Origin of the sequence: Iodobacter sp. CM08 (assembly GCF_033446605.1) — a bacterium.
GTDB lineage: Bacteria > Pseudomonadota > Gammaproteobacteria > Burkholderiales > Chitinibacteraceae > Iodobacter.
Genome location: NZ_JAWQUO010000005.1, coordinates 57,672 through 115,342, shown reverse-complemented (window position 1 = coordinate 115,342; position 57,671 = coordinate 57,672). Strand labels below are relative to the sequence as shown.

Below are 57,671 nucleotides of genomic sequence, written 5' to 3'. Positions count from 1 at the left end.
ATGATCGCGGTACCTTATGCGTATCTAGCCAAGTAGGCTGTGCGCTGGATTGTGGCTTTTGCTCTACGGCGCGCCAAGGGTTTAACCGTAATTTAAGCACGGCAGAGATTATTGGCCAGCTATGGTGGGCCAATCGCCGGATGTCACTGGATGCTTCGCGGCTGGGTGATGCAGGCTTGGTGGATAATCGAAATGGCGATACCCGCATCGTATCTAATGTGGTGATGATGGGCATGGGCGAGCCGCTAGCTAACTACGATAACGTGGTGGCGGCGATGAAACTGATGCTAGATGACAATGCTTACGGCTTGTCCCGTCGCCGTGTTACGCTGTCTACGTCAGGTATTGTGCCCGCTATCGACAGATTGCGTGAAGATTGCCCAGTGGCATTAGCCGTGTCCTTACACGCGCCTAATGATAGAATCCGTGATGATATTGTGCCTATTAATAAAAAATACCCGCTGCATCAGTTATTGGCAGCGTGTACGCGTTACTTAGAAAAAGCCCCGCGTGATTTCATTACCTTTGAATATGTGATGCTCGATGGTATTAATGACTCAGTAGAAAACGCGCGTGAATTGGTGGCTTTGGTGCGTGATGTGCCATGTAAATTTAATTTAATTCCGTTTAATCCATTCCCCAATGCGGGCTTTAAGCGCTCAACAAGGGATGCAATTTTACGCTTCCGTGATATTTTAATTAATGCAGGCTACGTTGCCACAGTGCGTAAAACACGCGGTGATGATATCGATGCAGCTTGTGGTCAATTAGCTGGGCAGGTATTGGATAAAACTCGCCGCGTTGAAAAACGCTTGGCGGGTGATGCTCAAGCCATTATTTTTCATCCACAGAGTGGCGACAATCCATGAAATTACGCGCGTTAGCAATGACAATAGCTTTATTTTGCTCATCAATGGCCTTGGCTGTAGAGGGGGAAGAGAATAGAGCGTCGTTGCGAACGCAGTTGGGGGCAGAGTATTTAAAGCGCGGGCAATATGCCGTTGCTATTGAAGAAGTCAACAAGGCTTTGGCGGTTAATTCATCCTATGCCCCCGCGCATAATGTTATGGCGCTGATTCATGCAGAATTGGGTGAAGATGACTCTGCCGTACAATCATTTTTACGTGCAGTTCAGTTGTCCCCAAATGACGCAGATATTAATCATAATTTTGGTTGGTATTTATGCCAAAAGGGCCAGCATAAAGAAGGGATTCAATACCTGCTGGCTACGCAAAAAAATGCGTTATATAGTACGCCAGATAAATCATTGCTAGCCGCAGGACAATGCGCATTAAAAAGTGGAGATGAAGAGGGCGCGCGCACCTATTTTGAGCGCGCTTTACGGATTCGCCCAGATAGCTTAGCGGCCAGAGCTAAGTTGGTTGAATTTGGCATGCGTAATAAAGATGCTGTACTGGCTAGGCGCTACTATTTAGAATTACAAAGATTAACGCCAGCCACTCCTGAATTGCTTTGGTTAGGGGTGCAGCTAGAACATCAATTTGCTAATAAAGACGCTGAAAATAAACTAGCAGAGCAATTACGCAAGAAATTCCCCGATTCGCAAGAAATGGCCCGCCTCTTAAGCGGTTCGTATGATTGATTAACGGATGTGTATGACCGAGATAATTGATTCTTCTTCTGCACCGCAAAGCGCCGCTATCTCTGCGGGTGCCACATTAAAAGCACGCCGTATTGAGCTGGGTTATAGCCTCGATAAGGTGGCGGGACAGCTAAAGCTGACACATCGTCAGATAGATGCCATTGAAAATGAGCGTTTTGATGAGTTGCCAGGTAATACATTTGTGCGTGGTTTTGTGCGCAATTACGCTAGGCTGTTAGATTTGCCATGGGCTCCCTTACAAGCTTATTTAGAAGCGTGTCTGCCAGTAGAGCGCCAACAGGCGGCCTTGCCTCGGGTGAACGAGGAAACCGCTGTGCCATTTATGGGCGGCGGCAAGGCAAATTCTTGGCTACTGGGCTTGGTGGTGCTAATTGGTTTGGCGGGCGGCGTGGGTGGGGTCATGTGGTATTTGCAGCAGCCCGCACAGCCAGAGCTTTTAGCCTCTGCTCCCGTTGTTGTTTTGCCGCAGTTGGTGGTGGTTGATACGGCCAGTGAGGTAGCTGCAGCAAGCGCCGTTATTGGGCAAGCTATTGCTGCTAGCCAAGTGGCAAGTGCCGCTGAGGTAAAAACACCAGCATTGGCAAGTGAGCCAGCAGCCAAAGTGGGTGCAAGTGCGGTGATTGTTCCTGCGCCAGCAACCACTGGCGAGCTAAACATTACCGTGCAGAAAGATTCTTGGGTACAAGTGCAAGACGCTGCTGGGACTAAATTGGTCAGTGAACTGCTCAAACCCGGCGTGGCTAAAAGCGTTTCTGGTGTGCCACCTTACCGTTTGAAAATTGGTAATGCACCACATACCCAACTTATTTATCGTAATCAAGCCGTGGATTTAACTTCTTATACTCGCGGCGATGTCGCTACTTTTGAGCTGAAATAAACCAATGACAACGATTTCAATCCCCCGCCGCAAAACGCGCCAAGTTCAGATTGGCAATGTCTGGGTGGGGTCAGACCATCCGGTTGTGGTGCAGTCCATGACCAATACCGATACTGCTGATGCCGCTGCTACAACCAAGCAGGTGTATGAACTATGGAAAGCGGGCTCTGAAGTGGTACGCATTACGGTAAATAGCCCAGAAGCGGCGGCTCAGGTGGCCACGATCCGTGCTAATTTAGACGCGATGGGTTGTGATGTGCCACTAGTGGGAGATTTTCACTTTAATGGCGATCGCTTGCTGCGAGATTACCCAGATTGTGCGCAAGCTTTGGCTAAGTATCGAATTAACCCTGGTAATGTTGGCAAAGGCAGTAAGCGCGATGAAAAATACGCGTTTATGATTGAGCAGGCGATTAAGTATAAAAAACCAGTTCGCATTGGTGTGAACTGGGGTTCTTTAGATCAAAGCGTTGTCGTTAAATTAATGGATGCCAATGCAAAGCTGGCTCAGCCTTTGTCTGCGGATGCGGTGATGCGTGAGGCCTTGATTGTTTCGGCGCTGGAATCCGCAGATCAGGCGATTGGCTGGGGGCTGGACCCCAATCAAATTTTATTGTCGTGCAAAGTATCGCATGTGCAAGATTTGATCTCGGTTTATCGCTCTTTGGCCGCACGTTGTGATTATCCGCTGCATTTGGGCTTGACCGAAGCGGGCATGGGCTCAAAAGGCATTGTGGCATCCACTGCGGCCTTGTCCGTGCTGATGCAAGAAGGCATTGGCGATACCATTCGTATTTCCCTGACGCCAGAGCCGGGTGGGGATAGGCGTACTGAAATTATTGTGGCGCAAGAAATATTACAAACCATGGGTTTGCGCTCGTTTACGCCGCTTGTGACTGCATGCCCAGGCTGCGGCCGTACCTCTTCAACGGTGTTCCAAGAATTAGCATCCAGTATCCAAAGCTTTTTGCGCGAGCAAATGCCCATTTGGCGCTTGCAGTATCCAGGGGTCGCCGATATGACGGTGGCGGTGATGGGCTGTGTGGTGAATGGTCCTGGCGAATCCAAGCTGGCAGATATTGGCATTTCCTTGCCAGGAACGGGTGAAATCCCTGTATGCCCTGTCTACGTAGATGGTGAAAAAACCGTGACCTTAAAGGGCGATCAAATCAGTACCGAGTTTCAAGCCATTGTGCTTGATTATGTGCAGACCCGTTATGCTGAGGGCGGCGCTAAGCGTCAGGAAGTCAAGCCTAAGGTGATTGCGCTGAAGGTGGTTTAAGCAAAGGTGATATGTGGAGTGGGCAAGGTGTTTTTGCCCACTGCTATTAGATGTATATAATTTGCCGTGTGGGTATGAGTAAGCTGCCCATCATCCGAAACTGCGTGGGCATGTAAACATGTCCACCCTACATAGTAAATTCAATGTCAAATCAGATTCAAGGTATTCGCGGCATGAACGATGTTCTGCCGGATGCGTCACCTGCATGGCTTTATTTTGAACAGGTAACGCGTGATTGGCTGGCTGCGTATGGTTACAAAAATATTCGGATGCCGATTGTTGAATCGACGCATCTCTTTGTGCGTGGTGTTGGGGAGTATACCGATATCGTTGAAAAGGAAATGTATTCCTTTGAAGACAAGCTCAATGGTGAAAAACTAACGCTGCGCCCAGAAGGTACTGCGGGTTGTGTGCGTGCCTGTGTAGAGCACGGCCTGCTTTACAACCAAACGCAACGCCTTTGGTATATGGGCCCGATGTATCGCCATGAGCGCCCACAAAAGGGCCGCTATCGTCAGTTTCATCAAATTGGTGTTGAGGCCTTTGGCATGGCGACACCTGATGTTGATGCCGAAGTGATTTTGATGTTGGCGGATCTTTGGGCGCGCTTTGGCTTAAAAAACGTCAGTCTAGAAATCAATTCCTTGGGTGATAAGGAAGAGCGCGCCGCGCATCGCGAAGCGTTGATTGCCTACCTAGAAGAATTCACAGATATCTTGGATGAAGACGGTAAGCGCCGTCTGTACACCAATCCGCTAAGGGTTCTTGATACTAAAAACCCAGCCTTACAAGAAATGGCAGAAAACGCTCCTAAGCTAATCGATTTTCTGGGTGACGATTCACGTCAGCACTTCGAAGGTGTAAAAGCCTTGCTGGATGCTGCAGGGATTGCTTATAAGGTGAATGCGCGGCTAGTGCGTGGCCTTGATTACTACAATCGCACCGTGTTTGAGTGGGTGACTACAGATTTAGGCTCGCAAGGTACCATTGCTGCTGGTGGCCGCTACGACACCTTGGTTGAAATGCTGGGTGGCAAACCTTGCCCTGCGGTGGGTTTTGGGATGGGGATCGAGCGTATCTTACTGCTGCTTGAAGAACAAGCCGTGCCGGTTCCTGTGGTTGCTCCTGATGCTTATATTGTGCACTTAGGCGATGCCGCTGGGCGTTTGGCCTTTGTAACGGCTCAGCAGCTACGGGCTACTGGGCTTAATGTGCTTTTACACTGTGGTGGTGGTAGTTTTAAATCTCAGTTTAAAAAAGCGGATGCCAGCCAAGCACGGTTTGCGGTGGTGATTGGTGAGGCCGAGGCCGAGGCAAACACCGCCAATATAAAAACACTCAATGGCGAAGGCGCGGGCGAACAACGCACGGTGGCTTTGGCTGAACTTGCATTGATTATCTCAAGTGAAGGGAAGTAAAAAATGGCTTTCGATCTACAAGAACAAGAACAAATTGCCGAAATCAAAGCCTTCTGGGATGGTTGGGGTAAGTCTATTGCAGTGGGTTTGCTGATTGTTTTGGTGGGATATTCGGCTTGGAAGGGCTGGAACGCTTACGTAGAATCACAATCCGCTAAAGCGGGGGTGTTATATGCAGAGCTTGATAAACTGGCCGAGGCAAAAGACGTAGCTAAGCTTAAAACGGCGGTTGAGTCATTGAAAAAAGAGTACGCCAGCTCAGCGTATACACCACGTGCTGCGCTGTTGTTGGCAAAAACCAGCCTCAGCGCTGGCGATGCACCCACAGCAATCACTCAATTGCAGTGGGTGATTGCTAGTGCTAAAGAAGCGGGCTTACGCGATGCCGCACGTCTACGTTTAGCCGCTGTGCAATTAGATCAAAAAAAGTTTGACGATGCTTTGCTCACATTAAAATCGAATGAAGAAAATGGTTTTGCAGGTTTGTTCTTTGAGGCTAAAGGCGATGTATTGCTATTGAAGGGTGATAAAGTCGCTGCGCGTGAGTCTTACAAGCAAGCCGTAGCTAAATTGCCAAAAGATGCGCCAAACGTGAAATTCGTGGAAGTGAAACTGGAAGCTCTGGGGAATTCTTAATGCAAGCTCTTTATCGCATTGTTGTAGCGTCTTCTGTACTGGCTTTATCTGCTTGCGGCACGGTTAGCAATGCACCAGAGCCATCGCCTTTGCCCGTTGTGGCGCAAACATTGCCTGTGACGACCCAATGGCGTGCATCGGTTGGTGACAAAACATTGTTCCGCTTTGTACCGGCTGTCGATGCTGAGCTACTAGTGGTTGCTGGCGCACCTGATAAGCTGCAAGCTTTGGATGTTGTGACTGGGCAAAGCCGCTGGCAGATCAAAACTGAGCAAGCCATTGCCGGTGGTGTTGGTCTAGGTGCAGATGTCGTGGCGGTAGGCTCTATTAAGGGCGTAGTGCTTGCCTATGATCGTACTGGAAAATTCCTCTGGAAAACGCAAGCTTCTAGCGAAATTATGGCACCTCCTGCTGTAAGTAATGGCATTGTGGTGGTTAAAACCGGTGATGGTCGAATCAGTGCCTATGCGGGTGCAGATGGCAAACAGTTGTGGCAATACCAAAAGCAATTGCCTTCATTAATTTTACGAAACTATGCCGCCGTCACTATTTCTGGTGATGTGGTTTATGCTGGTATGTCGGGTGGGCGTTTAGTTGCCCTCTCATTGCAAGACGGTCGTGTAAAGTGGGATAGCCCTGTGGCAGTTCCGCGTGGCGCGACTGAGCTTGAACGTGTCACCGATGTGGTGGCACCTCCTGTAGTAGATGGCCGTATGGTTTGCGCCGTTGCCTATCAGGGGCGTGTTGCCTGCTTTGATGCAGCAAGTGGCAGTGCCGCTTGGACACGTGAATTATCGAGCTGGTCTGGTTTAGCGATGGATTATCGCTATGTCTATGCGGTAGATGCTGCGGGTAATGTCAACGCCTTTGAGCGTGACAGTGGCCGTAGTGTTTGGCGTCAAGATAAATTGGCTGCTCGCTCAGTCTCGGCTCCGGCCTTGCTGGGTAAATATTTGGTTGTGGCTGATTTTGAAGGCTATACCCATTATTTAAATACGGAAGACGGTAGTTTTGTCGCTCAACTGGCTACAGATGGCGCACGTATCGCTGTTTCTCCGCTTGTCGCTGGCGAGCATTTCATTATGCAAACGCTCGCTGGTAATGTTTTTTCAATAGGCCTAAAGCAGGGCGCTAAATAAATGAAACCTACAATTGCGCTGGTTGGTCGTCCCAACGTCGGAAAGTCCACGCTATTTAACCGACTGACCAAATCGCGCGACGCACTTGTTCACGATATTCCAGGCCTGACGCGTGACCGTCACTACGGGCACGGTCTGGTTGGCGAAAAGCCTTACCTTGTTGTTGATACGGGTGGTTTTGAACCCGTGGTTGATGAAGGCATCATGTTCGAAATGGCGCGGCAAACGCTGCAAGCCGTCGACGAAGCCGATTGCATTGTCTTTATTGTGGATGGTCGTAACGGCATTACCCCGCAAGATAAAATTATTGCTAATCGCTTACGCCAGTCCACCTGCCCAGTTTGGGTTGCGGTGAACAAGGTGGAGGGGATGAATGCCTCCGTGGTCTGTGCCGATTTCTTTGAATTGGGCTTAGGCCATCCCGTCGCGATCTCCGCATCGCACGGTGAAGGCGTACGTCTGCTATTCAATGAAATTCTGGAAGCCTTCCCTGAACCTGAGCCAGAAGAAGATATTGATCACCCCAAATTTGCCGTTATTGGTCGTCCTAATGTGGGTAAATCCACCTTGGTGAATGCCATTTTGGGTGAAGAGCGTGTGATTGCCTTCGATCAGCCGGGCACAACGCGGGATTCGATTTACATTGAATTTGATCGCAATGATCGCAACTACACCATTATTGATACTGCCGGTGTGCGTAAGCGCGGCAAAGTCACCGATGTAATCGAGAAATTCTCGGTTATCAAAACCATGCAAGCGGTTGAAGACGCTAACGTGGCGGTTTTGGTGTTAGACGCAACTCAAGAAGTCTCGGATCAAGACGCACGTATTGCTAGCTTTGTGCTGGAAACAGGCCGTGCCTTGGTGGTGGCGATCAATAAGTGGGAATCCACAGATCAGTTCCAAAAAGACATGATCAAGCGCGAAATTGATCGTAAATTGGGCTTTCTGGAATTCGCCAAATTCCATTATATTTCAGCGTTAAAAGGCCAAGGCGTGGGCGATTTATTTGCCTCAATTGACCAAGCTTATGCCGCTGCAATGATTAAAATTCCTACACCTAAGCTCACGCGTGGTTTGGAAATCGCTCTTGAGCGTCAACAACCACCGCTTGCTGGCAAAATTCGCCCTAAAATGCGTTATTGCCATCAGGGTGGTACTAATCCGCCTGTGGTGATTGTGCACGGTAATGCTTTGGAAAAAGTGCCAGACTCTTATTGGCGCTATCTTGAGCATCATTTTATGAAGATGTTCAATTTGCAAGGTACACCGTTGCGTGTGCAGTTTAAAAAGAACGTTAATCCTTACGAGCACAAAAAACCGACCGGTGCTAAAGCAATGCCAATGCTGCATCTGAAGGGTAGTAAACCTAAAAAATACGGTAAACGCTGATAAAGTCTGAAAGTATTTCGGAATTTTTGCACTTGGCATAGAATGCATTTTGTACTATAACAGTCCGTTGCAAAACGAAGCGTAAAAGCAAATAAGCAAGGAAGAGGGGGGTAATGCCGCTATTTATCGCTAATAAATAATGGTTTTCTCCTTTATTGATTGATCTTGTGTGCTTTTTGCTAAGTTTTCATCGGACTGACAAGCGTAAGACCCAACTGTCTCTATCAAGATATAACAAGAATTTGGAGAAAAAAATAATGAGCGCTAAGGGGCAAATGTTGCAAGACCCATTCTTGAATGTACTGCGTAAAGAGCATGTGCCTGTTTACATCTACTTGGTGAATGGGATTAAATTACAGGGGCAAATCGAGTCTTTTGACCAGTACGTTGTTTTGTTGCGTAATAACGTAACGCAAATGGTTTACAAGCACGCGATTTCAACTGTTGTGCCTTCTCGCCCTGTTTCTATTCCACATGAACATGCTGGGCAATTGCCTCCTGTTGATGTAGTGGTTGATGCTTGATAGATCTTGTCGATCCATTAGGTATAGACGGTAGTACAGTTTAAAAACCCCGATTGACTGGGTCTTTCGGGGTTTTTTGTGTTGAGCTAAACAGCTTGGCACGGTGTTTTTGATTAAAAGGTCATGCATGTTTGAGCGCCATAAGGGTGGAGACAGGGCTGTCTTGGTTTGCCTTGATTTTGGTGAGGTGGATTATCAAGATGGTGTTGAGGAATTCGTTCAACTGGTAGAAAGTGCGGGTGCAAATATTCTTGCAACCGTAGAGGGTAAGCGCAGTAGGCCAGATCGTGCTTATTTTGCAGGCACCGGTAAGGTTCAAGAAATTGCTGAAGTAGTGCGCGTTCACGAAGCGGAGTTGGTTATTTTTAACCATGCTCTTTCCCCTTCGCAAGAACGAAACTTAGAAAAAGTATTGCAATGTCGAGTTGTGGATCGTACTACGCTGATTTTAGATATTTTTGCTCAGCGTGCGCGTACTGCAGAAGGGAAATTGCAAGTTGAATTAGCGCAGTTGTCGCATATTTCTACTCGGCTTATCCGCGGTTGGACTCACCTTGAAAGACAAAAAGGTGGGATTGGCATGCGTGGGCCAGGTGAATCTCAGCTAGAAACCGATCGCCGTTTGCTTGGTACACGGGTTAAGCGCCTAAAAGATCAATTGATTACGGTGCAAAAGCAACGTGCTACCCAGCGCCGAGCGCGTGAGCGTAATCGGCAGTTTAGTGTGGCTATTGTTGGCTATACTAATGCGGGTAAATCGTCGCTATTTAATGCATTAACTAAATCAAAGATTTATGTTGCGGATCAATTGTTTGCAACATTAGATACAACATCTAGAAAGCTTTATCTTGATCCAGAGCATTCGATTGTATTGTCGGATACCGTGGGTTTTATTCGGCAATTGCCGCATACTTTAGTCGCAGCATTTCATGCTACTTTAGAAGAAACGATTCAAGCCGATTTACTGCTGCATGTGGTGGATGTGAATCATCCATTGCGTGATATGCAGATTATTGAGGTGAATAAAGTATTAAGTGAGATTGGTGCGGAACATATTCCACAATTGATGGTCAATAATAAGATTGATCTGCGCGACATGCCTCCGAGTGTTGATCATGACGAGTATGGTAGAATTTGCGCCGTGCGTTTGAGTGCTACCCAAGGGACAGGGCTCGATGCACTTCGCGCCGCGCTGCTTGAGGCTTTAAGCCATCCACTAAAAACAGCTGAGTTAACTAATGAGTCAAAATGACCCGCAATGGGGCGGTCGCCGTAATGGCCCGCCTGATCTGGATGAAATTATTCGAAATATCACCAGCAAAATCTCTCGCCTATTCGGCGGAGATGGCTCACCCCAGCCGCCTAGCGGTGGTAGTAGCCGCGCTGGTGCAGGTGCTGCCGTTGTCGTAGCGGTTGCTGTGGCCGTGCTTTGGGCCGCATCTGGGTTTTATGTGGTTGATGAGCGTGAAAATGCGGTGATCATGCGTTTTGGCCGTTATGTAGAAACGGTAGAAAAGCCAGGTTTGCATTGGCATCTGCCTTGGCCTATTGAATCACGTGAAATCGTGAACATGACTGAAATTCGTAGCCTTGAAGTCGGCACACCAGGTGGTGAAGGCCGTGCTGGAGACGAATCGATGATGCTAACGGGCGACCAAAATATTCTTGAAGTTCGGCTTGAAGTGCAATACAACCTCAAATCAGCGCATGACTTTGTGTTCTTTAACCGTACTACCGATCGTGATGCTAAAGATTTGGTCAAGCAAATTGCCCAAACAGCCATCCGTGAAGTGGTGGGTAAAAATAAAGTTGATTACGTGCTTAATGAAGGTCGCGGTAAAATCGGTGAAGATACCAAGGAAATCGTCCAAAACCTGCTGGATCGTTATGGCGTAGGTGTGGCTGTTTCACGAGTGAATATTTCTGATGTACAGCCGCCTGATCAAGTGCAAGCTGCGTTCTCTGATGCGGTTAAAGCGCGTCAAGACAAGGCGCGTTTGATTAATGAGGGTACGGCTTACGCAAATGATGTGATCCCTAAGGCCGGCGGTATGGCAGCACGTCTTTCTGAAGAGTCAGAAGGTTACCGCTCACGCGTAGTTTCGCAGGCAGAAGGTGATGCATCTCGCTTTAAGCAGGTAGCGACAGAATATGCAAAAGCGCCTCAAGTCACACGAGACCGGATGTATTTTGACACTATGCAGCAGGTGTTCCAGAACACCACTAAATTGCTAATTGATCAAAAATCAAATGGCAATCTGCTCTACTTGCCCTTGGATAAATTGATGCAAATGACCACACCAGCGGCGGCTCCTGCTTCGGCAGAAGCGGCTAAAGTGTCTGAGCCTGCTGCAGCGAATGATGCTGTTAATCGTAATGTTCGCGCTTCAACGCGCGACGGCCGCTAAGGGGAGAGCAGCATGAATCGAGTTCTTTCTACTTTAGCCTTGGTGTTATTGGCTTTGTTTGTATTCTCATTGTCATTCTTTACTGTTGATCAGCGCCAATATGCGGTGGTATTCCAGTTTTCTGAAGCGGTTCGGGTTATTAAAAACCCAGGGATTAACTTTAAAATCCCTTTATTGCAAGATGTTCGCTACTTTGATAAGCGCATTTTAACGATTGATGAAGAAACGCCTGCGCGTATCCAAACAATTGAAAAAATGAACGTTAAAGTGGATAGCTTTATTAAGTGGAAAATCGTCGATGTAGAGAAATACTACAAGGCAGTCGGTGTTGATCAACGTAAGGCAGTAGAGCGTTTACGTAATACAGTAAACAATATGCTGCGCGATGAGTTTGGTAAACGCACGGTGCAAGACGTGATTTCAGGTAAGCGTGATGAAGTTATGGATACAGTCCGCAAAGTGGCTGATTCTGATGCGGCCCGTATTGGCGTGCAAGTGATTGACGTGCGCATCAAGCGCGTTGAGCTAGAAGATGCCACGCTCAATTCTGTTTATGAGCGTATGCAGTCCGAGCGTAAAGCGGTTGCAAATCAAATGCGTGCTGAAGGCTCGGCTGAAGCTGAAAAAATCAAAGCCGATGCGGATCGTCAGCGCGAAGTCACACTGGCGAATGCTTATAACAAAGCCCAGCAAATCAAGGGTGAGGGCGATGCCAAAGCCGCTGCTATATATGGTGAGGCTTACGGGCGTAATCCAGAATTCTATGCTTTCTATAAGAGCATGGATGCTTATAAGCAAAGCTTTGCCAAGAAGAGCGATGTGATGGTGGTTGATCCTAGCTCAGAATTCTTTAAATATATGAAGAATCCTAAGGCGAAGTAAGTGGCTGCTGTTTGGTTTTTTGTGCTGAATTTGTAGTTTGCTCGCTCAGTGCAAAAACCACAGGCCTTAATGGTGGTAAAATAACTTTATGATTGCTCTTAGGTTTGGCCTTGTTGTTTGGCTAGACCTCTTTTAATAGATTGTTTGAATTGCTTCATGGGGCTCGAGTCATTAATCTAAAATGGCTTAGAGTAACTTTCAAATAGTCGATGCTTGTGCCCGCACCGTACACCAAGTACGGGCGGGCCTTTGTTTGAAGAAAACTAAATGCGTAATTGGATACTACCCGAGTATATTTCCGACGTTTTGCCTTCAGAAGCTCGGCAGATTGAGGCGTTGCGGCGCAAGGTGCTTGATCTATTTGCCTGCTATGGTTACGAGCAAGTTGCCCCGCCACTGATTGAGTATGTGGAGTCTTTGTTTACACAAGATGACAGTGCGCTTGATTTGAAAACATTTAAATTGGTTGATGAGTTAACTGGCCGGCAAATGGGTTTGCGCGCGGATATCACCCCGCAAGTGGCTAGAATTGATGCACATATTTTGAATCGCCAAGGCGTCGCTCGGCTTTGCTACGCAGGATCAGTGGTGAATACTCGGCCTGATGGCGTGTTGTCGACTCGTGAGCCTCGGCAGATCGGGGCGGAAATATATGGCTGTGTGGGTGTGGCTGCCGATGTAGAAGCGGTGGAGCTGATGTTTGCAAGTTTGGCTTTGGCTGGCTTAAGTGCACCACGTTTGGATATTGGCCATCTTGGTTTGTTTGATGCTTTAGCTGATGCTGCGGGTTTGCAGGGTAACCAGCGCGCGGAAGTGTTTGCTGCTCTGCAGCAAAAAGATGTCGCCACTATTCGTGAAACAACGGCAGGCATCCCCGCAGATTTACAGGCAGGCTTATTACTGCTTCCTTCTTTTTATGGCAGTAGCGAAGTGCTGGCTGCTGCACGGGCAAAGCTACCCCAGTTGCCAAAAATATTGGCGGCACTTGATAGCTTGGAGCAACTCACCGCCGCCTTGCAGTTGCGTGGCATTGCCGCGCACTTTGATTTGTCTGAATTACGCAGCAGTTATTACCATACCGGTTTAGTTTTTGCCGCGTATGCAAAAGGATTCACCAACGCGGTTGCCCGTGGTGGCCGCTATGATAGTGTGGGCGAAAAATTTGGTCGTTCACGGCCGGCAACCGGCTTTAGTATGGATTTGCGTGAGTTTTCTGCGCTGCCGTTTCCTTGTTTGCGCGCAGGAATATTGGCTCCGAGTGGGGATGATGCAGCTTTGCTGCTTGCGATTCGTGAATTGCGCAGCGCTGGCGAAATCGTCATGGTTGATTTGGGTGTGGTTTTATCTGAAGTGAGTGTTGATCGCGAGCTTAAATTGCTGGATGGGCAATGGCAGCTGGCTCCGCTTGCAAAAGCATAGGTCTATTTTAGTTTCTTGAGTGTGTTTGCCCCAGAAGTGGGGCGCGCCAGTTAGTGCATTGCGCGTTAATTATATAAGCGTGTTTTGCTTACTTTGGTTTTAATAGTGAGGTTTGGCATGAGCAGAAATGTGGTCGTGATTGGTACCCAGTGGGGTGACGAAGGTAAAGGCAAGATCGTTGACTGGTTGACTGATCATGCACAAGGCGTGGTTCGTTTTCAGGGCGGTCACAATGCCGGTCATACACTGTGGGTGGGCGGCAAGAAAACCGTCTTACGTCTAATTCCGTCTGGTATTTTACATGCGGGCAAAGCATGTTTTATTGGTAATGGCGTAGTTATTTCGCCAGAAGCATTACTGAAAGAAATTGATGAGCTAGAAGCTGCTGGCGTGGATGTTGCTAGCCGTTTGCGTATTTCAGAGGCTTGTCCTTTGATTTTACCGTATCACATTGCCATTGATCAGGCGCGTGAAGCAGCAAAAGGCGAGATGAAAATTGGTACAACAGGCCGTGGTATTGGCCCTGCGTACGAAGACAAAATTGCCCGTCGTTCTATCCGTTTGCAAGATTTGTATCATCCAGAGCGCTTTGCCGCCAAGTTGAAAGAAAACCTCGACTGGTACAACTTTGCGCTGAAAAATTATTTCAAAGCTGCAGAGATCGATTTTCAAACGGTTTATGACGAAGCCCTGGCCTATGCAGAACGCATCAAGCCGATGTTGGCTGATGTTTCACGCACGCTTTACGACATGAATAAAGCTGGCCAGCCACTGCTGTTTGAGGGTGCGCAGGGTACTTTGTTGGATATCGATCACGGTACCTATCCTTACGTAACATCGAGCAATTGCGTAGCGGGCGCAGCTTCGGCAGGGGCTGGTGTTGCCCCACAAATGCTGCAATATGTATTGGGTATTGTTAAGGCTTACACAACGCGCGTGGGCTCTGGCCCTTTCCCTACTGAATTGTTTGATGAAGTAGGTGCAGGCCTTGCTTCGCGCGGGCATGAGTTTGGTTCGGTAACCGGCCGCGCTCGTCGTTGTGGTTGGTTTGATGCGGCTGCGCTGAAACGCTCCATCCAAATTAATGGTGTGTCTGGCCTATGCGTTACAAAGTTAGATGTGATGGATAGCATCGAAACCATCAGTATTTGTACGGGTTATATGCTGGATGGCCAGCTGATCGATATCTTGCCAATTGGTGCAGAGCAAATTGCACGTTGCGAGCCAGTTTATGAGCAAATGCCCGGTTGGTCAGAATCAACAGTTGGCGTAACAACGTTAGAAGGTCTGCCGGCCAATGCGCGCGCTTATCTGAAGCGTATTGAAGAAATCTGCGAAGCGCCGGTGGATATCATTTCTACTGGCCCTGATCGCGATGAAACTATCGTATTGCGTCACCCATATAACGGATAAATACAATGTTTTAGCTTAAATAAAGGTTTGAGTTGATAGTTAAATAGTTTGGTTGTTTGACTTGATTGCTGCCTATAAAGGGCTGATTTCTGTGCTGCACAGAAATCAGCCCTTTTTTTGTTCTGAATTTATACTCATTCTTGTATCGGTGGCGCTGGGTTTAGTTGGGTGTAATGGGGGGGGCTTGCTCTGAGTTAAAAGGAGCGATTAAGTTCGTGTGGCCAAGATTTTTGGGTCTACTCTTTGGCTTTTTTGTTTTTATCGTGGGAGGAGTGCTTGCTTTGTACAAGCCATTTAGTTCAATTTATGGCCTCTTTTTGTCGTAATCCATAGTGAATATCTGGCTTTATTGTTGAGAATGAATATTTGTTACTTGAGATTGCGGTGGTTTCATGCTTTTTTTATTAATATTTGTGGCGTTATACGGTGATTACCTAGCTGTTTTGTGGTATTTTGTGTCTTGATTTTATTTTGTATTAGTGGTTATTTTTTTTTGTTGTAAAAAAGACTCACTGACTTGCTAGGGGTTTTTTGGTATTTTTTGTATGTTTTTTTGTGCAGTATGCTCGGGTAAATCTGATTGACGGCGGCTAAATAGCGCTTTTAAGTGTTGGATTTAAGTTTTACGGTAAAAGTTACTGGTTTGTTGGTGTGTTGTATATTTCTAGTTAAAGCATGTTTTCTTTTTTTGCGCACTCAAATGGTGCGTTATTGGGCGGTACATATTTCCGGTGCTTTTTTTGCCGGATATAGCTCTGCGTGAATATTTCCTTGCTGCTTTCGCTGGTTTGAGAGCAGTGGAAGGAGGCTGTCTTGTCAATCTAGATTTAATTTGCACCAAAATGGGGCGGTTTTTTGGTGTTGTATTTTAATGAGCTGAAAAGATACTTGATTGCAATAAGTGTTTTCATTTCAAATTTTATGAAAGCTATTGTGTAAGAAATGGGTGTCATGACCATGCTAGGCAGCCTATGGGAAAAAAGCATATCTTCTTAAGCACACAAGGCAGGTCTTGTTGACCTTTAGGAGAATTGAAAATGACTGTTAAGAAAATTTTGGCAATGGCCGTAGCTAGTTTATGCGTTGTTTCATATGCCCAAGCAGATGTAACACTTTACGGTATTGCGCAAAAATCACTTGATTACGGTAATGCTGTAAGTGGCACAGGTGAGGCAAATAAATTTTCCCTGCAAGATATTGGTAGCCGTGTTGGTTTTAAAGGTACTGATAAGCTGGATAACGGCTCTAACCTACTGTGGAAAATTGAATCTGGTTTAAGCACTTTCGGTAGCCGTGAAGCTTGGATCGGTATCGAAACGAAAGACTTAGGTACTGTTCGATTTGGTAAAAGCAAAGGTGCTTATGATTTACTGGTAGAAACTTTTGACTTGTTTGAAAGCAATACCACTCTGGCAAACACCTTTAACGACAACACTTACAATACTCGCCATGAAAACGCTGTGCATTACACAACGCCAACATGGGGTGGCTTTTCAGCAAGTGTGAATGCAGTTATTGATAGCACTTCAAAATTAGATAGCAGCCAGAAAGGCTATGATGCAACCGCTAGCTATACACATCCTAAATTTGCAATTTATGGTGGCACTAATAGTTTGAAAAACGTTGCACGTGAAGGTGTAACGGGTGGTGCGGTGGTTAAATCTGACTCTAAAATAACTTCGTACCTATTGGGCGCTAAAGTATTCCCAGTTGAAGGCCTGCAAATTGGTGCTCTGTACCAAAACACAAAGCAAGATGCTGCATTTGCTGGTGGCGAGTTCAAGCGTGACAGCGCTATCGTAATGGCTCAGTACGAAATCGGTAAATGGGTTCCACGTGTAGGTTATGTATACCAAGGCGAAGGTAAACAAGGTGGGAATAAAGTTGTAGCTAAGGCCAATCATTTTGAAATTGGTACTGATTACAACTTAACTAAATCTTCATTGTTATATGTTGAAGGTGCTGTCATTCAGAACAAAGATCAAAATGCGTTTGAAACTAGTGTCAGCGGTAAGCTAACAAAAACACCAAAAGTAATCAGTGCAGGTATGATTATTTTATTCTAAGTAGTCGTTTTATCTGATGTAACACGGGTTTAAGCCGTGTATCTTCATCTAAGCCACTTCTTTTAACCGAGGAAGTGGCTTATTTTAACCGCCACAAACGGGTATCGCCCTTTTAGGAGACACAATGAACTGGACCATGAAATCAGTCACATTCGCGCTTTCACTCGCATTAGGTGGCGCGGCATTCGCGGCTACTGTGCCTGCTGGCGTTAAGCTTAGCGATAAGCAAGAAATGATTCGTAATAATGGATCGGAAGTGGAAACACTTGATCCTCATTTGGCTGAGTCCGTTGGTGCAAATAATATTACCCGTGATTTGTTTGAAGGTTTAACCACTAGCGACAACGAAGGCCGTTTACAGCCTGGTGTGGCAACAAGTTGGAAGCAGACTGACCCAACCACTTGGGTATTCAATTTGCGTAAAGACGCAAAATTCTCTAATGGTGATCCTATAACTGCAGCTGATTTTGTTTACGGCTGGCAGCGTTTTCTTGACCCAAAAATTGCCTCAACCTATGGCACTGTATATGGCATCTTTGTTTTAAATGGCCTTGAAGTGGCTGAAGGTAAAAAAGCACCTTCAACCCTCGGCATTAAAGCAATTGATAAATATACCCTAGAAGTAAAAACCCCGAATCCCATTGCTTATTTGCCAAGCGTATTGGCTAATTCGCAATTTGCCCCTATTCATAAAGCAACGGTTGATAAGTTCGGTAAAGACTGGACTAAGCCCGGCAATATGGTAGGCAATGGCGCTTATTTATTAAAAGACTGGAAAGTAAACAGCAAGATTGTGGTTGAAAAAAATACCCAGTATTGGGATGCAAAAAATGCACAACTGACTCGCGTGACTTACTTGCCCGTTGAAGCGGGCAATGCGGAGCTGAAGCTTTATCAATCTGGCGATAATGACTTCGTTTATCAGCTGCCTGCTGGTCAGTACGAAAAATTGAAAAAAGATTTCCCGAAAGAAATCCAGAATGGCCCGATTCTTGGTCTGCGTTATTATTCATTAAATAACAAAGATCCAATGATGAAAGACATCCGCGTACGTAAAGCGCTGTCTATGGTATTAGATCGCGATATTCTGGCGCAAAAAGTAACCGTTGATGGCCAGATTCCAGCCTACGGCGTAACGATCAAGGGCCTTGAAGGTGCTGATGTAACGACTTATGACTGGGTTAAATGGCCTATGGCTAAGCGTGTGGAAGAAGCAAAAAAGTTACTTGCTGAAGCCGGTGTAAAGCCAGGATCAAAAATTAAATTTACCTACAATACCGATGATTACCATAAGAAAATGGCATTGTTTGCTTCTTCTGAATGGAAAACAAAACTAGGTCTGGACACAGAATTAGACAGCCTTGAATTTAAAGTGCTGCTAAAAAAACGCCACGATGGTGATTTCCAAATTGCACGTAATGGTTGGCTGGCGGATTACAATGATGCCACTACATTCCTGACTTTGGTTCAATGTGGCTCATCGCAAAATGACAATGCAAACTGCAATAAAAAAGCGGAAGAGTTAATTAAGCAGGGTAATGATCAGCAGGATGTGGCTAAACGTAAAGCGCTGCTGACCCAAGCTGCTAAATTGATTATGGATGATTACCCAATGATTCCATTGCTGCAATATACATTGCCGCGTTTGGTTAAATCTTATGTAGGTGGTTATTCAACTAAGAACCCAGTTGATCGCTATTTGTCTAAAGAGTTCTACATTATTAAGCATTAATCTCCTAAAGATTAAACTAAAGAGTGGCCGCTTTGGGTTTTTCACCCAAAGCGGCGTTGTTTTGTATAAGCAGGGCTGCCATAGAGTGGCCCGCCTATACGATGTTTGTTGCCTACGTAACAAACGAGAGGGGATGCATCATGTGGTCTTATACATTTCGCCGGATTCTGGCGACGATTCCTACTATGCTGGCGGTTATTACCGTTTGCTATTTACTACTCCATTTAACACCCGGTGGCCCATTTGATACAGAGCGTAAAGTATCAGAGGCGGTGCTCGCTAATCTGCAGGCCAAATATCATTTAGATTTACCGCTCTGGCAGCAGTATCTCTATTATTTAAAAGGTTTATTGCATGGTGATCTAGGTGCTTCTTTTCGCTATGCCGATTGGAGTGTCAATGACCTTGTTGCTGCTGCGCTGCCTGTTTCATTGACTATTGGTGGTGGAGCTATCTTGCTCTCCATTATTATTGGTGTCGGTTTAGGTATTACTGCGGCACTAAAGCAAAATAGTTTTGTTGATTATTTTGTGATGTTAATTGGCAATATTGGTAGCACTATTCCATCTTTTGTTTTAGGGCCGGTATTGATTCTGGTATTTGCTATTTGGATTCCCATTCTGCCAGCTGGTGGCTGGAATGAATTTAATTTACGCTTTATTATTTTGCCGCTTTCCTTGCTGACTTTTATTAATGTATCGACCATTGCGCGTGTGATGCGGGGTAGCTTGATTGAAGTAATGAGTAGCAATTTTATTCGTACCGCCCGTGCTAAAGGTTTGCCTTTAAAAACCATCGTATTTCGTCATGCCTTAAAGCCTGCGTTACTGCCTGTGGTTTCTGTTTTAGGCCCTTTGGCGATTTCATCGATTACCGCTGCGGTTGTGACTGAATCGGTATTCTCTTTGCCTGGAATTGGTAAATTGATTGTGAATGGCGCAAGTAATCGAGATTACACCTTGGTATTGGGTTTGGTTGTTTTGGTTACCGTGGTTGCGGTATTGCTTAATTTGTTGGTTGATTTAGCCTACGCGCTACTTGATCCAAAAATTCGTTATTAATAGGCGAGGTTGTCATGTTGTTTCGAAATAAAAAACTCGCCGCAGCTTTAGAAAGTCTGCCGGTGGAAGGGCGTAGCCCGTGGGCGGATGCGCGTCGTCGCTTCTTTAAGAATAAAGCCGCAGTAATCAGCGCGATTATCTTACTGATTATCACGGCAGCCTGTATTTTGGGGCCATTTGTATTGCCTAACTCTTATGAAGATACGGATTTTGGTGCCATGGGTTTGGCCCCAACACTTCAAAATTGGCATTTATTCGGTACCGATGAATTAGGGCGTGATTTATTGGTGCGCAGTTTAATTGGCGGGCGTATTTCGCTGATGATTGGCGTGCTGGCCACATTAACCTCCGTAGCTATTGGCGTAATATGGGGTGCTACGGCTGGCTTTTTGGGGGGTAAGGTTGATTCGGTGATGATGCGTATTGTCGATATGATGTACGCCATTCCTTATTTATTGATCGCTATTTTAATGGTGACATTATTAGGGCGTGAATTCTATTTGGTGGTTTTAACCATTACCGTATTTGGCTGGATGGATATGGCACGTGTGGTACGTGGCCAAACATTGGCGATTAAGTCCAAAGAATATATTGAAGCTGCGCATGCGATTGGCGTACCAACATGGAAAATTATTTTTCGTCATGTGGTGCCAAATTTGCTGGGTATTGTGGTGATTTACACTACGGTAACGGTGCCTGGCGTTATTCTTACTGAGTCTGTATTGTCATTCCTGGGTTTAGGTATTCAAGAGCCTATGACCAGCTGGGGCGTATTGATTCATGATGGTGCAAGTGTGATGGAAACCACCTCGTGGTTGCTGCTGTTCCCTGCGGCTTTGTTATCTACCACTTTGTATTGTGCCAATTATATCGGTGACGGCATGCGTGATGCGCTTGACCCGAAAGACCGCTAAGGAAGCCTCATCATGAGTTTGTTATCAGTATTAGTTGTGGCGAGGGGCGAGTCATGAGTTTGTTATCCGTAAAAGATTTAGGTGTGCAGTTTGCTACCAATGATGGTTCGGTAAGCGCAGTGAACGGCGTGTCGTTTGAGTTAAATCGTGGTGAAACGCTAGGTATTGTGGGCGAATCTGGCTCGGGTAAAAGCCAGACCGTTTTGGCCTTAATGGGTTTATTAGCCAAAAATGGTAAAACCCAAGGCAGCGCGGTGTTTGATGGGCAAGATTTGCTTAAGTTGCCAGCGCAGCAGCTTAATAAAATTCGTGGTAATCGGGTAGCGATGATTTTTCAAGACCCAATGACGTCTTTGAACCCTTACCTTACCGTTGAGCGTCAAATGACCGAAGTGCTGGAATTGCACAAGGGCATGAGCCGCCGTGATGCCAAAAAACGCTCGATTGAGTTGCTTGATGCAGTAAAAATCCCTGAAGCGGCTCGGCGCGTGATGATGTATCCACACGAGTTTTCGGGCGGGATGCGCCAGCGGGTGATGATTGCAATGGCACTATTGTGCGAGCCAGAGCTATTGATCGCGGACGAACCAACCACCGCCTTAGATGTAACCGTGCAAGCACAAATTATTGCACTATTAAAAGACCTGCAGCGTGATTTTGGCACCGGTATCGTGATGATTACCCATGATCTAGGCGTGGTTGCTGGCCTTTGCGAAAAAGTGCTGGTGATGTACGGTGGCCGAGTGATGGAGCAGGGCAATGCTAGCGATATTTTCTACCATGCTACGCACCCGTACACGATTGGTTTGCTGGGGGCATTGCCGCGCCTAGATCATGACGATAATGAAAGCTTGATCTCCATTCCGGGTAATCCACCGAATATGGCACATATGCCGCCGGGCTGTCCGTTTAGCGAGCGCTGCGTACATGCTTTTGCTCGTTGCCATACAGAATTGCCTTTGCTGCTGCCCGTTACTGCGGGGGGTGTATTGCGTGCTTGCCATAAGCCGGTGGCTGAAACAACGTTGGAGGCGGCTCATGTCTGAAACACGTCAACCTATCCTATCTATTCGTGATTTGAAAGTGCATTTCTCGGTGCGTCAGGGCGTGAAATGGCCTTGGCAAGCCAGCAAGCAGCTCAAGGCTGTGGATGGTGTATCGCTGGATTTATACGCAGGTGAAACCCTTGGTGTGGTGGGTGAGTCAGGCTGTGGTAAGTCAACCTTGGCCCGCGCAGTGCTTAACTTAATCCCTGCCACCAGCGGTAGTATTGTCTGGATGGGTAAGGAAATGAGTGGTGCCAGTAGTAGCGAGTGGTTAGAGGCGCGTAAAGATATCCAAATGATCTTTCAGGATCCGCTGGCGTCTTTAAACCCACGTATGACGGTAGCGCAAATTATTGCTGAGCCGCTAAAAACGCATTACCCAGATATCGCTGAAGCTGAAGTAATGGCCCAAGTAAAAGCGATTATGGTGCGTGTGGGTTTGCGTGAGCAGCAAATTAACCGCTATCCGCATGAGTTTTCAGGTGGGCAGTGCCAGCGTATCGGCATCGCCCGTGCGCTAATTATGAAGCCTAAGTTGATTGTGTGTGATGAGCCGGTTTCTGCGCTGGATGTATCGATTCAAGCGCAAATTGTAAATTTGCTTAAAGAATTGCAGCGTGAAATGGGCATGGCGCTGATCTTTATCGCTCACGATTTAGCCGTGGTGAAGCATATTAGCGATCGTATTTTGGTGATGTATTTGGGCCACGAAATGGAGCTGGCTAAAAAAGCCGCGCTGTACGCAAACCCTAGTCATCCTTACACCCAAGCGCTGCTATCAGCGATCCCTATTCCAGACCCTGAGCGCGAAAAAACCAAGGTGATTCAAATCTTGCAAGGTGATTTGCCTAGCCCGATTAATCCGCCATCAGGCTGCGTGTTTAGAACCCGCTGCCCCAAGGCTGAATCGCAGTGTGCGGATAAAGTACCAAAATTGCGTGAATTAAGCCCAGTCACACAGGCTGCATGCTTGTTGGCGTAGGTTTAAAAACGGCAACGTAGGGGCACGGCATGCCGTGCCCTTCTATTTTGTACCCCTAAGTTTATAAAGCCCCAGCAAAATCCATTTGTCGCCAAGCTTCAAACACGGTAATAGCCACCGCATTGGATAGGTTTAAGCTGCGGTTATCCGGCATCATCGGTAGGCGGATGCGGCGATCGGCGGCAAATTCTGCACGGATTTCTTCTGGTAGGCCGCGGGTTTCTGGGCCAAACACAAAAACGTCATCTTTTTCATACACAATGTGGTCGTGCCGTGTTGAGCCTTTGGTGGTCATGGCAAACAAGCGATGGCCCTCTAAGGCTTGCTTGCATTCTGCCCATGATTCATGAATCTTCATGGTAGAAAACTCGTGGTAATCCAAGCCTGCACGGCGCATGCGCTTATCTTCAAGCTCAAAGCCAAGGGGTTTAACTAAATGTAAGCAGCAGCCTGCATTTGCGGCAAGGCGGATTACATTGCCGGTATTAGGCGGGATTTCTGGCTGAAATAGTACGATATGGAACATAGAGTAAGCTGATCGGTGGCAGGCGAAACGCCTTGTATTAAACAAATAGAAACCCAGAATATAAGCACATGTTTTTTTTCTGGGGGAGCGATGGACTTGATTCACGAAGAGATTTTACTTGCTGCGGCGCGTATGGCTATTTTAGATGAGATGACCGCAGAAGAAACCATTGCCATTATCTTTAGGGCAATCGATCACGAGATGATGGGGCCAGATGGTCAATCTTTCAACCCCGCTCGTATTGCCGGCGTGGGTACGGCGATTTATGCCGCAATGTTTGACTATCCATTTTCACTGATAGAAGTCCCGAATGATGGTTTGTTTTGGCGGGCAAAAATACCTAAACATGGCTTTAGTGCCCCATTTGAGCAACTGCTAAATGCAGGAAAATCAAGAGCTGCGCTTTGCCGAGAAGAGCAAAAAAAGCGTTTAGCTATGTTTTAATTGATTTACATCGCCTCGCAATGGAACGGGGTGATGTTTTAAGGCGAGGGTTGCTGTTAGAATTAGTAATAGATTTTACTTGAGTCACTGAATGAATACCGCAACACTACTGATTAGTTGTCCAGATAGAAAAGGTTTATCCGCAGCAATCGCCAATTTTTTGTATACCTATAACGCCAATATTGTTCACGCTGATCAGCATCAAGATGAAACAGAAAGCCTGTTTCTGATGCGTGTAGAGTGGGATGTTACTGACTTTACTTTAGATATGAGCGCGTTTGAACCCGCATTTCAGCCTATTGCAGATCGCTTTCAAATGACCTGGTCGGTGGCTCTATCGGCTTGCCGCCCCAAAGTCGCCATTTTTGTGTCTAAATATGATCACTGCTTGGTTGATTTATTGCATAGGCATAAAGGCGGTGAGTTACGCTGTGATATTCCTTTGATTATTTCTAATCATGAAGATTGCCGAGGTTTGGCAGATTACTACGGCATTCCTTTTCATGTGATTAGTGTGAATAAAGATAATAAAGTTGAATCTGAACAAGCTCAGCGTGCCTTGCTGGAAGCCAATCAAATTGATTTAATTGTGCTTGCTCGCTATATGCAGGTATTAAGCCATGAATTTACTGCAGCATATCCGCAGCGGGTGATTAATATTCATCATTCATTCTTACCTGCATTTGAAGGTGCAAAGCCTTATCATCGTGCATTTGCTCGTGGGGTGAAGTTAATTGGGGCAACCAGTCATTATGTAACTGAAGTATTGGATGATGGGCCAATTATCGAGCAAGATGTGATGCGTATTTCGCATCGCGATGACGTTGATATGTTGATACGCAAAGGGCGTGATTTAGAAAGAATGGTGCTTTCCCGCGCGGTACGCGCTCATTTGGAAAATCGCATTCTGGTTTATTCTAAGAAAACAGTGATTTTTTCTTGATTAGACGGCGTTAAAGAAGGGCAGAATTAATGTGCTGGAAATAAGTTTAGTGCTTTGTTTCAATACATAAATTCTGCTTTTATCTATATGGTTTAATTTTCTATTTAGTGCCTTTCAAAATAACAATAAATGCTCACTCCAGTTCACTCAATTAGGTTTATAGGATTTTTGCTATGACGGCTTTTCGCTACCGTGCAGTGAACGAGAGCGGCAAGGCTGCGCGCGGTGTGGTTGAAGCTGAAACCTCCCGTTTGGCTAAGGGTATGCTGCGCCAACAGGGCTTGTGGGTTTCTGATCTAGAAGAGATTGCCTCTAATGGGGCAAAAGGCGAGCGTGGGCTGGGTACAGCTAAGCTCTCTTTGCTGACTCGCCAGCTAGCTACTTTGCTGGATGCGGGCTTGCCGATTGAGCAGGCGCTATCTGTGCTGATAGAGCAAAGCGAAGTCGAGCGCGAAAAGCAGCTAGTCGCCGCGCTGCGTAGCGAAATTTTAGCGGGCTCATCGCTATCGCAAGCTTTATCGCGCCACCCAAGAGTGTTTCCAGAACTGTATCGCACCATTGTGAGTGCAGGGGAGGAGTCCGGTAAGGCGGCTGCGGTGATGCAGCGTTTGGCCGATTATTTGGAATCGCGTGCGTCTTTGGCTTCCAAAGTAGGCTTGGCGTTTATTTACCCCGCCGTGGTGATGTTTGTTTCGGCACTGGTTATTGTGGGGCTGCTGACTTGGGTGGTGCCGCAGATGGTGACGGTATTTCAAAGCGCCAAGCAAACGCTGCCGTTGCTCACGCGCTTACTGCTGTGGGCTAGCTCCTTTGTGCGGGATTGGGGGCTGATATTCTTTACGCTTTTGGGTATAGCCAGTGCTGCTGGCTGGCACGCTTTAAAAAAACCAGCAGTGCGTCGGCAGTTTGATGCTTGGCGTTTAAAGCTACCGCTAATTGGGCGCTTTGAGCGCACCGCCAATACCGCACAATTGGCATCCACCTTAGCCATCTTGGTTGGCAGCGGCGTACCCCTATTGAACGCCATGCAGGCCGTAAGCGGTGTATTGGGCAGCTTGCCGCTGAGGGATGCCGTGGCTGAAGCGGCAAAGCAAGTGCGCGAAGGGATGACCTTATCTAGAGCACTAGCCGTCAGCAAAATGTTTCCGCCCGTGCTGATTCATTTGATTGGCAGTGGTGAGGCCACAGGGCGGCTAGAGCATATGCTAGAAAAAGCCGCCGCGCAGCAAACGCAAGAATTAGAAAACCGTGTTTCAACCTTTACCGGCTTGCTTGGCCCCTTAATGGTTTTATTAATGGGTGGCGTGGTCTTAGTGATTGTATTGGCGATTTTATTACCAGTATTTGAAATGAATCAATTGGTTAAATAATTTCTTTATCCACGGAAAACACGAACAAATTTGGTTGAAATGATGGGGTTTTTTGTTCGTGTACGTGGTGTTTTTCGTGGACAATCTGTTTTTTTAAAGGGGTGCATTTAAAAATGAAAAAAATACAAAGTGGTTTTACCTTAATTGAAATCTTAGTGGTGATTACTATTTTGGCTATTTTGGGGGCCTTGGTGGTGCCTAAGATTATGAATCGGCCCAATGAAGCACGAGTGGTGGCGGCTAAGCAAGATATTCGCTCGATTGTGCAGGCTTTAAAATTATATAAGCTGGATAACGGCCGTTATCCAAGCACCGAGCAGGGTTTAAAAGCTTTGGTAGAAAAACCAAGCGCAGCGCCTTTGCCTAATAATTGGAAAACCGGCGGTTATTTAGAAAAGCTGCCTAAAGACCCTTGGGGTGGGGATTATCTGTTCTTAAGCCCTGGCATTAAAGGCGAAATCGACGTGATGAGCTACGGTGCCGATGGCCAGCAAGGCGGCGAAGGCACGGATGCGGATATTGGCTCTTGGGACAACTAATGCGCCACCAAGGCTTTACCTTGATTGAAATCCTCGTGGTGCTCGCTATTATTGGCATCATCATGGGCTTGGCCGTGGTGCGTTTGGATTTATCCGATGGGCAAAGAGTGGAGCGTGAAGCCAGCCGCCTTGCTGCATTGTTTGAATCGGCACGGGATGAGGCGATTACGAGTGGGCAGGCCATTGCCTGGTCATCCGATGGCCAAGGCTATCAATTTTGGCTGCAAGATGCGCAAAACAATTGGCAATCCATTGCGGCACACGATTTGCTTAATCCTCGAGTGTTAGAAGAGGTCAGGGTGGATGGGTTTTCTGTTAACTTGCGCGAGCGGCGCTTAGGTGAGCGTTTAGTGTTTGAGCCTTCTGGTGTGAATGCGCCATTTACTTTGCAGCTGCGTTTAAATAATAGCCGCTTAGATTTAATTGGCGATGTAATGGGGCGGGTTGAAGTGCATCAAGCCGATGCTTCTGCGCCCGCTGCCGTGATGCCGCATGCGTAAGCGCCTAGGTTTTACTTTGATTGAAGTGCTGGTGGCGCTGGCCGTGATTGCCATTGCCATGGGCGCGGCGATGAAAGCCACTTTATCTAGCACCAATAACGCCATCGAGTTAAAAAGCCGCACCGCCGCGGGCTGGGTGGCACAAAACCGCTTAAACGAGCTGGCGGCACTGGGTGCATGGCCTGATATTGGCTCTACCGAGGGCAAAGAGTCGCAAGCGGGGATGGATTTTGTCTGGCGAGTAGAAACGGGCGGCTCGCCCAACCGCAGCTTTCGCCGTGTCGAAATAAAAGTATTTAGTAGCGATGATAATCAACACGCAGTAGCCACGCTGGTGAGCTATCTGGCCCATGTGCCGCATTGATAGCGTAGCTTGTAGGGGCCCGCTTGCTGCGTCCATGATGAATAGGACATGGCAAGCAGCACTCCTGCGGTATAGGCATTGCTTTCCTTCGTGAAACTGCCCGCTGCGTTCTCTGTGGTTCAAGATTCGGCTTGTGTAATACCTATGGATAAATGGTTTTTTCTTCTCGTATTTAAAGTGAGTGGTTAGTGTCAAACCCTAAGCAGCATGGCTTTACCCTGCTGGAAATCTTGATCGCTTTGGCGGTATTCAGTGTGGTGACGTTGATTTCCTATAAAGGGCTAGAGTCTGTGGCGCAAACACGTACTGCGCTGGACGCCGAGGCCAAACGCTGGCGGGATTTATCCCTCGTGTTTGATCGCATGGAAGAAGACATCAGCCAAGCGGTGGATAGACCGTGGCGAGATCAGGGCGGGGTAGAGCAGCCTGCTCTGCGTGGCACCAATAAGCCGGAGCGTAAGAGCGATCTACCTTTAGAGCTGATCCGCTTAGATCGTAATCGCGATGCGTTTCATGTGGCTTATCGTTTGCAAGATAGCCGCCTAGAGCTGCTGCTGTGGGATGCACTGGATTTAGGCCCAAGGACGGAGCCACAGGTGCATAGTTTGCTGGAAAATATTCGTGGCTTTGAGGTGTTTTTTTTAGACACCGCCAGCCAGTGGCAAGCCAGCTGGCCCCCCGCAGGCAATAATAAAACGCCACCACGCGGGGTAAAAATCAAGCTCATCCTCAGTGACAACAGCAGCGTTGAAAGGATTTATACCCTGCCATGATGCATAAACAACGTGGCGTTGCCATTATCACTGCGGTGCTCACCGCTGCACTTGTGACTACATTGGCGGTTGCTATTGCTTGGAGGCAGCAGCTTTGGTTTCGGCAATTAGAAAATCAATTTGATTTGGCCGAGGCACGTGGCATTGCCCGCGCCTCGATTAATCTTGCACGGCTTACTTTAAGAGATGACGCACGCAATAATCAAATTGATCATCAGCTAGAGCCTTGGAATATTCCTATTCCTGCGATTCCGGTTGAGGCAGGTAAGGTAGGTGGGCGCTTATTAGAGCAGCAAGGACGTTTTAATATCAATAATGTGGTGCAAAACGGCGTTATTAACGAGGTGGGTTTTGCCGCGTTTCAGCGCCTCTTGCAAAATCTAGGTTTACCGCTGGATGTGGCTAATGCCTTGGTGGATTGGCAAGACACAGATAGCCTAACGCGCTATCCCGGTGGGGCCGAAGATGTGGAATATCTGGCGATGCCAGAGGCGTATCGGGCTGCAAATCGCAGCTTGTTAGATATCCAAAGCCTATCGCGCATTCGTGGCTTTACCCCAGAGCTGATCGCTAAGTTAGAGCCAGTGATTAGCGTTTTACCGCAGGCAACGCCTATCAATGTTAACTTTGCGGGTGCTGAAGTGCTTTCAGCGATTATTCCAGGGCTGAGTGTTTCTGCTGCAGGTGGCGTGGTGGCACAGCGCTCGGGCAAGTATTTTAAAAGCATCGAAGAATTCAAGCTTGCCCTGCCGCAGCCCTTACAAGCCGGCATGTCCGCTGATGCAGTATCGGTGCAAAGCCGCTATTTTATCAGCGAAGTCGATGCCCACTTTGGGCGGGTCAATATGAGCTTTCAAGCGCTACTGGAGCGTAAGGCCGATCAAATCCCACGGATAGTATGGCTGAGAAGAAAGTGAACTTTTGATGCATCGCCTAGCCTAGGCCTTGTGTGTTTTGAATAAATGGCTAAACATTATAATTGCATTTTCTTGCGGCTCTGCTTGATATCCCTCGCTACAATCGGCATGAATATATCCGCCATATTGCATGCCAAGATAGGCAAAGGTTTCTTTAAATGCATTAAGGTAGGTTTCTGAAGCCTGCTTTTGGATTGAAGTACACGCGATATAGGCGGTTTTACCTTTTAGTTGGCGACCTTTGTCTAATAATTGCGGAAAACTGAGATAGTCTGAAATACGATCTAAAAAGCGTTTCATTTGAGGTGGCACGGCGTACCAATAAACCGGTGTAGCAAAAATTATAATTGGGTAGGCTAATATTTTTTCAAATAAAGGCGAAAAATCATCGTTTTTATTTTTATGCTCATAATCAAAGTCAGAGAAATGGTATTGCTCCAAATCGATGATATCTAGGGAAACATCTATCGTTTTTAGTTGTACGGCTATTTGGTTAATAAAATTGCGCGTATTGCCGTTTGGCCGTGAGCTAGAAAAAAGCACAATGATATTTGCCATGAAATGCTCTGCTTGAATGAAGTTTAGGTTTGAATTGGAAATATGGCGCAAGGTGGCTTAGGCTAGGTAACTTTTTTACTCATGAGCATGGATGCTCCGCGTGGGCAAAAAAGCTTGCCCATCCTACAGAAAAATTTAATTCACGGCCAGTGCTTCTGCAGAAGAATCAAGGCTATTTAGCCCTGCTTTAGCTAGCAAGCGCCATTTTTATTTTCTTATAGATCATTTCAGAAATAACTTTAAATCCTTCTGGCGTGGGGTGTATTTCATTGCGCCATTGGTTTTCTTTGAGTGTTCCCTGTGTTTGAACTACATAAAAATTCTGAGGGTATTTGGCCTCTAAAGCTAAGAGCATTTCTTGGAATTTAACCAGCATATATTTAGCAATGCTTTTTTGATCTTCATGCTGATTGATATCAAGTTGGCTTAGGTAGGGGAACATCCATGATTCAGACATGGGGAAGATATCAAATAGCTCAAAGCCTGTTTTGGATGGAATTGCATAATCGTAGCTGTGGCTAATAATTTTAATTTTTTTATTGCTAGAGAACTCTAATGCCCGCTCGATTAATTCTTCATAGCTTAAGCTGATTTGGTTGAGCTTTTTATTAAGCCGCTCATGGCGAATACAGCTTTGCCAATCATTGCCGGTCATTTTTTGCAGGAAAAAGCCAAAATCATAGCGGCCCACTAAATCATTTCCTCCGCCAGAGAAAAGAATAACATCAAAATCTGTATGTTTTATTCTTTTCATTAAGGCGAGTTTTTGCTCCCCGCATAGCATGGCCACCGCCTCGTCGCCATTCTCTGAGCTGCTATAAGCCACAATATCTGGCTTATCTCCTAGGCAATCAACAATATTAGAATTTTTGCCAAATAAGAAAAACTGCCGTGGATAAGCCAGCCAAGAATCACCCTCGGCTAAGATTTTAATGGCCTTGGGGTTGGCTTGAACCAAGGCGTCAAATTCACGGGAGTCTTTGGTAAAGGGCATTTTTTCTCTTTGTTTGAGGATGGGCGCTGGGTTTATGGGTGGGCGTTGTTGATTATTCCATCGCTGTGTTTCACCCTTGAGATGAGCGCCAGTAATTTTTCTTCCAACTGGCCCTCTTCGCGCTTGCCATCACGGTACATGATTACAGGGCTAAAGATGGGCATCTCGCCCATTGCCAGTTGGGCTACATTATCTGGGCTGATGGTGTAGCGGCCCAGTGTTTGGGCCAGCGGCCAATCAAGATCGGGGAAAACCACGTAGGCCAGCTCAGAGCAAACGATGCGCTCGTGCGTCATGACGTCAAAATTAAAGTCGTATTCTTTGCCCAGCTGCTGCACCGCCGTGATTGCGGCAGTGCGCTGATAGTCTTTGCTTAATATGCGTTGATCGCGCAGCACGAGCAGATCGTCAATATTCATAAAGTGCTCAAGCGTGCTTAGGGTAACGCCAGAGCGCAGCGCTTCTACGATGCGTTTGCCTTTACGTACTTGTTCTTGCCACTGGGTAGGGATGTCATCCCATGCGCCCATTTCTTTAAGCTCGGCTTCAGACCCTAGCCACAGCGCCATATGGCCGTAGTGGCCTGGAATCATTTTATCGGTAAGGCGGAAAGGGGTTTTTTCGAGCAGGATATCCAGCGGGCGCATTTCGCTTTCTAGTTGGCTTAGGGTGCTGGCATCGGGGCGATTTAACTTGCCATTTCGGGTTTGCACTAGGCCTACCATTTGGCCAAAGCCAAAACTCAGACCAAAGCTGAGGGTATTTTGGGCCACTTTTCGCTGCTGATTAAAGTCTTCAAGAATAAATTGTGTGACTTCTAACGGATTGCCCCGGGCGCTTTTGCGCTGATTTACATACCAAACCGTGCTTTGGCTTAGAGCATATAAATACTGCTCATTGGCGTCAGGTATTTGGCTGCTTTCGCTCTGCATTTTAAAATATTGATCGAGCAAATTGCTGGCCAGCAGTAGCTGAGCGTGCACCTCGCCCGAGCGATATTGGCGGATTAATTGATCCAGTTGTACGGTGTTTTTGACGTCGTAATTAAGCAGATAGCGCAGTTCTGCATTTTGCGCATAGGGCGCAATGGCAATTTCGTAGCTATCCATCAGCACCAGCGCTGCGGCTAAGCCGCGTTCAATATCAAGCAGTGTTTTTTTGCCTATCTCATCGTAGGGATTCAGCGAGGGTGCCCACATCCGGCTTTTGGCGGTGGCACACAGCTCTGGTAAACCATTTGTGCTGGGCTTTTGTATGTTTAGGCGGATGGGGGAGGTGAGGGCGAAGCAGGGGGCGATATGCTCTACTTCGGGCAGTAGGCGGGCGCGCACCGCAAAATACTGCTGAATAATGCCGCGTAACTGCTCGCTTTGCTGGCGATTTAACTTGGGGATGTCGCTATTGCCGATGATCTGATGCAGCTCGGCAAAGCGGTAAGCTTCGGTGCGGATGCTGATCAGCTCAGCAATATTGGCCTGAAACTCTTGCAGGCTACTTACCGCCTGAGCAGGGCTAGTCAGCGTGAGCAATAACAGCAGGCTGGCAAAACGGCGGAATAACAAGTCAGGCAGTTTCATGAGGGCTCGCAAATAAAATAAATAGGCAGGCAAGGCTGGCTAAAAGGTGTTTTAAAGTATGGCCGGATAAATACTGCTGCAGGGCGTTAAAGAGCATTAGATCCTGTAATTCGGCGGTTTTAGCCAAAATATAGCAAAAGCTAGCCGCCAGCATCAGCCAAAAAGGGCGCTGCCTGCCGCAAAGCTGCCACTGCCATAGCGGCAATAAAATCAGCGGTAAAGCCTGTAGTAATAAATAGGGCCGCAAATCTTGCGTGACGACCCAATAGCCCACAGACAAAACGGCCCAGCAGGCTAAGGGAAGAATAAACCACGTGCTCTTGAGCCTGCCATGCAGTTGGCTGGCCAGCGCTGATAAAAACCCCGCACAAGCAAGGGCAATCGGAATTCGATCCCAAATCAGCCGCGTATCATCAGGTGCAAGGTGATACCAAGCCGAGCCTGCTGCGGTAAGCAGTAGGCTGAAAAACCCAAACATCCAGCCCGCTTTAGCAAGGCCCTGCTGTGAGCTGCTGCGCTGCAAACCCCATAGCCCGATCAGGGCAAAGCCGAGGTTGGACAGCACATCATGCAGATTAGCAATGCCCAAGCCCGCACGCTGATCCGCAAAATCATGATAATGCGCCTGCTGAGCAATCGGGCCGTGCCACAACATGAGCAGGGCAAGGAAGATAAAAAGGTAGAGAGCGGGTTTGAGGGCGGGCCAGCCAGAGTGGGAGGTGTGAGTCATTCGGCTTCTTATGTGAATTAGATTAGGTCTTTGATTAAGTGAACTTGATGTCTAACTTTTGGGTTGTGCGGCGTTAAAAACGGCTTCTATTACTCGTGTTTCCTTGCGCTTTTTGCCTGCGTGAATCCCTAGGGATAAACAAAACTGCCCACTAGGGTTAAATCCCCTGTTTTACGCATGGGCACGTTGAATAGCTGCTGTTTTTCGTGCAGGGTATTTTCATTATTGATGATGCTCAGTTGGGCGATGGTCATGGCGGGGGGGGCGCTGTAGCCGCCGTAGTAGTTTACATAGACCAGATAGCGGCCTTTGGGCGGGCTGGGATTGGCGTAGATTTCTGGGCCGTAGCCAGAGGTAACATCCACATCCAGTGCGCCGCCATTTTTGCTGACGCGATGGCCATAGTAGGTGTGTTCGCCATCGGGGCTAATCACGTGCAGGTCTAAGTCAGTGCTATTGGTATTCCATGAAAGCACGACGCGCAGTTTGGTTTGGGCGCGCTCTTTATTGCTGTCGTAAAACTGGCTGGCGGCACGCTCTTTACCATCAGGGCTGCGTACTTCTACGCTGTTTGCACCTCGGCTAAAAGAATAGGGGCGGGAGAAGCTGCCGTCTTCGTCAATGCGTAGCGGCATGGGCACACCATTGACGATCAGCCGATAGGGTTTGTTTTCTTCGCCTTTGGCGGGGGTTTTGGGTGTTTTGCCGATATGGCCACGGATCAGCGCCAGCTTGCCTTGATTTTCGGGAGTATTCACCAGCGTGGCTGGATATTGCACGTTTTGGGTGTAGCGCTCGGCCTTGCCGGTGGTATTGCGCCAGCCACCAGCGGGGGAATCCAGCCGCAGGCCTTCAGCTTGGGCAAGGGGGATAAGCAGCAGTATCAGTAAGTATTTCATGGTGACTCCACCAGGCTAAGCGCCATGGTTTCAATAAAGGTTTCATTACGCCCGCGCGGGTGGTGGCTGAATGCCAGATGCAGGTATTCATGAGCAAGAGTGATTTCATCATTTACCCCCGCTAGATTACGGATGTAAATGCGTTGCAGCTGGTGGTCTGCGTAAGGTAAGCCGCTATGCAGCTGACAAACTGTAAATGCGGTAGGCGGTGCATAGCCCTCTTCATGGCTCAGCCTGCCGTGCCAGCCTTTGGCCAGCGTGGCCAATTTTTGCTGAATATCTGGCCTAGGCAAGCAAACTGGCTCACGCGCCAAGGCGCTGCTGATCAACAAGAGTAGGGTGGGCAGCTGTGCCCACGCGTGTAAGCGCATGCGCGGTGAGGGCATGGAAATATAGCTACTCATAGGACTTCTCTACGCGGGTACGCATGGCTGACGCGCGGGTACGCTCCGCTGACGCGTGGGCACAAGGGCGTGCCCACCCTACGATATTTTCCCCAAAAATAGCCATTCATTATCGAATCTCCACCACCCTTGCCGCGCCTTCTTCCTGCGCGCTTTCATCCGGCTGATACATGCGGAAATAGCGGGCTGGCGGCAGGGTGAAGCGTCCGGCTTGAGTGAAGCGCACAATTTGCCGCATCACTGTTTTGCCTTCTAGCTTGGGCACGGGCATGGCATAGCCGAGGGCTTTTTGCTGCATGGCTTGCACCGCTAGCGTGTTTTGTTCCTGGCCTTCTTCATCTTCGTATTTATCTTGGCCTGGCAGATTGTCGATTTTTAGGCCCCAATGCTGCTCTTCAACCACTGCGCCGGGTGGTAGGGCGGCCTCTAGTAAGCCATAGCGATAGGTTTTTTTAGCATCCAGCACAATTTCGTCCACATACAATTTATCCGTGGCGAGCTTGCTGCCCCACTCCACTGCCTTGGCGCTAAAGCCCGCGTCTGCGGTGGGGACTAAAACATACAGCTGGCGATGAATACTGACACCTAGTGTGCTGGCGGTTTTAACTACGCTTTCGTATTTAAGCGTAGCGGCCAACTCCTTAGGCGCTTTGGCGATTTGTAGCGGTAGTTTTTCACCCGCCTTGCCCTTGAGTAGCCATTCAATACCGCCGCTGCTGCCGGTTTGCTTACGCCAGCTGCCGTCTGGAGCCAGTGTGCTGGCTTTGGCGGTTTTCCATTCGTCCTGTAACCAAAGTAGCGCCAGCGATCTTTCCAGTGTGGGGCTGTTTTGGCTGAGCGCCGCTAAAAGGCGCGGCGTATTGGTTTTATCGCCGCTGCTCCATGCAGCTAAGGCTTGTAGCCAAGGCTCTGGCCTTTGTTGCAGAGTGGTGGTAGCGGCCTTGGCTGCGGCTTTGATGCCATCTGGTAGCGCTAGTTTTTGCTGGCTGGCCAGCTTGCTGACCAAGACCAGCGCGGCCTGTTGCCCCAGCGCCGAGTCTGGCTCATTCATGATATTAACGCTGGTCGCAGTCTGCTTTGCGGTTGTTTTACCGAGCTGATCCACAAGGCCAGAGAGCTGGGTTTTGGTGGCTTCCCCGCTGGCATCCGCCATCCATAGCGTGAGCGCCTGATGCAGTGGCGGCATCACGCTATTGGCGTAAAGCGCTTGGAATGATTTTGAATTGCTCAGCCTAGGGCTGAGGCCCAGTGCGCGGCTGGCGGTTTGTTCGGCAAGACGGGCGTAAGCAGATAGCAGCGGGTCGGCCGCCGTGCTGTCGCCCCACCAGCTAAATACTGCACCAGAATCGCTCATTTTTAGTAAGCGTAAGCGGGCCGTTTCGATGCGCTGGCGTAATACTTCGCGCATGGGTGCGGGTGCGTCGGCCAGCTTTTGGTAAGCCATAGCCAGTGGCAATAAGCGGCTGGCGGTTTGCTCTACGCAGCCGTAAGGGTAGGCAATTAAATCGTCGATCACGCTGCGAAAAGCCGCGTCACCACTATCCAGTAGCTGTAAGCGCACATTTTGTGCATCCACAGGTAGGCTGATCTCGGCCTTACCATCTTGCAGGCTAATGCTTTGGCTTACGGTTTGTAAATCTTGCGCGGGCCGTAGTGATAGATCGGTAATTAACCTATCAATCAGCTTGCCGCCTTGTTTTAGCTCCACAATCAACTGGCCGTTTTGCAGCGGGCCAGGTTCAATCGCTACATAGTTTGTGCCTTTGGCAAGATTGAGCGTCTGCTCTTTTTGCGTGGCATTGCCCGCGCGCACCACCAGTTGATACTGCGCTTTTTCTGCTTGCTGAGTGATGGCTACTTGTAAGCTTGGAGTGTCGCCCTCGCGGAAGATTCTGGCCGCTGCCCATTGCACATAGGCGGCTTTATTCGAGTTGATATAGTGAGTTTTTTGACCAACGATGCCGTCGTTATCGATGGCGCGGGCGGTGATGCGCCAGCGGCTAAGCGCATCGGGCATGCGGAACTGGATTTTGAGTTTGCCATTGGCGTCGGTTTTAAGTGCGCCATTCCAGTAAGCGGTATCCATATTGTCGCGGCGTGGGCGCACCAGCATTTTTTGCGAGCGGGAGCTGTAGCGCATTTCGTCGCTGCCAGCGGCGCGTGGCGACCAAGCCATATCGTAGCCATAGAAATTTAAGCTGGCACTGGTGCGCACGGCATTGCGGCGGGCGTGGTAGAAAAAGTCGTAGATATCTGGGGTGATTTCGGGCTGTAAGAGATAAACCATTTCATCGACCACACCAAGGCTAAGCTGCGCGCTTGCGCCTTTGCCCGCCACCGCGCTGCTTAGCTCCAAGGTCACCAGATCGCCAGGTTGGTATTCTTTTTTATCCGCCTTGATGCTGACATCAATCTTGGACTGAATCACCGCTAAGCCACGGTTCTGAAAGCTATGACTGCCGTGCTTTACGTACAGCACCGAGAAGGTCATATTTGGGCGGTAATCTTTTTCTATCGGCAGGCTGATTTTCCACTGGCGGGCGCTGATTTTAGCCAGCTTAAGCCAGCTAGCGCCCTTGGCCAGCGTAGCTTGCTCCTGCACGTTTTCTAGCTCAAGGGTGAGTAGCGCATCGCTGACGTCTTCTGGGAAAGTCAGCATGCCTGATGCGGTTTCGCCAAGCTGATAGTTTTCTTTATCAAACAATAGCGAGATCGAGCCAGGCGCGACATTTAAGCCCTTGCCACTGACAATAAAAGGCGTTTGTCCTAGCTCTTTGCCAGTGGCGTCGAGCAGGCGAATCTGATAATTACCTGCCTGCTTAAACTGAATCGCCAGCTCTGCGCTCGCCACCTTGCCCGTTTGGCTGCTGCGGTCTTCTAAGCGCTGGGCGCTCCAGCTGGCGGGTTTGTTGCTGCCTGGCCAATCGCTGATGATTTTAAAGCGGGCGGTTTCGCCTGCTGAGGCAAATTGCGTATCAGGGCTAAGGCGGTAGCGGCTGGCGGCGCTGTCGATCAGCACTTCGCGGCTGGCGGTGACGGGGTAAGCGCCAGATTGGCTGCCAATCACCCGCAAGACATAGCGGCTAGGATCGGTGGCGGCGGGTAGGCTAAAACGCGCATTACCGCTGGCATCCAGCTTAAGCGTGTCTTGTCTTAGCTTAAGTGGAAACAAGCCTTGGTATTGCACTTCGTCATTCACCATGGAAACGCGCTGGCTGCGTAGCACCAGCTCTACCGATGCACCGGCCACGGGGCGGCCGTCGGGGTAGCGCATGCTGACTTTGCCGCTGACTTCTTCGCCGGTTTTGAGTGCTGCTTTGTCTAAATCAATGCTGATGTCGTAATGTGGCTTGGTATATTCGGCCACGCGAAACGGCGCGGCGTAAGGCGTGTTTTGATAAACCAGCCGCAAATCATAGCCGCCTGCCACGGCATTATCGGGCAGGGTAAAGTGGGTGGTGGCCCCGTCGGCGCTGATTTTAATTTCTTGGCGGGATAGCTCGGTGCCCGCCGGATCGCGCAGCATCAGCTGCACGGTTTCGCTTTTAAGGTGGCTATGCTCGCGGGCGCTGGTGAATTCCCTGCCAACTAACGCAATATTCACCGTGTCGCCAGGGCGGTAGAGGGGGCGGTCGGTGGAGATATACAGTTTGCTGTTGTTGACCTCGGCAGGGTAATAAAAGCTTTCCGAGATCATGGCGCCACCCTGTGGGTCGATGCCGTAAACGTAGCTTTGCTCGGGCGAGGTTTTCTTGAAAATGGCGATGCCTTCTTTATCGCTATCACCCGATTTTAAGCTGCCGTTGCCATCGCTCCAGACCAGCTCGCTATCTGCGACGGCGGCCCCCGTTTGTTTGTGTGCCGTCCATGCCAGCATTTGTTCGGCGGAAACCTTGGTAAAAAGCGCGGTATCGGCCACGAACAGTAAGGTGGCAGCGCGGTAGCTGCCCATATAGCCTTCCACAATATAAAGGCCCGGTTTGAGTTTGCCCAGTGGCACTCGCACATTACCAGGTGTCACACCGCGCTCGCTGCTGCTGCCTTCTAGTCTTGCATTGGGGGCTTCGGGCTTGGCGTTTTGTAGCGGGTAGCGAAACTCATCCACCAGCTCAAAGCCTTTTAAGGGTTGGTACTGGCGGGCTGCGGTATAGCGGGTGGTGGTGGGCGGCGGGGTTTTTAGTACGGGTGCAATATGGGTGACTGCACCACGAGCGGGCGCAGAAAAAACCCGCTGCCAAGCCAAGCGCGAGCGTGCATACCATTGGTCCCACAGATAGCGCAGCGCATTGGCCGCGCCTTCGCCCTGATAGTTGCCTTTTAAGTTCAGCTTATGCGGGTCTTTCTGTTGCTTTAAAAAATCCAGCGGCTTGGGTACGTGATAAACCAGAATATCCACGCCGCCGTAATTTTGGGCGTCGTAAGTGCTGGCCTCTAGGCGCACGGTAGCGGTTTCTGTGCTGGCAAAGCCGCTGTCAGAAAGCAGATAAAAGGTGCTGCCTTTTACGGCGTAATCGGCGGCAAAGCTCTGGCTGATTAATAGCCAGAGGGCAAGAAAGCCAAGCGATAGATACCGATAAAATTGGGATTGTCTGTGCGTGGCTGCCATCGCGTGTCTTTCCATTGCATTAATTGATCGATTCTTACGGCTCTTAGCCCCGTATCTTTGGGGCTAACCGTACCGGTGTGATAGGCAATATAACGACCTGTCCAGACCATCAAATGCTGGTCGTCGCCTTGGTCAAAAAACAGTAAATCACCAGGCTCAGCCTGATTAATATCCTTGCCGATCAGGCGGGCGTTGTTTTGCACCAGGCCAAACGCGGCTACATAGGCCGCTTGCTTGCCATCGGCCAGCTTCCAGTTATGCCGCATCGCTTCACGGCGCTCTGGCGCTAAATCCACCTCCGGCGGCAGGCCTGCACGGCTAATGCCATTGCTTTGCAACCATGCTGCATCATGTTTTTGCAAAGCCTCTGCCACGGCAAAGCGCACCAGCCCAGCACAATCCCTATGCATCCAGCGCGGGTTAGGGCCTTGGCGTAGCTGCTCATTGATAATCCGCACAAACCAGCCCCTGAACGCCTGTGTTTGCGCGGTATTTAGCTCGGCGGCTTGGCTGATTGCGCTAAGGCAGAGCAGCAGAAGGGCGCTTAAAAACTGACTCAATATTGGGCCTGTGTGGGGTATGGATCGTGCGTTCTCTGTGATTCAAGACTTTGGTTTTGCTATGCGACATTAATTCATCACTTAGGCTTACGCCATTCTAGTCTTTCCCAGTGCTGATCCTTGCGCTGGTCGCTGCTGGGGCTGAGCTGCAAGCCGGTGTCAGGGAACTCGGCGATGGCCTTGATATGTGGCAGCAGGTAAGTTACCGCCGCGCTTTGCATGAGTGGTTGAGATTCGCCGGGTAGGGTGGCCATCGTGGCTTTTTGGAGTAGCTGCGAAAGCGCTTCGGGGGCGATATAGCCTTGCTTTGGGCCTTCCATCCGGTCTGCCAGTGCGGCGTAGCGCTTCTTCTGTACATCCATCGCGGTGGTGACGAGCTTGCGATCGGGAGAGAATACAATCGATGCGCCAGATTGCGCCATGCTGACATCAAAGTAGCGGCCAGACGTGATTTTATCTGCGCCAGGCGCGGCGTCCTTGGCGTCTTTGCTTAGGTTGCCATCATTGGCGCTAACGGCGCGTTGCAGCAGCAAGCCACCATCCTTCTTGCTTTTTCTGACCGGCAGGCGAGCGTGTTCCTCATCACGCAATCCCGCTTCGCTGGCCCCAATCAGCCAATCGAATAGCTGCGGTGCATGCTTGGCAAATTGCTCTGGTTTTTTGGTTTGCGCCAGCAGTAAGGGGCTGTATAGCGATGAATCTGGATACCAGCACACACCTGCCGCAGGCTCTAGCTGCGCCAGCCAATCGGCGGGGATGTTGGCTTTTTTGCTGACAGGAGCGAGCGTTTTCCAGTCTACAGGGGCAGAAAGGCAAAGCGCAGCGCCATCTGGGGCGGATTGCCACAAGGGCATGCCGTCCCAGCGGGTTTGCTGATTAAGTAAAATATGGCTGAACCAGCCGGTTTGCTTATCGGCCGCAGCGATATCCATACGCACTGCTTTTACATTTCCAAAGAGGCTTTGATAGCCAAAAGACAGGTAGCGCATATTCGCCACTACGGCATGGCCACTACTGGCAGCTTGTACGCCGTAATGTTGCAGTAAAGGATTGGGGGTGTCGCTAGCGAGTTTAACCAGCAGCTTGGTCCAAGCCGCCGCTTGTTTGCCCTCCAGCCAGCTTTTGTCGGAAAGCACCACCAGCTTATTATTCTGGCTAAAAAACCACAGCGCATCGTCGCCACCAAATTGCAGCTTATACAGTGGAATCTTATTGATGCTGCCATCCACGCTTAGCTGTGTGTCGCTTAGCGCGGCCTTGGCAATCCAGCTCAGTAGGCTGGCAAAATTGTTTTTTTCGATACGCAGCACCCAGTGTCCTGGGCGGCCATCATCGCTTTTCCACATCGCCATTTCGGCGGGCTCAGATAAAAGCGCATGGATAAAATGATCTTGCAGATTAAGCTCATGCTCAAAAGCAATTCGCCGCAAGGCGCCTTCCAGCCCCAGCTTATCTGGGTGGTGCTCGTAATAATCCACCGCATCTTCGGTAAATACCTGCTTAAAGAACGGCACTTTCAGCAGCGCGGCCGGCAATGCAGCTAAATTTGGCGTCGCCACCACCAAGTCCGGTACTGCCAGCCCTGCGGGTAGGGCAATAATCGGCGTATCCAGCTTGGGAGGGATTTCTGTCGCCGGCTTCAAAGCCCAAAAAGCCCCCGCCACCGTCAGCCCCCCCAAAGCAACCGCTACGAGCCATTTTGTCTGTATTTTTTTCATAAAAGAATCGCTGGAGAGATGATGGGCCAATTTAATTGTAAGCTGTTTTCAGGTTGAATATTATAGGGTGAAATATGTGCGTCAGTATTTTTATTTGCAACTAGCTGTGTGTTACCCGCTAAAAGTGTGAACTTCTTTTAGAGTCAGTTGCTTATGCTAATTTTGCTAGTTTTGGGGTGTTTTTAATGGTTGTGTAATTTGCAACTCTATTTGACGTGTAAATATTATTTTCTGTGTTTTTGTTGTTTTTGTTGTTTTTTATGTGAGTTCGTTTACTGCACTAGCAAGGTTGGAATATCATTGATTAATTATGCTTACGTACTAAATTATTGCTAAGCATGTGTTTAAAATAACCTACTAGTGTCTCTTATGCTCCCCTTTACCCGTGTTTTATGCTTGTCTGCTAGTTTATTTTCCCCATTTATTCTTGCCGATAACCTTTCGCAGCAACCTGCAGGCCAGAGTGTTCAGGATGCTCTGCGCCGTCAAGAAGACAGAATTCGCGATCTTAACCAGACACTTAAACCCAGTGCAGATGAATTAAAAGCAACAACGCTGCCTACCTTATCTGCTGTTTTACCAGCTGAGCAGCCTTGCTTTGTGCTGAAGAAGATTCATGTTTTTGCTCCTGCTGCACGGCAGCCTTTGCCCGAGTGGTTGTTGCAGGCCCTTAATCAGCAGGTTTTTAGTGTTTTTACGGGGCAGTGTGCAGGCGTGAATGGTTTAAGCCAGATTGCCGCTGCGGCAGATGCCGAGCTGCTTCGTTTAGGCTTGGCAACATCACGCGTGGTGGTTCCTCCGCAAAATATGGGGGGTGGGGAGTTAAATTTGCAACTGCATCTTGGGCGAATAGCGGGAGTGCAAATGCAGGATGGGGGTAAAGAAGATACGCGCTGGGGCACTTGGGTGAATGCGTTTCCAAGCTGGCCGGTGATGAGTGCGGGTGATGTGCTGAATGTGCATGATCTGGAGCAGGGCGTAGAGCAAATGAATCGTTTGCCTAGTCAGCATATTGTGACTCGCTTGGAGCCAGGCTCAGAGCCAGATACTAGTGTGGTTTTTATTGATCGCCAAAGTGGGGATTTGCTGCAGCGCTTGCGAGGTGGCTTAACGCTAGATAATAGCGGCTCGGCTTCATTGGGGCGTACACAGTTCTCTGGCTATTTGGCTTTTGATAATGCGCTGGGTCTGAATGATATTTTGAATCTATCACTCAATAGCAATGCTGAAAATCCAGATAACGATCATCAAAGCCAGTCTGTCTCGGCGAGCTACAGTATTCCTTGGGGCAACCATACGTTTTCTAGCACATACAGTAGTAGCAAATTTGCACAATGGGTAGCGGGGACAACAACGCGCTTCTTATCCAGTGGTGAAAGTGAAAGTGCTGATTTGCGTTGGCAATATCAGCTGCTCCGCACCAGCTCAGCGCGGTTTTCTATCTCAACAGCACTGAGTTCACGCCGTTCAAATAGCTATTTGGATGACGTGGAATTAATCGTGCAACGCAGGCGTACAACGCAGCAAGAGTTTGGTATGAATTATCGCCAGCTTATGGGGGCCGTTAGCTTTGATTTAGCTTTAAATTATAAAAGTGGCCGTGGCTGGTATGAGGCAGAAGATGATTACCCTGCAGAAATGGCCAATGGCTTAACGCTACGCCCAAGCATCACCACATTCGATTTAGGCGTGGCTTTACCCTTTCAAATGGCTGCCCAGTCAATGCAATACAACTTTAATTTGCACGGGCAATCTACCCCAGACACCACACTGAATAATGAGCACATCAGCATCGGCGGGCGTAGCAGCGTGCGCGGTTTTGATGGGGACACCGTACTCATGGCAGAAAACGGCTATTACTTGCGTAATGAGCTGAGCGCCTCACTGCCTATGCCAGAAGGCTTGGGTTTACAAGCGTATTGCGGCCTAGATTATGGCCGAGTATGGGGGCCAAGTGATGCAATGCTGACTGGGCATAAATTGGCTGGCACTGTTTTAGGCTTACGTGGGCAATGGAAAAAAGCGCAGTTTGATTTAAGCGCAGCTTCACCCTTACATCAGCCAGAAGGGATGAATGCCGACCCATATGTGTGGTACGGCTCCGTCACCTTGTCGTTTTAATTCCCGCTTTTTGATCTCAAGCCTGTGAGTAACGGGCTTGCCTGTGCCACGCCTATTGGCCGAAGTGGCGCGTCTAAAGTATTTTAATTTTGAGTCTAACGCTATGAACCAAAATCGTTACCGCCTTGTTTTTAATGCTCACCGTGGTTTATTAATGGCTGTTGCTGAAACATCTCACCGTCAGGGGAAATGTGCCAGTGGTGAAGGTGGGGCGGGCAATGTTTCAGTGCCGCTTATGCAAAGCAGAGGATAACTTAAAGGTTGGCGTACGAGTTTGGCTTTAGCTATGGCACTGATGGGGCAAGTGCAGGCTCAAGATTTACCAATAACAGCCGCTGGCCCTGCCGGTGTGCGGCCTATTCTGGATGCGGCAGCCAATGGCGTGCCGATTGTGCATATTGCACCACCTTCTGTTGGCGGTGTTTCACACAATCAGTTTAAAGAATTTAATGTTAATAAAAATGGTCTTATTTTAAATAACAGCAATAGCAATGTTCAAACGCAATTAGGTGGCTGGATTACGGCTAATCCACAGTTGGGGATTACGCCCGCGCGGATTATTCTAAATGAAGTGGTTGGCACAAATGCCTCGCAATTACGCGGTACGATGGAAGTAGCAGGGCGGCGAGCCGATATTGTTATTGCTAATCCGAATGGCTTGCTTTGTGATGCGTGTGGATTTATCAACACTAATCGGGTGACGCTCACTACCGGTACGCCACAGTTTGAGCAAGGCCGTCTGCATGCCCTGAATGTTAGCCAAGGGGTATTAACGATTGGTCAATCTGGGCTAAATGGTAGCCAGCTAAGCCAGCTCGATTTACTGGCGCGCGGTTTGGTATTAGAGGGAGAAGTTTGGGCACAAAACCTCAATAGCATTACCGGTGCAAATCAAATTCTTTATGGCACATTGCAAACGAATGGGCTTGCAGGCACAGGTGGAGTGCCGCGCTTTGCGGTTGATATTAAAAGCCTGGGCGGTATGTATGCTAATCAGGTTTATTTGCTTGCCACTGAGCAAGGCCTTGGCGTCAATAGCACAGGGCGAATTGCTGCCCTTGCTGGGAATCTACAGCTAAGTAGTCAGGGTGAGATCACGCTTAAAGACAGCTACGCTAAGCAAAATTTATCCATTAAAAGTAGCGACGGGATGAGTTTAACTGGGCAAACCCAGAGCGAAGCGGGCATGACGATAGAGGCGGCAGGCAAGCTTAATCAATTAGGTACGCTTAGCGCTATTGGTAGTGGTGATTTAAAACTCCATGCTGTCAGTTTAAATAATACCGGCTTAATTATTCAACAGGGCAATGGGCTACTAAATCTTGATGTTGAAAAAGATGCAATAAATAGTGGCTCACTATATAGCGCAGCCAACATTAACTTTAATGCGGGGCAATGGTCTGATCAAGGTGGGGTGTGGCAGGCTCAGGGCAAGCTTAATTTAAATGCAGGTCAAATAAACCTGGCTGATACGCAATTGATGAGTGCCATTGGGTCTCAATTAAAAGCCACATCATTTAAAGCAGAACGAGCGATAATAAATAGCCAAGCAGTATTGGATATAGCTGTTGTCGGCGAGCTAGCCAGCATTGCCAGTCAGTGGCAAAGTAATACCGCTATTAATATAAATGCTGGGGATGTTTTAATTGATCAGGGGCAAATAATTAGCCAGGGTGAGTTAAACCTATCGGCCCAGCATTTAAAAACCTCACAGGCAAAAATAGTAAGTAAAGGCGTGCTGACAGCCCAAATTATTGATTCGGCCAGTATTGCGGGTGGGGATTGGCTGAGTGAGAAAAAACTGGTGTTAAATGCCGGTAAAATTGAGAACAGCGGCCATCTGCAGGCGCTGGAAGTTGCGTTAACATCGGCGGGTGTGCTGAATAATAATGGGGGCTTCATTCAAAGCCAGCAGCAGTTAGATGTAATTAGCCAAACACTGAGCAATCAAAGCGGCAGTTTATTGGCAGGACAGAATGTTCAGCTCATTACCGGCGCTTTAGACAATAGCCAAGGCAAGATCGCCAGCACGGCGGGTAAAACGGATATCCAATCCGCTGCGCTGATCAACAATAAAGGCCTGATCAGCAGCGCCACCGGCACAATCATTAGTAGCCACTCACTGAGTAACCAAGCGGGCGAAATCAGTAGCGCTGCAGATTTAAACCTTGCTACGCATGGCCAAAAGCTGAGCAATATCAGTGGAGCCATTCTGGCCCAAGGCAAGATGACGCTGGACGCGGGAGTCATCGACAACGCCCAAGGCCGCATGCTGGCGCAGCAAAATATCCAACTGAATAGCCAAGCGCTGAGCAATACTCAGGGCACGATTGCCTCGGTAGACGCTGCGCTGAATATTGACACCCACGGCCAAAGCCTGAGTAATCAGGACGGTAAACTACAAGCAAAGCTTGCTTTAGACATTCAAAGTGGACAGTTGGACAACCACGGCGTAATGGCTGGGCAAACCCTAGCGATAAGCAGCAGCAATGCCGATAACAGCCACGGCCAGTTGATTGCACAAGACACGCTTAAGGTGCAGACCGGCGCGCTGATTAGCGATGCGGGGCTGATTCAGTCTGGTGGCAGTGCGCAGCTGGATGTGAGCAAGCTGAGCAATACTCACAGCACAAAAGAGGGCGGGGTTATTGTCGGTGGCAAGCTGGCTATTAATGCCAGCGAATTAGACAATGGCCAAGGCTTAATTCACAGCAATCAAGCACAGACGCTGCATGTGGGGCAGTTGAGTAATATCGATGGCCAGCTGCAAAGCCAGTTGGCGTTGGATATTCAAGCCGATGCAATCAATAACCAAGGCGGGCGGATTCAAGCGGCGGATTTAGTAGTACAGGTACACGCTGCGTTGGACAATAGCAAAGGCTTGATTCAAAGCCAACAGCAGCTTGATCTTCACAGCCAAAGCCTGACAAACCTCGGCGGCAGCTTGCTGGCTGGGCAGCAGTTGCAGCTACACACTGGCGCTTTAGACAATAGCCAAGGCAAGATCGCCAGCACGGCGGGTAAAACGGATATCCAATCCGCGGCGCTGATCAACAATAAAGGCCTGATCAGCAGCGCCACCGGCACAATCATTAGCAGCCAATCACTGAGTAACCAAGCGGGCGAAATCAGTAGCGCTGCAGATTTAAACCTTGCTACGCATGGCCAGAAGCTGAGCAATATTGGCGGAGCAATTCTGGCCCAAGGCAAGATGACGCTGGACGCGGGAGTCATCGACAACGCCCAAGGCCGCATGCTGGCTCAGCAAAATATCCAACTGAATAGCCAAGCGCTGAGCAATACTCAGGGTACGATTGCCTCGGTAGACGCTGCGCTGAATATCGACACCCACGGCCAAAGCCTGAGTAATCAGGACGGTAAACTACAAGCAAAGCTTGCTTTAGACATTCAAAGTGGCCAGTTGGACAACCACGGCGTAGTGGCTGGGCAAACCCTAGCGATAAGCAGCAGCAATACCGATAACAGCCAAGGCCAGTTGATTGCACAAGACACGCTTAAAGTGCAGACCGGCGCGCTGATTAGCGATGCGGGGCTGATTCAATCTGGCGGCAATGCGCAGCTGGATGTGCAAATGCTTGCCAATACACATAGTGGTAATGAAGGTGGCGTGATTGTCGGTGGCATGCTTACTGTGAATGCGGATAATTTAGACAACCATAGCGGCCTTATTCATAGCAGCTTGGCACAAACGATTAATGTACAGCAGCTTAGTAATCAAGATGGGCAGTTACAAAGCCAGTCTGCTTTGACGCTGCATGCACAAAAAATTGATAACCAGGCCGGCCATATTCAAGCGGCAACACTGGTCATTAAAACACCCACGCAACTGGATAATCGTAAGGGCACTCTGCAAGGCATGCAGACGCTGCAAATTGAAAGCCAGCAGCTGCTCAATCAGGGCGGCAGTGTTTTATCTGGGCAGGATTTAACTTTAAATGCTGAGGTGTTTGATAACACACAAGGGAAGATTGCCAGTACAGCAGGCAAAGTCGCCCTCAATACCGCCGCGCTGAGTAATGATAATGGGCTGATTAGCAGCGCTACAGGCACGAGCATCAGCAGCCAAGCCATGAGTAATAAGGGCGGAGAAATCAGCAGCGCCGCCAATCTGAGTGTTGATACCCACGGGCAGGCACTGAACAACACTGCAGGCAGCATCCTAGCGCAAGGCAAGATGCAGCTAGATATCGCCGCTCTGGATAATGCACAGGGCCGTATTCTTGCACAGCAAAACCTGCAGCTTAATAGCCAAGAGATCAGCAATACCCAAGGCACGATTGCATCGGTAGAAGGCGCCATGCGCATTGATACCCACGACCAGTCTTTGAGTAATCAAGATGGTAAGTTGCAAGCCAAACAAGCTTTAGAATTGGACAGTGGCAAGCTGGATAACCACGGCCTGCTGGCAGGTCAAATATTGGCGATTAATAGCCGGCATATTGATAACAGCCAAGGCCAATTGATTGCGCAAGGTGCACTTAGCATTAAGACGGGAGATTTAATTAGCGATGCAGGCTTGATTCAGGCGGGCGGCAACGCTCAGCTGGATGTTGGCAAGTTACAAAACACGCACAGCACAAAAGACGGCGGTGTGAATGTAGGTGGCGCTTTGAATGTTAATGCGATTGCTTTGGATAACAGCAGCGGGCAGATCTACAGCAAAGCAGCGCAAACGCTGAATGCCAGCCATATTAATAACCAATCCGGCCAGCTACAAAGCCAAGCTGCGTTGACGATTAATGCCGATGATTTAAGCAATCAATCCGGCCAAGTTCAGGCCGCAGCGCTAACCATCAAAACAAATAATGGCCTTGATAACAGCAAGGGCAGTATTCAAAGCCAGCAGCAGTTGGACATCAGCAGCCAAAGCCTGAGCAATCAGGGCGGCAGCTTGCTGGCAGGGCAAACCCTGAATCTGCAAACGGGCGCACTCAATAATAGCCAAGGCAAGATCGCCAGCACCGCAGGCCAAACTAACCTGAGTAGTGCCGCTTTAAATAACGATGCAGGCTTAATCAGTAGCGCCACTGGCACACAAATCAGCAGCCAAGCGCTGAGCAATAAAGCCGGTGAAATCAATAGCGCTGCCGATCTAAATATCGACACGCACGGCCAAGTATTTAGCAACGGCGGTGCTGTGTTAGCTAACGGCAAAATGCAGCTAGCAAGCGGCGCATTAGATAACGCCGATGGCCGTATTTTGGCGCAGCAAGATTTACACATCCGCAGCCAAGCATTAAGCAGCAGCGGTACGATAGCCTCGGTAGAAGGCAATGCGAGTATTGATACTCACGGCCAAGCTTTAAATAACACAGGCAAGCTGCAAGCCAAGCTGGCGCTAGATATTCAGAGCGGCCAGTTGGATAACCACGGCCTAGTTGCTGGGCAAAATATTGGCTTGAATGCGGCTAATATTGATAACAGCCGAGGCCAGCTAATTGCGCAAGATGCGCTAAAGATTAACGCGGGTTTGCTGATCAGCGATGCAGGCCTGATCCAAGCGGGCAAGGCCGCCCAGCTAGATGTAGCAAAACTCCAGAACACCCATAGCGCAGCAGACGGTGGCTTAATCTCTGGCGGCACGCTTACAGTAAACACTGGCGAGCTGGACAATAGCAGCGGGCAGATTTACAGCAAAGCCGCGCAAACGCTGAATGCCAGTCATATTAACAACCAGTCTGGCCAGCTACAAAGCCAAGCCGCGTTGACGATTAACGCTGATGACTTAAGTAATCAATCCGGCCAAGTTCAGGCCGCAGCACTGATACTTACTGCAAAAAATAATATCGACAACAGCAAGGGCAGCATCCAAAGCCAGCAGCAGCTGGATATCAGTAGCCAAAGCTTGAGTAATCAAGGCGGCAGCTTATTGGCTGGGAAAAATGTAAGCCTGCAAACAGGTGCACTGGATAACAGCCAAGGTAAAATCGCCAGCACCGCAGGCCAAACCAATCTGACCAGCGCTGCATTAAACAACGATGCAGGTTTAATCAGCAGCGCTACTGGCACACAAATCAGCAGCCAAGCGCTGAGCAATAAAGCCGGTGAAATCAACAGCGCAGCGGATCTAGCTATCGACACGCACGGCCAAGCATTTAGCAACGGCGGTGCTGTGTTAGCTAACGGCAAAATGCAGCTGGCAAGTGGCGCATTAGATAACGCCGATGGCCGTATTTTGGCGCAGCAAGATTTGCACATCAGTAGCCAAGCATTAAGCAGCAGCGGCACGATAGCCTCGGTAGAGGGCAATGCCAGCGTCGACACCCACGGCCAAACTTTAAGCAACACCGGCAAGCTGCAAGCCAAGCTGGCGCTGGATATTCAGAGTGGGCAGCTAGATAACCACGGCTTACTTGCTGGGCAAAATATTGGCTTGAACGCGGCCAATATTGATAACAGCCGCGGCCAGCTGATTGCGCAAGACGCGCTAAAGATTAACGCGGGCAATTTCATCAGCGATGCAGGCTTGATTCAAGCAGGCAAAGCCGCCCAGCTAGATGTAGCAAAACTCCAAAACACCCATAGTGCAGCAGACGGTGGTTTAATCTCTGGCGGCACGCTCACGGTAAACACGGGCGAGCTGGACAATAGCAGCGGGCAGATTTACAGCAAAGCCGCGCAAACGCTGAATGCCAGCCATATTAATAACCAATCCGGCCAGCTACAAAGCCAAGCCGCGTTGACGATTAATGCCGATGATTTAAGCAATCAATCCGGCCAGATTCAAGCCGCAGCGCTGGAGTTAAAAGCTAAAAATGGTCTTGATAACAGCAAGGGCAGTATTCAAAGCCAGCAGCAGTTGGATGTCAGCAGCCAAAGCCTGAGCAATCAAGGCGGCAGCGTGTTGGCAGGGCAAGCCCTGAATCTGCAAACGGGCGCACTCAATAATAGCCAAGGCAAAATCGCCAGCACCGCAGGCCAAACTGCAATCACGAGCGCTGATTTAAATAATCAAAGCGGGCTAATTAGTAGTGCAGCAGGCACTGAGCTTATGTCTCAAACCATTAAAAATGATGGGGGCGAGATCAGTAGTGAAGCATCATTAGCGATCAATACCCAAGGCCATGCGCTGAGTAATACAGGCGGATCGCTATTGGCTAAAAATGGCTCGCTCAATGTAAGCAGTGCTGCTCTGGATAACAGTAATGGCCGCATCCTTGCTAAAGACCAACTGACGCTGATTGCGCATGGCCTATTAAATAGCGGCGGTGTAATTGCATCTACCACAGGTGATGTTGATTTAAGCAGCCATGATTTAAACAATCAGCATGGCAAGATTCAAGCCGATGCAGGCATATTAAAAATACAGACCGGTACGGTGAACAATAGCCAGACTGGCATATTGGCGGCAAAAAATATTCAGCTCAATATGGCAGATTTGGATAATAGCCAGGGCCAGATCATTGCGGTGGAGAGCATTAGCGCAAACACTGGCCGCGTATTAAATCAAAGCGGGCTGATTCAGGCTGGATCAAATATAAATATAAATACTCAGGGCCATGATTTTATCAATACCCAGAGTCATTTTGATCAATCCGATTTGCGTGGTAAGCAAGGGCTGATTGCCGGTGGTAATCTGCAATTGGATGCCGCCAGCCTAGTGAATACCGCAGGTTATATATTTAGCGGCCAAAGCCAGAATATCAATCTGAGCGGAGACTTTAATAATTCATCAGGTTTGCTAGAAAGTAAATCGGCACTGAATATTAAGGCACAAAGCCTGAATAATACTCAAGGCGCTTTAACAGCTTTGGGTGATGCTGATATTGTGTTATCTGGGGTGTTTGCTAACCAAGGAAAGTTAAATATTGGCGGTAAGGCAACAATTAAGGCTTCTGCCTTAGATAATAAAAATGGCCGGATTGATGCCGCTAATATGGTATTGGCTGTTACGCAATTTAATAATGGCAAAGGCGTTGTAGAAACCAGTGCAGGCGCAAATATCAATAGCAATAGTCTTGATAATCTGGAAGGCAGTATTGCAGTAGGTACTGATTTATCATTGACGATTAATGGTGATTATATTCATCAGGGTGTATTGCAAGCGAAGGGAGATCTGGCATTAAGCAGTGCTCATTTGTTGAATCAGGGTAAGTTAATTAGCGATCATCAAACGACGATCACGGCAAGCAACTTAGATAACCGTGGCGAAATCAGTAGCTTAGAATCTACCCGCATTAATGTCAGTGGCCAGCTGGATAATCACGGTGATGGCCTAATTGATGGCTCTGCTGTGCGTATTGATGCAGGCACAATCAATAACACCAGCCGTATTTATGGCGATAAGCTATCTATTGGTTCACAAACCATTAATAACCGCGATACAGGAGTAATTGCTGCAAGGGCAGATTTACAACTGGGCGCTGGAACGCTGAATAATTTAAATACCACGGGTAATCAGGATGGTGCGCTGATTTTTAGCTTGGGCAATGCAGCTATCGCGGGTGGATTGGATGCCGTAGGCAATGCTCAGGGCCAGATGAGTGTGTTGAATAATGAATCCAGCCGGATTGATATTGCTAATAATTTATTGATTTCAGCTAATACGGTTGAGAATAAAAATATTTATTTGGACATAAAGCAAAAGACGACGACTGAGAAAGTGGCGCTTAATCAAATTGAGTTTTTTGATGGGACTGGGCAACGCTATGATGCAGGGGAATTTAAGTATAGGGAGCAGGAGAGATATAGAACAGGGCAGTATGATTACTATACGGGCAGGCAGGGCTTAGTAAAGTCTAGCTTGGTTTATCCTGAATTGGTATTTGGGCATACAGGATATGCATTGCCTTATTATGTTCCTGCTCAGACTGGAGGAGGGGGCTCTGCTGGGAGTGGTGGTAGTAGCCGCCCTGTAGAACAATTAAAATATGATGATTCAAGCCCAATTTGGGCGAAGTTTGGTTTGATTGATGTTAAAAGCCGGAATCAAGGAGAGTTGTTTAATCGTTTAATGGCATTCAACAACGATCTCGATTCCCGCACTTATGGTAGCTGGAATACATACCGCTTCGACTCCAAAACCATCACCCAAAGCACGGTAGAAAAATCTGCGCCCGGCAAAATTATTGCCGGTGGCAATATGACATTGCATGGCTCGGCGATTAATAACCAAGATAGCGCTTTGGTGGCAGGCGGCCTGCTGCTGGGCGATGTAAAAAATATCAATAACGTCAGCAAGCAGCAGGGTACTCGCACCGAAGAGCTAAAAGGCTCGGTGGGGGTAAATGGTGGAAACTGGCAAGCCCTTACCTTGCCCCCTCAAACAGTATCTATCCCCTTAATGACGGTGACTTATGAAGGAGTGTCTGGTGCGGGAGTTGTAAAAGACAAGCTGGGCCTAGTTGATGCAGGTAAACATGCTGCTGATAAATTGGCTAGCTCTGCTACCAGCCAGCAGCAAAATGGCCAAGTGACTGATGCGGCTCGGCAGCAGGCAAATCAGGCCCAGATGGCCGATATTAGCCAAGCGCAATTAAGTGGGGTGAGTGCGGCTACGTTGGTGCAGCAGTCATCGGCGCAAATGCAGCAGGCAGAGCAAGCCACATTGGGTGGCGCTAGAGGACCGACTAAATCCGATGTAGAGCAGGCGCAAATGGCGAAAGCCACACTTACGGGTTTAATTAAAGAAAGCAATGCACCAAGTGCTAAGCAGCTGGCGGCAATGGGGCCAGTATCGGGGCAAAGTGCTGATCTTTTAGCCGATAAGCAGCAAGTACAGGCTACGGTTGATCAAGCACAAATGAGCGACACGGCCAAAGTGCAGCTTAAAGATGCGCAAGACACCAAAATGGCGAAAACCAGTGCACTGGCTGGGCCTAAAGTACAAAGCACGCAATTAGGCCAGCAGGGGCGGGTATTAACCATGCTGCCTAATTTAATTGCGCCAAATAACAGCCTATTTAAACTACACACCGCCCCAAATCAGCGCTATTTAGTTGAAACCGATCCGCGTTTTACCAATCAGCGCAGTTTTTTAAGCTCGGATTACTTTAGCCAGGATCTGGCTAAAGATCCTTCGCAGCAATTAAAGCGCTATGGCGATGGGTTTTTTGAGCAAAAGCTGATTAATGATCAGATTTTAGCGCTCACCGGCCGACGCTTTTTAAGCGATTACCGTGATACCGAAAGCGAATTTAAATCGTTGATGGATGCGGGGATCAGCTTTGCCAAGCAATATCAGCTGACCCCTGGTGTGGCACTGAGCGCTGAGCAAATGGCGCTATTAACCACCGATCTGGTTTGGCTGACCACGCAAACCGTCACTTTGGCCGATGGCAGCAAGCAGGATGTGCTGGTGCCGCAGGTGTATCTGCGCCGCTTGGAGCAAGGTGATTTGCAACTTGGCGGGGCGGTGATCTCTGCGCGTGAAGTGCATTTAAGCAGTAGCGAAGATCTGGTGAACCGCAATTCCAGCATTGTGGGCAACAAACTCACGCTGAATGCGGGCCGTGATGTATTCAATGATCACGGGCAAATCGGCGGCCAGCAAGTCTTTATCCATGCCAATAATGATTTACAAAATCAATCCGGCCAGATTGTGGGCATGGGCGAGGGCAGCAAACTTAGCCTGAGTGCGGGCCGCGATATTGTCTTGCAAACGCTGGCGATGGTTGAAACTACAAACGCGGCGGGCACGGCCAAGCAATCTAATCTAGACCGGCAAGCGACTGTGCAAGGCGGCGAAATCAGCCTGAGCGCAGGCCGCGATCTGCTGCTTAAAGCCGCCAGCGTACAGGCAGCGCAAGATCTAAGCATGCAAGCCGTAGGCAAGATTGATAGCCAAAGCATCGCCACCAGCAGCAGCCTGCATCTGGCCACCGATGGTGATTGGGCCGGTGGGCGCACGGGTTATCTGGATAAGCAATCCACTCAGCAAAATATCAGCAGCATCAGCGCAGGCGGCAAGGCCCTTGTGGTGGCGGGCGATCGCCTTAGCCTCGTCGGCACGAATGTACACGCTGGGCAAGATTTAACCCTGCAAGGCGCGAGCGTACAGATCGAAGCCGTAAAAGAGCGCCTAGCCGGAGACGACCAGCGCGCAGGTAATGATAAGTACGATCGGCATGCTTTTAGTAAAGAAAGCTTACAGGGCGGCAGCGTCACGGCTGGGCAGAATCTCAGCATTAAAGCCGTCGGCCCAGATGGCAATATCAGCCTGGAAGGCGCAGACCTGCTGGCAGAGAAAGGCCTACTGAGCTTAGCGGCTAAAAAAGATATCGAGCTCGCCTCGATCGATCTAACACAGACGGATACGCAAGAAACTTACCGCCATAGCCGTGGCTGGTTCTCTAGCAAAACCACGACAACGTATGATTTCAGCCGAACCACTCAGGCGGTTGGCAATAGCTTGTCTGGCAATAAAATTGATTTGCAGGCAGGCAAGGATATCAAAGTCAACGGCAGTGCCATTGCCGCAACCCAAGACGTGCTATTGCAAGCTGGCAACGACGTTAAAATCACCGCAGGTACTAATAGCAGTAAGGATATTCACGATAAAAAAGAAAGCAAATCCGGCCTCTTTAGTGGTGGTGGGTTTGGCTTTACTTACGGCAAACAAGAGCAACAAACCCATACCGATGCCGATGGCAGTATTCAAAGCCAGAACCGCAGCTTGGTGGGCAGCGAGCAGGGCAAGCTGACGATTCAGGCGGGCAATGCCGTTCAAGTCACTGGCAGCGATCTATCTGCGCTGGCTGGGGATATGGTGATCCAAGGCAAGCAAGTCACGGTAGACCCTGGCCAGGATCGCCATCAAAGCACCGAAACCCAAACCTTTAAACAAAGCGGTATTACCGTTGCGTTCAGTGCGCCGGTACTGAGTGTGCTGCAAGCAGCACAAACCGTGGCAGAGTCAGCAAAAACTGCGGGCGAATCCAAAGATAGCCGTGTAAAAGCACTATCGGTGGGCACGGCTGCGCTGGCCGCTAAAAACGGCATTGATGCCGCCAAAGCCGCTGCTGCAGATCCTAAATCGGTGAGCGTGAGTATTACTTATGGCGAATCAAAATCGGAGAGCGTCACCCAAACCAGCAGCATCAGTCACAGCGGCAGCACTTTAAACGCGGGCGGGGATATTCAAATCTCGGCGGTGGGCGATAAAGCCAGCCAACTGAATGTGCTGGGCAGCGAGATCAATGCCAAAGGCAACATCAAGCTGAAATCGGATGGCGATATCAACTTGCAATCGGCGCTGGACGAGAGCGAGCAGCATAGCAAAAACAGTAGCTCCAGCTGGGGTGCGGGTGTTGCGATTACCTTTGGGCAAGGCGGCGCTAGCTATGGTGTGACTGCCAACGGCAGCCTGAGCCGCGGTAATGCCGATGGCAAAGACACCGCTCAGCAAAACAGCCACATCAACGCAGGTAAAACCTTGACGCTGGACTCCGGCAACGACACCCGCATCGAAGGCGCCGTTGTGAGCGGCAGCAAAATCATTGCCGACATCGGCGGCGATTTAAAACTCGCTAGCCGCCAAGACACCAGCCAATTTGACAGCAAGCAAAGCAGCGTCAGCGCCAGCGTGACGGTGGGCGTTGGCGTATCCGGCAGCGCCAGCATCAGTCAGGACAAGATGAAATCTGACTACGCGGCGGTGCAAGAGCAAAGCGGCTTATTTGCAGGCAAAGATGGCTTTGAGATTAAGGTTAAAAACAACACCGATCTAAATGGTGCGGTGATCGCCAGCAAGTCGGACGACAACAGCCTCAGCACCGGCACGCTCACGCAAAAAGAAATCAACAACCACGCCGAATACAGCGCCAGCAGCATCGGCATTGGCGGTGGCTTTAGCATGGGCGGCACTGAGAAAAAACCAGAAGATGGCAAAGCCCCAGCTGGCGATCAAACCGCCGCCCCTTCTGGTAGCAAACTCTACGACGCAGGCCCAAGTGGCGTGACGGCCACCATGCCAGTTGCGCTCAGCGCTGGGGACAATGGCACAAGCACCACCAAAAGCGCCATCGCCACCGCCAAAATCACCATCACCGACGAAGCCAAGCAAAAAGAGCTGACCGGTAAAACTGCCGCCGAAACCATCGCCAGCCTGAGCCGCGATACAGATGGCGCGCAGCAAAACCTTGCCAATGATTTTAAGCCTGAAAAAATCAACGAGCTATTCAGCGCCACCAAAACCTTCCTGCAAGAAGGCAATACCTTTATGGCCAACCGCACGGCTGAGGCGGATGCGGCGAAAGCAGAGTATGAGCAAGCCAAGAAACAAGGAGCCAGTGAGAGCGTTCTGAATCAACTTGCAGCAATTAAAACCGAAGCAGATAAATGGACGCCTGGCGGAGACTACGGCCGCGCCATGACCGCACTGCAAGCCGCAGTGGGTGGTAATGTCAGCGGCGGCGTAACGGGACTAGTGCAAAACGCCTCTGTGGCTTACTTACAGAGCATCGGCGCTGAAAAGATCAAAGACATCGCCGACAGCTTCCAGACCCAAAAGGGAGAAGAAAACCAAACTAGCCAAAACGTCCGCGCCGCCCTACACGCCATCGCCTCTTGCGCCGGAGCAGCTGCCTCCGCCAGCAACTGCAGCAGCGCCGCCGTTGGGGCCGCTTCCAGCGTAGTCATCAACAACGTTCTGTCTGAAATAGAAAACACCAACGCAGATAAGATGACGGCCAGTGAGAAGGAAAAACGTAAGAATCTGGTGGGCTCCATCATCACCGGCATTGTTGCGGCCACGGATGGCAATGCAGCGGCAGCAAATAATGCGGCGCAGATTGAGATGGAGAATAATTATTTAACTGATACACAGACGATTAAATTTGCAAGGGAGCTAGCTGCTTGTGTTAAAGCAGCTAATCCTAAAGCTTGTGCCGAGCCTGTAATTAAAGCGTACGAGTCATTAGAATCAGACCAACATAGCAAGTTACTGGCAGTTTGTACTGACCCTTCATCAAAGGCATGCCGTTCTAAGGTCGGGTTGGCACAAAAAGGTGATGAGGTTTTGATGACCAAGGCTGATTTTGATGATGTAGGTGGTGAGGTTGGCAAGGAGTCTCCTCAGTATTTCTGTGGAAGTGCCAAATGGTGTCTTGATGCGTTGAATCGCATGGATTCCAAAAATGATCGTGATTCAAACCAAATTCTAAACGATAAAGGAATTCAAAAGCGCGAAGCGGATAGTGCTCGCCATCGTTGGCAGTCAGTATTTCCATGGGTTAAGGTTGTTAGTGATGAACAAGCGCTTGCACTTGATCAATCCATGGCTGGTGTAGTTGCAGTTGGACTATTTGGGTCGATAAAGAGTGTCACCAGTTTTTCCAGGGATGCAATTCAGTC

41 protein-coding genes (2 of these 41 cut by a window edge) are annotated in these 57,671 nt (G+C 48.9%); 31 read left to right on the top strand and 10 right to left on the bottom strand.

The window, feature by feature from the left end; translation table 11 throughout:
- From rlmN to oppF, 20 genes are all read left to right on the top strand, one after another.
- Positions 1–869, top strand: the 3' portion of a protein-coding gene (gene rlmN / locus R6242_RS04105; protein WP_318424087.1) for a 23S rRNA (adenine(2503)-C(2))-methyltransferase RlmN. Its footprint begins 292 nt before the window's first position; 869 of the gene's 1,161 nt are visible here — the last part of the coding sequence; its start codon lies beyond the left edge, outside the window; its stop codon occupies positions 867–869.
- A complete protein-coding gene (pilW, locus tag R6242_RS04100) occupies positions 866–1,603 on the top strand; it encodes a type IV pilus biogenesis/stability protein PilW (protein ID WP_318424084.1) in 738 nt (245 codons plus the stop codon). The genes rlmN and pilW overlap by 4 nt, the downstream gene beginning before the upstream one ends.
- Positions 1,604–1,616: 13 nt before the next feature.
- Positions 1,617–2,501: a RodZ domain-containing protein gene (locus R6242_RS04095; RefSeq protein ID WP_318424082.1), complete on the top strand. Its 885-nt coding sequence runs from the start codon at positions 1,617–1,619 to the stop codon at positions 2,499–2,501.
- 4 nt (positions 2,502–2,505) lie between these two features.
- Entirely contained in the window at positions 2,506–3,783 is a 1,278-nt protein-coding gene (gene ispG, locus R6242_RS04090; RefSeq protein WP_318424079.1) for a flavodoxin-dependent (E)-4-hydroxy-3-methylbut-2-enyl-diphosphate synthase, read from the top strand.
- A 143-nt stretch (positions 3,784–3,926) separates the two neighbouring features.
- Positions 3,927–5,201 carry a histidine--tRNA ligase gene (hisS, locus tag R6242_RS04085; protein ID WP_318424076.1) on the top strand — a complete coding sequence of 425 codons (1,275 nt, stop codon included), beginning with the start codon at positions 3,927–3,929 and terminating at the stop codon, positions 5,199–5,201.
- Between the two features lie 3 nt (positions 5,202–5,204).
- Complete coding sequence (locus R6242_RS04080; protein WP_318424074.1) at positions 5,205–5,837, top strand: tetratricopeptide repeat protein; 633 nt, start codon at positions 5,205–5,207, stop codon at positions 5,835–5,837.
- Positions 5,837–6,976, top strand: a complete 1,140-nt coding sequence (bamB, locus tag R6242_RS04075; RefSeq protein WP_318424071.1) for an outer membrane protein assembly factor BamB — start codon at positions 5,837–5,839, stop codon at positions 6,974–6,976. The genes R6242_RS04080 and bamB overlap by 1 nt, the downstream gene beginning before the upstream one ends.
- Complete coding sequence (der, locus tag R6242_RS04070) at positions 6,977–8,368, top strand: ribosome biogenesis GTPase Der (protein ID WP_318424069.1); 1,392 nt, start codon at positions 6,977–6,979, stop codon at positions 8,366–8,368.
- Positions 8,369–8,625: 257 nt separating this feature from the next.
- Positions 8,626–8,892 (top strand): RNA chaperone Hfq, encoded by a 267-nt coding sequence (gene hfq / locus R6242_RS04065; RefSeq protein ID WP_293937062.1) that lies wholly within the window; start codon positions 8,626–8,628, stop codon positions 8,890–8,892.
- Between the two features lie 127 nt (positions 8,893–9,019).
- Entirely contained in the window at positions 9,020–10,144 is a 1,125-nt protein-coding gene (hflX, locus tag R6242_RS04060) for a GTPase HflX (protein WP_318424064.1), read from the top strand.
- Positions 10,131–11,300 carry an FtsH protease activity modulator HflK gene (hflK, locus tag R6242_RS04055; protein ID WP_318424061.1) on the top strand — a complete coding sequence of 390 codons (1,170 nt, stop codon included), beginning with the start codon at positions 10,131–10,133 and terminating at the stop codon, positions 11,298–11,300. Before hflX ends, hflK begins: the two co-directional genes overlap by 14 nt.
- A gap of 12 nt (positions 11,301–11,312) precedes the next feature.
- Entirely contained in the window at positions 11,313–12,182 is an 870-nt protein-coding gene (gene hflC / locus R6242_RS04050) for a protease modulator HflC (RefSeq protein WP_293937052.1), read from the top strand.
- Between the two features lie 267 nt (positions 12,183–12,449).
- Positions 12,450–13,601: an ATP phosphoribosyltransferase regulatory subunit gene (locus R6242_RS04045; RefSeq protein ID WP_318424058.1), complete on the top strand. Its 1,152-nt coding sequence runs from the start codon at positions 12,450–12,452 to the stop codon at positions 13,599–13,601.
- Positions 13,602–13,718: 117 nt separating this feature from the next.
- Positions 13,719–15,014, top strand: coding sequence for an adenylosuccinate synthase (locus R6242_RS04040; RefSeq protein WP_293937050.1), 1,296 nt, complete (start codon positions 13,719–13,721; stop codon positions 15,012–15,014).
- Positions 15,015–16,051: 1,037 nt separating this feature from the next.
- Positions 16,052–17,080: a porin gene (locus R6242_RS04035; protein WP_293937048.1), complete on the top strand. Its 1,029-nt coding sequence runs from the start codon at positions 16,052–16,054 to the stop codon at positions 17,078–17,080.
- 124 nt (positions 17,081–17,204) lie between these two features.
- Positions 17,205–18,812 carry a peptide ABC transporter substrate-binding protein gene (locus R6242_RS04030; RefSeq protein ID WP_318424053.1) on the top strand — a complete coding sequence of 536 codons (1,608 nt, stop codon included), beginning with the start codon at positions 17,205–17,207 and terminating at the stop codon, positions 18,810–18,812.
- Positions 18,813–18,952: 140 nt separating this feature from the next.
- Positions 18,953–19,873 (top strand): oligopeptide ABC transporter permease OppB, encoded by a 921-nt coding sequence (oppB, locus tag R6242_RS04025; RefSeq protein ID WP_293937043.1) that lies wholly within the window; start codon positions 18,953–18,955, stop codon positions 19,871–19,873.
- A 14-nt stretch (positions 19,874–19,887) separates the two neighbouring features.
- Entirely contained in the window at positions 19,888–20,787 is a 900-nt protein-coding gene (locus R6242_RS04020) for an ABC transporter permease subunit (RefSeq protein WP_293937041.1), read from the top strand.
- 53 nt (positions 20,788–20,840) lie between these two features.
- Positions 20,841–21,833 (top strand): oligopeptide/dipeptide ABC transporter ATP-binding protein, encoded by a 993-nt coding sequence (locus R6242_RS04015; protein WP_293937038.1) that lies wholly within the window; start codon positions 20,841–20,843, stop codon positions 21,831–21,833.
- On the top strand, positions 21,826–22,815 hold the full coding sequence (oppF, locus tag R6242_RS04010; RefSeq protein ID WP_318424045.1) for a murein tripeptide/oligopeptide ABC transporter ATP binding protein OppF: 990 nt from the start codon (positions 21,826–21,828) through the stop codon (positions 22,813–22,815). Before R6242_RS04015 ends, oppF begins: the two co-directional genes overlap by 8 nt.
- Positions 22,816–22,876: 61 nt before the next feature.
- Here the strand turns inward: oppF and trmL are convergent, their stop codons facing one another.
- The gene (gene trmL, locus R6242_RS04005) at positions 22,877–23,341 is read right to left on the bottom strand and encodes a tRNA (uridine(34)/cytosine(34)/5-carboxymethylaminomethyluridine(34)-2'-O)-methyltransferase TrmL (RefSeq protein ID WP_318424042.1); all 465 of its coding nucleotides are present in this window, start codon (positions 23,339–23,341) and stop codon (positions 22,877–22,879) included.
- Between the two features lie 90 nt (positions 23,342–23,431).
- Here trmL and R6242_RS04000 point away from each other — a divergent pair, with 90 nt between their 5' ends.
- The 8 genes from R6242_RS04000 to gspK all read left to right on the top strand — a co-directional run bounded on the left by R6242_RS04000 (position 23,432) and on the right by gspK (position 29,191).
- Positions 23,432–23,785 carry a hypothetical protein gene (locus R6242_RS04000; protein WP_318424039.1) on the top strand — a complete coding sequence of 118 codons (354 nt, stop codon included), beginning with the start codon at positions 23,432–23,434 and terminating at the stop codon, positions 23,783–23,785.
- A gap of 91 nt (positions 23,786–23,876) precedes the next feature.
- Positions 23,877–24,728 (top strand): formyltetrahydrofolate deformylase, encoded by an 852-nt coding sequence (gene purU / locus R6242_RS03995; protein ID WP_293937026.1) that lies wholly within the window; start codon positions 23,877–23,879, stop codon positions 24,726–24,728.
- Between the two features lie 173 nt (positions 24,729–24,901).
- Entirely contained in the window at positions 24,902–26,098 is a 1,197-nt protein-coding gene (gspF, locus tag R6242_RS03990) for a type II secretion system inner membrane protein GspF (protein WP_318424036.1), read from the top strand.
- Between the two features lie 113 nt (positions 26,099–26,211).
- A complete protein-coding gene (gspG, locus tag R6242_RS03985) occupies positions 26,212–26,637 on the top strand; it encodes a type II secretion system major pseudopilin GspG (RefSeq protein ID WP_293937022.1) in 426 nt (141 codons plus the stop codon).
- Positions 26,637–27,137: a type II secretion system minor pseudopilin GspH gene (gspH, locus tag R6242_RS03980; protein ID WP_318424030.1), complete on the top strand. Its 501-nt coding sequence runs from the start codon at positions 26,637–26,639 to the stop codon at positions 27,135–27,137. Before gspG ends, gspH begins: the two co-directional genes overlap by 1 nt.
- Positions 27,130–27,501 (top strand): type II secretion system minor pseudopilin GspI, encoded by a 372-nt coding sequence (gene gspI / locus R6242_RS03975; protein WP_318424027.1) that lies wholly within the window; start codon positions 27,130–27,132, stop codon positions 27,499–27,501. The genes gspH and gspI overlap by 8 nt, the downstream gene beginning before the upstream one ends.
- A gap of 188 nt (positions 27,502–27,689) precedes the next feature.
- Entirely contained in the window at positions 27,690–28,274 is a 585-nt protein-coding gene (gene gspJ / locus R6242_RS03970) for a type II secretion system minor pseudopilin GspJ (protein WP_318424023.1), read from the top strand.
- On the top strand, positions 28,271–29,191 hold the full coding sequence (gene gspK, locus R6242_RS03965; protein ID WP_318424020.1) for a type II secretion system minor pseudopilin GspK: 921 nt from the start codon (positions 28,271–28,273) through the stop codon (positions 29,189–29,191). Before gspJ ends, gspK begins: the two co-directional genes overlap by 4 nt.
- Before the next feature lie 21 nt (positions 29,192–29,212).
- Here the strand turns inward: gspK and R6242_RS03960 are convergent, their stop codons facing one another.
- The 9 genes from R6242_RS03960 to R6242_RS03920 form a co-directional block, all read right to left on the bottom strand.
- Positions 29,213–29,749: an NAD(P)H-dependent oxidoreductase gene (locus R6242_RS03960; RefSeq protein ID WP_318424018.1), complete on the bottom strand. Its 537-nt coding sequence runs from the start codon at positions 29,747–29,749 to the stop codon at positions 29,213–29,215.
- 187 nt (positions 29,750–29,936) lie between these two features.
- Positions 29,937–30,743, bottom strand: a complete 807-nt coding sequence (locus R6242_RS03955; protein ID WP_318424016.1) for an SGNH/GDSL hydrolase family protein — start codon at positions 30,741–30,743, stop codon at positions 29,937–29,939.
- 32 nt (positions 30,744–30,775) lie between these two features.
- Positions 30,776–32,320 carry a YiiX/YebB-like N1pC/P60 family cysteine hydrolase gene (locus R6242_RS03950; RefSeq protein WP_318424013.1) on the bottom strand — a complete coding sequence of 515 codons (1,545 nt, stop codon included), beginning with the start codon at positions 32,318–32,320 and terminating at the stop codon, positions 30,776–30,778.
- Positions 32,307–33,050, bottom strand: a complete 744-nt coding sequence (locus tag R6242_RS03945) for a hypothetical protein (protein ID WP_318424010.1) — start codon at positions 33,048–33,050, stop codon at positions 32,307–32,309. Before R6242_RS03945 ends, R6242_RS03950 begins: the two co-directional genes overlap by 14 nt.
- A gap of 128 nt (positions 33,051–33,178) precedes the next feature.
- A complete protein-coding gene (locus tag R6242_RS03940; protein WP_318424006.1) occupies positions 33,179–33,949 on the bottom strand; it encodes a YfaP family protein in 771 nt (256 codons plus the stop codon).
- The gene (locus tag R6242_RS03935; protein WP_318424004.1) at positions 33,946–34,353 is read right to left on the bottom strand and encodes a DUF2300 domain-containing protein; all 408 of its coding nucleotides are present in this window, start codon (positions 34,351–34,353) and stop codon (positions 33,946–33,948) included. The genes R6242_RS03940 and R6242_RS03935 overlap by 4 nt, the downstream gene beginning before the upstream one ends.
- Before the next feature lie 109 nt (positions 34,354–34,462).
- Positions 34,463–38,959 carry an alpha-2-macroglobulin family protein gene (locus tag R6242_RS03930; RefSeq protein WP_318424001.1) on the bottom strand — a complete coding sequence of 1,499 codons (4,497 nt, stop codon included), beginning with the start codon at positions 38,957–38,959 and terminating at the stop codon, positions 34,463–34,465.
- A complete protein-coding gene (locus R6242_RS03925) occupies positions 38,887–39,519 on the bottom strand; it encodes a DUF1175 domain-containing protein (RefSeq protein ID WP_318423998.1) in 633 nt (210 codons plus the stop codon). Before R6242_RS03925 ends, R6242_RS03930 begins: the two co-directional genes overlap by 73 nt.
- A 77-nt stretch (positions 39,520–39,596) precedes the next feature.
- The gene (locus R6242_RS03920; protein ID WP_318423993.1) at positions 39,597–41,237 is read right to left on the bottom strand and encodes a DUF2138 domain-containing protein; all 1,641 of its coding nucleotides are present in this window, start codon (positions 41,235–41,237) and stop codon (positions 39,597–39,599) included.
- A gap of 369 nt (positions 41,238–41,606) precedes the next feature.
- Here R6242_RS03920 and R6242_RS03915 point away from each other — a divergent pair, with 369 nt between their 5' ends.
- The 3 genes from R6242_RS03915 to R6242_RS03905 form a co-directional block, all read left to right on the top strand.
- The gene (locus tag R6242_RS03915) at positions 41,607–43,358 is read left to right on the top strand and encodes a ShlB/FhaC/HecB family hemolysin secretion/activation protein (RefSeq protein WP_318423991.1); all 1,752 of its coding nucleotides are present in this window, start codon (positions 41,607–41,609) and stop codon (positions 43,356–43,358) included.
- Positions 43,359–43,461: 103 nt separating this feature from the next.
- Complete coding sequence (locus tag R6242_RS03910; RefSeq protein ID WP_318423989.1) at positions 43,462–43,611, top strand: ESPR-type extended signal peptide-containing protein; 150 nt, start codon at positions 43,462–43,464, stop codon at positions 43,609–43,611.
- A 21-nt stretch (positions 43,612–43,632) separates the two neighbouring features.
- Positions 43,633–57,671, top strand: the 5' portion of a protein-coding gene (locus R6242_RS03905; RefSeq protein ID WP_318423986.1) for a hemagglutinin repeat-containing protein. Its footprint extends 565 nt past the window's final position; only the first 14,039 of its 14,604 coding nucleotides appear in the window; it begins with the start codon at positions 43,633–43,635; its stop codon lies beyond the right edge, outside the window.

What these genes read in the sequence shown, in the direction of transcription:
- der (WP_318424069.1), top strand. Translation starts at nt 6,977, where the DNA reads ATGAAACCTACAATTGCGCTGGTTGGTCGTCCCAACGTCGGAAAGTCC.
- R6242_RS03940 (WP_318424006.1), bottom strand. Translation starts at nt 33,949, where the DNA reads ATGAAATACTTACTGATACTGCTGCTTATCCCCCTTGCCCAAGCTGAA.
- R6242_RS04020 (WP_293937041.1), top strand. Translation starts at nt 19,888, where the DNA reads ATGTTGTTTCGAAATAAAAAACTCGCCGCAGCTTTAGAAAGTCTGCCG.
- R6242_RS04000 (WP_318424039.1), top strand. Translation starts at nt 23,432, where the DNA reads ATGGACTTGATTCACGAAGAGATTTTACTTGCTGCGGCGCGTATGGCT.
- R6242_RS03915 (WP_318423991.1), top strand. Translation starts at nt 41,607, where the DNA reads ATGCTCCCCTTTACCCGTGTTTTATGCTTGTCTGCTAGTTTATTTTCC.
- R6242_RS03910 (WP_318423989.1), top strand. Translation starts at nt 43,462, where the DNA reads ATGAACCAAAATCGTTACCGCCTTGTTTTTAATGCTCACCGTGGTTTA.
- R6242_RS04030 (WP_318424053.1), top strand. Translation starts at nt 17,205, where the DNA reads ATGAACTGGACCATGAAATCAGTCACATTCGCGCTTTCACTCGCATTA.
- hflX (WP_318424064.1), top strand. Translation starts at nt 9,020, where the DNA reads ATGTTTGAGCGCCATAAGGGTGGAGACAGGGCTGTCTTGGTTTGCCTT.
- oppB (WP_293937043.1), top strand. Translation starts at nt 18,953, where the DNA reads ATGTGGTCTTATACATTTCGCCGGATTCTGGCGACGATTCCTACTATG.
- R6242_RS04095 (WP_318424082.1), top strand. Translation starts at nt 1,617, where the DNA reads ATGACCGAGATAATTGATTCTTCTTCTGCACCGCAAAGCGCCGCTATC.
- trmL (WP_318424042.1), bottom strand. Translation starts at nt 23,341, where the DNA reads ATGTTCCATATCGTACTATTTCAGCCAGAAATCCCGCCTAATACCGGC.
- R6242_RS03930 (WP_318424001.1), bottom strand. Translation starts at nt 38,959, where the DNA reads ATGGCAGCCACGCACAGACAATCCCAATTTTATCGGTATCTATCGCTT.
- gspF (WP_318424036.1), top strand. Translation starts at nt 24,902, where the DNA reads ATGACGGCTTTTCGCTACCGTGCAGTGAACGAGAGCGGCAAGGCTGCG.
- R6242_RS03920 (WP_318423993.1), bottom strand. Translation starts at nt 41,237, where the DNA reads ATGAAAAAAATACAGACAAAATGGCTCGTAGCGGTTGCTTTGGGGGGG.
- R6242_RS03935 (WP_318424004.1), bottom strand. Translation starts at nt 34,353, where the DNA reads ATGAGTAGCTATATTTCCATGCCCTCACCGCGCATGCGCTTACACGCG.
- R6242_RS03960 (WP_318424018.1), bottom strand. Translation starts at nt 29,749, where the DNA reads ATGGCAAATATCATTGTGCTTTTTTCTAGCTCACGGCCAAACGGCAAT.
- hflC (WP_293937052.1), top strand. Translation starts at nt 11,313, where the DNA reads ATGAATCGAGTTCTTTCTACTTTAGCCTTGGTGTTATTGGCTTTGTTT.
- bamB (WP_318424071.1), top strand. Translation starts at nt 5,837, where the DNA reads ATGCAAGCTCTTTATCGCATTGTTGTAGCGTCTTCTGTACTGGCTTTA.
- R6242_RS03950 (WP_318424013.1), bottom strand. Translation starts at nt 32,320, where the DNA reads ATGAAACTGCCTGACTTGTTATTCCGCCGTTTTGCCAGCCTGCTGTTA.
- gspG (WP_293937022.1), top strand. Translation starts at nt 26,212, where the DNA reads ATGAAAAAAATACAAAGTGGTTTTACCTTAATTGAAATCTTAGTGGTG.
- hisS (WP_318424076.1), top strand. Translation starts at nt 3,927, where the DNA reads ATGTCAAATCAGATTCAAGGTATTCGCGGCATGAACGATGTTCTGCCG.
- R6242_RS03945 (WP_318424010.1), bottom strand. Translation starts at nt 33,050, where the DNA reads ATGACTCACACCTCCCACTCTGGCTGGCCCGCCCTCAAACCCGCTCTC.
- ispG (WP_318424079.1), top strand. Translation starts at nt 2,506, where the DNA reads ATGACAACGATTTCAATCCCCCGCCGCAAAACGCGCCAAGTTCAGATT.
- gspK (WP_318424020.1), top strand. Translation starts at nt 28,271, where the DNA reads ATGATGCATAAACAACGTGGCGTTGCCATTATCACTGCGGTGCTCACC.
- oppF (WP_318424045.1), top strand. Translation starts at nt 21,826, where the DNA reads ATGTCTGAAACACGTCAACCTATCCTATCTATTCGTGATTTGAAAGTG.
- R6242_RS03955 (WP_318424016.1), bottom strand. Translation starts at nt 30,743, where the DNA reads ATGCCCTTTACCAAAGACTCCCGTGAATTTGACGCCTTGGTTCAAGCC.
- R6242_RS04040 (WP_293937050.1), top strand. Translation starts at nt 13,719, where the DNA reads ATGAGCAGAAATGTGGTCGTGATTGGTACCCAGTGGGGTGACGAAGGT.
- R6242_RS04015 (WP_293937038.1), top strand. Translation starts at nt 20,841, where the DNA reads ATGAGTTTGTTATCCGTAAAAGATTTAGGTGTGCAGTTTGCTACCAAT.
- pilW (WP_318424084.1), top strand. Translation starts at nt 866, where the DNA reads ATGAAATTACGCGCGTTAGCAATGACAATAGCTTTATTTTGCTCATCA.
- R6242_RS04045 (WP_318424058.1), top strand. Translation starts at nt 12,450, where the DNA reads ATGCGTAATTGGATACTACCCGAGTATATTTCCGACGTTTTGCCTTCA.
- gspH (WP_318424030.1), top strand. Translation starts at nt 26,637, where the DNA reads ATGCGCCACCAAGGCTTTACCTTGATTGAAATCCTCGTGGTGCTCGCT.
- hfq (WP_293937062.1), top strand. Translation starts at nt 8,626, where the DNA reads ATGAGCGCTAAGGGGCAAATGTTGCAAGACCCATTCTTGAATGTACTG.
- hflK (WP_318424061.1), top strand. Translation starts at nt 10,131, where the DNA reads ATGAGTCAAAATGACCCGCAATGGGGCGGTCGCCGTAATGGCCCGCCT.
- gspI (WP_318424027.1), top strand. Translation starts at nt 27,130, where the DNA reads ATGCGTAAGCGCCTAGGTTTTACTTTGATTGAAGTGCTGGTGGCGCTG.
- R6242_RS04035 (WP_293937048.1), top strand. Translation starts at nt 16,052, where the DNA reads ATGACTGTTAAGAAAATTTTGGCAATGGCCGTAGCTAGTTTATGCGTT.
- purU (WP_293937026.1), top strand. Translation starts at nt 23,877, where the DNA reads ATGAATACCGCAACACTACTGATTAGTTGTCCAGATAGAAAAGGTTTA.
- R6242_RS04080 (WP_318424074.1), top strand. Translation starts at nt 5,205, where the DNA reads ATGGCTTTCGATCTACAAGAACAAGAACAAATTGCCGAAATCAAAGCC.